The 57,382-nt window shown below is 58.2% G+C and carries 53 protein-coding genes and 1 other RNA gene (1 of these 54 cut by a window edge); 37 read left to right on the forward strand and 17 right to left on the reverse strand.

What is annotated here, in order from left to right; genetic code table 11:
• Positions 1-211: 211 nt before the first annotated feature.
• The 14 genes from ffs (at position 212) to HZA03_08560 (ending at position 12,373) form a co-directional block, all read left to right on the forward strand.
• Positions 212-311, forward strand: an RNA gene (ffs, locus tag HZA03_08495) — signal recognition particle sRNA small type.
• 27 nt (positions 312-338) lie between these two features.
• Positions 339-2,009: a DNA polymerase III subunit gamma/tau gene (gene dnaX / locus HZA03_08500; protein MBI5637993.1), complete on the forward strand. Its 1,671-nt coding sequence runs from the start codon at positions 339-341 to the stop codon at positions 2,007-2,009.
• A complete protein-coding gene (locus tag HZA03_08505; GenBank protein ID MBI5637994.1) occupies positions 2,009-2,323 on the forward strand; it encodes a YbaB/EbfC family nucleoid-associated protein in 315 nt (104 codons plus the stop codon). Before dnaX ends, HZA03_08505 begins: the two co-directional genes overlap by 1 nt.
• 5 nt (positions 2,324-2,328) lie before the next feature.
• Complete coding sequence (gene recR, locus HZA03_08510) at positions 2,329-2,925, forward strand: recombination protein RecR (GenBank protein ID MBI5637995.1); 597 nt, start codon at positions 2,329-2,331, stop codon at positions 2,923-2,925.
• 38 nt (positions 2,926-2,963) lie between these two features.
• The gene (locus HZA03_08515; protein ID MBI5637996.1) at positions 2,964-3,971 is read left to right on the forward strand and encodes a 2-oxoacid:acceptor oxidoreductase family protein; all 1,008 of its coding nucleotides are present in this window, start codon (positions 2,964-2,966) and stop codon (positions 3,969-3,971) included.
• Positions 3,968-6,265 (forward strand): pyruvate synthase, encoded by a 2,298-nt coding sequence (locus tag HZA03_08520; protein ID MBI5637997.1) that lies wholly within the window; start codon positions 3,968-3,970, stop codon positions 6,263-6,265. Before HZA03_08515 ends, HZA03_08520 begins: the two co-directional genes overlap by 4 nt.
• Before the next feature lie 20 nt (positions 6,266-6,285).
• Positions 6,286-7,569, forward strand: coding sequence for a cytochrome c3 family protein (locus HZA03_08525; protein MBI5637998.1), 1,284 nt, complete (start codon positions 6,286-6,288; stop codon positions 7,567-7,569).
• A gap of 7 nt (positions 7,570-7,576) precedes the next feature.
• Positions 7,577-7,885, forward strand: a complete 309-nt coding sequence (locus tag HZA03_08530) for a hypothetical protein (GenBank protein MBI5637999.1) — start codon at positions 7,577-7,579, stop codon at positions 7,883-7,885.
• 44 nt (positions 7,886-7,929) lie between these two features.
• Positions 7,930-8,553: a hypothetical protein gene (locus HZA03_08535; GenBank protein MBI5638000.1), complete on the forward strand. Its 624-nt coding sequence runs from the start codon at positions 7,930-7,932 to the stop codon at positions 8,551-8,553.
• Between the two features lie 12 nt (positions 8,554-8,565).
• Positions 8,566-9,234, forward strand: coding sequence for a hypothetical protein (locus HZA03_08540; protein ID MBI5638001.1), 669 nt, complete (start codon positions 8,566-8,568; stop codon positions 9,232-9,234).
• On the forward strand, positions 9,167-9,802 hold the full coding sequence (locus HZA03_08545; GenBank protein MBI5638002.1) for a UbiX family flavin prenyltransferase: 636 nt from the start codon (positions 9,167-9,169) through the stop codon (positions 9,800-9,802). Before HZA03_08540 ends, HZA03_08545 begins: the two co-directional genes overlap by 68 nt.
• Positions 9,802-10,596, forward strand: a complete 795-nt coding sequence (locus HZA03_08550; protein ID MBI5638003.1) for an MBL fold metallo-hydrolase — start codon at positions 9,802-9,804, stop codon at positions 10,594-10,596. The genes HZA03_08545 and HZA03_08550 overlap by 1 nt, the downstream gene beginning before the upstream one ends.
• A 9-nt stretch (positions 10,597-10,605) precedes the next feature.
• The gene (locus HZA03_08555; GenBank protein ID MBI5638004.1) at positions 10,606-11,748 is read left to right on the forward strand and encodes a hypothetical protein; all 1,143 of its coding nucleotides are present in this window, start codon (positions 10,606-10,608) and stop codon (positions 11,746-11,748) included.
• A gap of 124 nt (positions 11,749-11,872) precedes the next feature.
• Entirely contained in the window at positions 11,873-12,373 is a 501-nt protein-coding gene (locus HZA03_08560) for a hypothetical protein (protein ID MBI5638005.1), read from the forward strand.
• Between the two features lie 41 nt (positions 12,374-12,414).
• Here the strand turns inward: HZA03_08560 and flgM are convergent, their stop codons facing one another.
• From flgM to HZA03_08580, 4 genes are all read right to left on the reverse strand, one after another.
• Entirely contained in the window at positions 12,415-12,753 is a 339-nt protein-coding gene (flgM, locus tag HZA03_08565; protein MBI5638006.1) for a flagellar biosynthesis anti-sigma factor FlgM, read from the reverse strand.
• A gap of 258 nt (positions 12,754-13,011) precedes the next feature.
• Positions 13,012-14,325: a fibronectin type III domain-containing protein gene (locus HZA03_08570; protein MBI5638007.1), complete on the reverse strand. Its 1,314-nt coding sequence runs from the start codon at positions 14,323-14,325 to the stop codon at positions 13,012-13,014.
• Positions 14,322-14,993, reverse strand: a complete 672-nt coding sequence (locus HZA03_08575) for a phosphoribosylanthranilate isomerase (protein ID MBI5638008.1) — start codon at positions 14,991-14,993, stop codon at positions 14,322-14,324. Before HZA03_08575 ends, HZA03_08570 begins: the two co-directional genes overlap by 4 nt.
• A gap of 4 nt (positions 14,994-14,997) precedes the next feature.
• Positions 14,998-15,537 carry a hypothetical protein gene (locus tag HZA03_08580; protein ID MBI5638009.1) on the reverse strand — a complete coding sequence of 180 codons (540 nt, stop codon included), beginning with the start codon at positions 15,535-15,537 and terminating at the stop codon, positions 14,998-15,000.
• A gap of 143 nt (positions 15,538-15,680) precedes the next feature.
• Between HZA03_08580 and HZA03_08585 the strand changes: the two genes are divergently transcribed.
• Positions 15,681-16,139 carry a cyclic nucleotide-binding domain-containing protein gene (locus HZA03_08585; GenBank protein ID MBI5638010.1) on the forward strand — a complete coding sequence of 153 codons (459 nt, stop codon included), beginning with the start codon at positions 15,681-15,683 and terminating at the stop codon, positions 16,137-16,139.
• Here the strand turns inward: HZA03_08585 and tilS are convergent.
• Both tilS and HZA03_08595 read right to left on the reverse strand, forming a co-directional pair.
• The gene (gene tilS, locus HZA03_08590) at positions 16,123-17,517 is read right to left on the reverse strand and encodes a tRNA lysidine(34) synthetase TilS (protein ID MBI5638011.1); all 1,395 of its coding nucleotides are present in this window, start codon (positions 17,515-17,517) and stop codon (positions 16,123-16,125) included. The genes HZA03_08585 and tilS overlap by 17 nt on opposite strands.
• Before the next feature lies 1 nt (position 17,518).
• On the reverse strand, positions 17,519-18,616 hold the full coding sequence (locus HZA03_08595) for a response regulator (GenBank protein ID MBI5638012.1): 1,098 nt from the start codon (positions 18,614-18,616) through the stop codon (positions 17,519-17,521).
• Between the two features lie 66 nt (positions 18,617-18,682).
• Here HZA03_08595 and HZA03_08600 point away from each other — a divergent pair, with 66 nt between their 5' ends.
• Positions 18,683-20,077, forward strand: coding sequence for a sigma-54-dependent Fis family transcriptional regulator (locus HZA03_08600; protein MBI5638013.1), 1,395 nt, complete (start codon positions 18,683-18,685; stop codon positions 20,075-20,077).
• 2 nt (positions 20,078-20,079) lie between these two features.
• Here the strand turns inward: HZA03_08600 and HZA03_08605 are convergent, their stop codons facing one another.
• The 4 genes from HZA03_08605 to HZA03_08620 are packed head-to-tail and all read right to left on the reverse strand — an operon-like array spanning position 20,080 to position 24,018.
• Positions 20,080-21,207 carry a glycosyltransferase family 4 protein gene (locus HZA03_08605; GenBank protein ID MBI5638014.1) on the reverse strand — a complete coding sequence of 376 codons (1,128 nt, stop codon included), beginning with the start codon at positions 21,205-21,207 and terminating at the stop codon, positions 20,080-20,082.
• A gap of 5 nt (positions 21,208-21,212) precedes the next feature.
• Entirely contained in the window at positions 21,213-22,571 is a 1,359-nt protein-coding gene (locus HZA03_08610) for a UDP-glucose/GDP-mannose dehydrogenase family protein (protein MBI5638015.1), read from the reverse strand.
• A gap of 3 nt (positions 22,572-22,574) precedes the next feature.
• Positions 22,575-23,687 carry an NAD-dependent epimerase/dehydratase family protein gene (locus HZA03_08615; GenBank protein MBI5638016.1) on the reverse strand — a complete coding sequence of 371 codons (1,113 nt, stop codon included), beginning with the start codon at positions 23,685-23,687 and terminating at the stop codon, positions 22,575-22,577.
• Between the two features lie 22 nt (positions 23,688-23,709).
• Positions 23,710-24,018, reverse strand: a complete 309-nt coding sequence (locus HZA03_08620) for a hypothetical protein (protein MBI5638017.1) — start codon at positions 24,016-24,018, stop codon at positions 23,710-23,712.
• Between the two features lie 305 nt (positions 24,019-24,323).
• Here HZA03_08620 and HZA03_08625 point away from each other — a divergent pair, with 305 nt between their 5' ends.
• From HZA03_08625 to HZA03_08660, 8 genes are all read left to right on the forward strand, one after another.
• Positions 24,324-26,483 (forward strand): HAMP domain-containing protein, encoded by a 2,160-nt coding sequence (locus HZA03_08625; protein MBI5638018.1) that lies wholly within the window; start codon positions 24,324-24,326, stop codon positions 26,481-26,483.
• Positions 26,484-26,555: 72 nt separating this feature from the next.
• Entirely contained in the window at positions 26,556-28,667 is a 2,112-nt protein-coding gene (locus HZA03_08630) for a PAS domain-containing protein (protein MBI5638019.1), read from the forward strand.
• A 60-nt stretch (positions 28,668-28,727) separates the two neighbouring features.
• On the forward strand, positions 28,728-30,881 hold the full coding sequence (locus HZA03_08635) for a PAS domain S-box protein (GenBank protein MBI5638020.1): 2,154 nt from the start codon (positions 28,728-28,730) through the stop codon (positions 30,879-30,881).
• 5 nt (positions 30,882-30,886) lie between these two features.
• Entirely contained in the window at positions 30,887-31,789 is a 903-nt protein-coding gene (locus HZA03_08640) for a response regulator (GenBank protein MBI5638021.1), read from the forward strand.
• 117 nt (positions 31,790-31,906) lie between these two features.
• Positions 31,907-32,323, forward strand: a complete 417-nt coding sequence (locus tag HZA03_08645; protein MBI5638022.1) for a hypothetical protein — start codon at positions 31,907-31,909, stop codon at positions 32,321-32,323.
• On the forward strand, positions 32,323-32,553 hold the full coding sequence (locus HZA03_08650) for a rubrerythrin (GenBank protein ID MBI5638023.1): 231 nt from the start codon (positions 32,323-32,325) through the stop codon (positions 32,551-32,553). The genes HZA03_08645 and HZA03_08650 overlap by 1 nt, the downstream gene beginning before the upstream one ends.
• 26 nt (positions 32,554-32,579) lie before the next feature.
• Complete coding sequence (locus tag HZA03_08655) at positions 32,580-32,741, forward strand: rubredoxin (protein MBI5638024.1); 162 nt, start codon at positions 32,580-32,582, stop codon at positions 32,739-32,741.
• A 50-nt stretch (positions 32,742-32,791) separates the two neighbouring features.
• Positions 32,792-33,835 (forward strand): response regulator, encoded by a 1,044-nt coding sequence (locus tag HZA03_08660; GenBank protein MBI5638025.1) that lies wholly within the window; start codon positions 32,792-32,794, stop codon positions 33,833-33,835.
• Positions 33,836-33,856: 21 nt separating this feature from the next.
• On the opposite strand, the gene HZA03_08665 is transcribed toward HZA03_08660, so the two are convergent.
• Positions 33,857-34,822: an acetyl-CoA carboxylase carboxyltransferase subunit alpha gene (locus HZA03_08665; GenBank protein ID MBI5638026.1), complete on the reverse strand. Its 966-nt coding sequence runs from the start codon at positions 34,820-34,822 to the stop codon at positions 33,857-33,859.
• 110 nt (positions 34,823-34,932) lie between these two features.
• Between HZA03_08665 and HZA03_08670 the strand changes: the two genes are divergently transcribed.
• The 3 genes from HZA03_08670 (at position 34,933) to HZA03_08680 (ending at position 39,940) form a co-directional block, all read left to right on the forward strand.
• A complete protein-coding gene (locus tag HZA03_08670; GenBank protein ID MBI5638027.1) occupies positions 34,933-35,181 on the forward strand; it encodes a glutaredoxin family protein in 249 nt (82 codons plus the stop codon).
• Positions 35,182-35,598: 417 nt separating this feature from the next.
• On the forward strand, positions 35,599-36,477 hold the full coding sequence (locus HZA03_08675) for a M23 family metallopeptidase (GenBank protein ID MBI5638028.1): 879 nt from the start codon (positions 35,599-35,601) through the stop codon (positions 36,475-36,477).
• Between the two features lie 457 nt (positions 36,478-36,934).
• Complete coding sequence (locus tag HZA03_08680) at positions 36,935-39,940, forward strand: SLBB domain-containing protein (GenBank protein MBI5638029.1); 3,006 nt, start codon at positions 36,935-36,937, stop codon at positions 39,938-39,940.
• A gap of 36 nt (positions 39,941-39,976) precedes the next feature.
• On the opposite strand, the gene HZA03_08685 is transcribed toward HZA03_08680, so the two are convergent.
• The 6 genes from HZA03_08685 to yajC are packed head-to-tail and all read right to left on the reverse strand — an operon-like array spanning position 39,977 to position 45,013.
• Complete coding sequence (locus HZA03_08685) at positions 39,977-40,585, reverse strand: TetR/AcrR family transcriptional regulator (GenBank protein MBI5638030.1); 609 nt, start codon at positions 40,583-40,585, stop codon at positions 39,977-39,979.
• Positions 40,586-40,593: 8 nt separating this feature from the next.
• Positions 40,594-41,016, reverse strand: coding sequence for a hypothetical protein (locus HZA03_08690; protein MBI5638031.1), 423 nt, complete (start codon positions 41,014-41,016; stop codon positions 40,594-40,596).
• Between the two features lie 19 nt (positions 41,017-41,035).
• Positions 41,036-42,163, reverse strand: a complete 1,128-nt coding sequence (locus HZA03_08695) for a DUF362 domain-containing protein (protein ID MBI5638032.1) — start codon at positions 42,161-42,163, stop codon at positions 41,036-41,038.
• Positions 42,164-42,213: 50 nt separating this feature from the next.
• Entirely contained in the window at positions 42,214-43,134 is a 921-nt protein-coding gene (secF, locus tag HZA03_08700) for a protein translocase subunit SecF (GenBank protein MBI5638033.1), read from the reverse strand.
• Entirely contained in the window at positions 43,134-44,681 is a 1,548-nt protein-coding gene (gene secD, locus HZA03_08705) for a protein translocase subunit SecD (GenBank protein MBI5638034.1), read from the reverse strand. Before secD ends, secF begins: the two co-directional genes overlap by 1 nt.
• Positions 44,678-45,013 (reverse strand): preprotein translocase subunit YajC, encoded by a 336-nt coding sequence (gene yajC / locus HZA03_08710; GenBank protein ID MBI5638035.1) that lies wholly within the window; start codon positions 45,011-45,013, stop codon positions 44,678-44,680. Before yajC ends, secD begins: the two co-directional genes overlap by 4 nt.
• 130 nt (positions 45,014-45,143) lie before the next feature.
• On the opposite strand from yajC, the gene HZA03_08715 reads away from it, so the two are divergent.
• The 10 genes from HZA03_08715 to HZA03_08760 form a co-directional block, all read left to right on the forward strand.
• Positions 45,144-46,538, forward strand: coding sequence for a glycosyltransferase family 39 protein (locus HZA03_08715; protein ID MBI5638036.1), 1,395 nt, complete (start codon positions 45,144-45,146; stop codon positions 46,536-46,538).
• 87 nt (positions 46,539-46,625) lie between these two features.
• On the forward strand, positions 46,626-47,498 hold the full coding sequence (locus tag HZA03_08720) for a glycosyltransferase family 2 protein (GenBank protein MBI5638037.1): 873 nt from the start codon (positions 46,626-46,628) through the stop codon (positions 47,496-47,498).
• Between the two features lie 2 nt (positions 47,499-47,500).
• Positions 47,501-48,007 carry a hypothetical protein gene (locus HZA03_08725; protein MBI5638038.1) on the forward strand — a complete coding sequence of 169 codons (507 nt, stop codon included), beginning with the start codon at positions 47,501-47,503 and terminating at the stop codon, positions 48,005-48,007.
• Positions 47,989-48,969, forward strand: coding sequence for an ATP-grasp domain-containing protein (locus HZA03_08730; GenBank protein ID MBI5638039.1), 981 nt, complete (start codon positions 47,989-47,991; stop codon positions 48,967-48,969). The genes HZA03_08725 and HZA03_08730 overlap by 19 nt, the downstream gene beginning before the upstream one ends.
• A gap of 33 nt (positions 48,970-49,002) precedes the next feature.
• On the forward strand, positions 49,003-50,064 hold the full coding sequence (locus HZA03_08735) for a Gfo/Idh/MocA family oxidoreductase (GenBank protein MBI5638040.1): 1,062 nt from the start codon (positions 49,003-49,005) through the stop codon (positions 50,062-50,064).
• Positions 50,061-50,822, forward strand: a complete 762-nt coding sequence (locus HZA03_08740) for an NTP transferase domain-containing protein (GenBank protein ID MBI5638041.1) — start codon at positions 50,061-50,063, stop codon at positions 50,820-50,822. The genes HZA03_08735 and HZA03_08740 overlap by 4 nt, the downstream gene beginning before the upstream one ends.
• A gap of 86 nt (positions 50,823-50,908) precedes the next feature.
• The gene (locus HZA03_08745) at positions 50,909-53,350 is read left to right on the forward strand and encodes an acyl-CoA dehydrogenase (GenBank protein MBI5638042.1); all 2,442 of its coding nucleotides are present in this window, start codon (positions 50,909-50,911) and stop codon (positions 53,348-53,350) included.
• A complete protein-coding gene (locus HZA03_08750) occupies positions 53,340-54,659 on the forward strand; it encodes an acetyl-CoA C-acetyltransferase (GenBank protein MBI5638043.1) in 1,320 nt (439 codons plus the stop codon). The genes HZA03_08745 and HZA03_08750 overlap by 11 nt, the downstream gene beginning before the upstream one ends.
• A gap of 25 nt (positions 54,660-54,684) precedes the next feature.
• Positions 54,685-56,676 carry an enoyl-CoA hydratase/isomerase family protein gene (locus HZA03_08755; protein MBI5638044.1) on the forward strand — a complete coding sequence of 664 codons (1,992 nt, stop codon included), beginning with the start codon at positions 54,685-54,687 and terminating at the stop codon, positions 56,674-56,676.
• Between the two features lie 9 nt (positions 56,677-56,685).
• Positions 56,686-57,382, forward strand: the start of a protein-coding gene (locus HZA03_08760) for a long-chain fatty acid--CoA ligase (GenBank protein ID MBI5638045.1). 1,103 nt of this gene lie beyond the right edge of the window; 697 of the gene's 1,800 nt are visible here — the first part of the coding sequence; it begins with the start codon at positions 56,686-56,688; its stop codon lies off the right edge, out of view.

Raw genomic sequence — 57,382 nt, forward strand, 5'->3', positions numbered from 1 at the left:
ATTAGCGGCAGGCACGGCAATCTTGCGTGCATCAACCCTCATTTTCCGGTGCTCTCTTTTTCCGGTGGGTACATGCTCTCAGCATGTACATCGGCCCGTAGGGCCGACCTGCCCCCTGTCATGCCGGTCTTGAACCGGCACCCCCAGTATTTTTTCGTGCATCGTTTATCTTTTGTGCTATCATCTGCACTCTGTTCAGGGAAATTGTGTTTGCCGGGTCTTACGCGACCCGATCCTGCTAACCCCGCCAGGTCCGGAAGGAAGCAACGGTACGCGGAGTGTCGGGGGCGCTGTAAGGGTGCCCGGCATTTTTTTTGGATTCCCCCTATAATGACGGCATGATGGAAGACGCAAGCGGAAAAAAGTCCGGCTATCAGGTGATGGCCCTCAAATGGCGTCCGTCGACGTTCGCCGAGGTCGTCGGCCAGCAGCACATCGTCCGCTCCCTCTCCAACGCCATCAAGCTCAACCGCATCGCGGGAGCCTACCTGTTCTGCGGCACGCGCGGCGTGGGCAAAACCTCGATGGCCCGCATTTTCAGCCGCAGCATCAACTGCGAAACCGGCGCCACCATTACTCCCTGCGGGACGTGCCAAAACTGCCGCGAGATCGCCGACGGCAATTCGATGGACGTGGTGGAGATAGACGGCGCGTCCAACAACGGCGTGGATAACATCCGCGAGATACGCGATCATTTGCAGTACGCTCCGGTGAAATGCCGGATGAAGATATACATCATCGACGAAGTCCATATGCTTTCGGGGGCGGCGTTCAATGCGTTCCTCAAGACGCTGGAGGAGCCGCCGCCGCACACCGTATTCATCATGGCCACCACCGAGCAAAGCAAGCTCCCCGACACGGTGCTCTCCCGCTGCCAGGTGTTTGAATTCCGCGCGCTATCCGATCAGGAAATCGCCGGCCGCCTCCAAAAAATAATCGATAGCGACGGCATTAAGATCACCCCCGGCGCGCTTCTGATGATCGCCCGCCGCGCCGAAGGCTCGATGCGCGACGCGCAGTCGCTGCTGGATCAGGCGGCTTCGTATGCCGCCGAGTCCATCGACGAAGAGCTGCTCGGCATGGTGCTGGGGCTGGTCTCGCGCGAGAAGATGTGGTCCATCCTGGGGGCGGTGACGCGCAAAGAGGTGGACGAAACCCTGCGGCAACTGCACGACCTCTACTATGCCGGATTCGAGGTGGCGGTGATCGTGCGCGAGCTGTTCGAGGCGGTGCGGGCGCTCACCATCGTGAAGGTGAGCGGCGCGCCCGAAAAGATATTGAAGGAAACCGATGACGCGCTGGCCGCCATGAAGCAACTGGTGGAAGGGGTCACGCCCGGCCGGTTGCAGCAGTATTACGATATTCTCCTGCGCGCCAAATCGCAGGCCGCCACGGCGGGCAATCCGCTCTCGGTGCTGGAAATGGCGCTGATTAAAATGGTGCGGCTGGACGATGTGCTGCCGTTGGCGGAGTTGCTCGAACGGCTCAAGGGGATGCCCGCCGCCGCGCCGCAGCCGCAGGCGTCCGCCGCCCCCCGCTTTGCGCCGCCATCCGCGCCGCCGCGCCCGGTGTCGACAGGAGCGCGCCAGCCTGCGCCGGCCCAAAATTATGATGCGCCGCGTCCCGCCGCCGTTCCCGCCGGGGGCGATCCGTGGGAGGCCATCCGGGCGCTCATTAAAGAGAAGAAGCCGTTGCTGGCCGCGTCGCTCGACAAAATGGTTTTCAGCATGGAAGGGGAGAAGGCGGTGCTGGGCTATCCGGAGGATCAATCGTTCATCCGCGACCAGTGCGAGCAGAACCGCGCCCTCATCGATGAAGTGCTGCAATCGGTGACCGGACGGCGGCTGAGCGTTGTTTTCAGCGCGGCCCCCAAGGCGATGCTGAAGGAAACGCAGGTGAAAAAACCGGCGGTGGATAACGCCATGCGGCGGCAGATGCTCAACGAGCCGATTATCCAAAAGGCGGTCGACCTGTTCGACGGCACCCCCGGCTTTGAGGACGAACGCTGATGCGGATGCTGGGGGATATGCTGCAAAAAGCGCAAAAGATGAAAGCCGGGATGGATGAAGCCCGCGCAAAGATGAAAAACCAAACCGTAGAGGCAGAATCGGCCAACGGCGCGGTGCGCGTTGTCGCCAGTTGCGATAAGCAGATAGTCTCCATCACCGTTAATCAAGAACGCGCCGCGGCATCCGGCCGCTCCGTCGAAGAGCTGATCACCGAAGCGGCCAACGCCGCCCTGCAAAAAGCCGAAGCGGCGCTAAAAGAAGAACTCTCCAAAGCGATGGGGGCCGCCGGCCTCTCCCTCCCCGGTTTGTTTTAAAAAGCATGGAATCGTCCGCATCCGTTAAAAAGCTGATCGAGGAGTTTCAAAAACTTCCCGGCGTCGGCCGCAAGACCGCCGAGCGGCTGGTCTACGCACTCCTCAAAGACAAAGATCAGCGGGCGGCACAGCTTGCCCGAGCCCTGATGGAACTTGTTGAAAAGGTAAAGCTTTGCTCCTCCTGCGGGGGGATAACCGAGGCGGATCCGTGCGAGATATGCACTTCCGACAAGCGGGACAAAACGGTTATCTGCGTGGTGGAGCAGCCGCTCGACATTGCGCTTTTGGAGCGCACCGGCGGCCACAACGGCCTCTATCATGTGCTGGGAGGAACCCTCTCGCCACTGGATGGCATCGGCCCTGAAATCCTGCGTATTGAACAGTTGCTTAAACGGGTTAAAACAGATACGATCAAAGAGGTTATTGTCGCCACCAATCCAACCGTGGACGGTGAGGCCACAGCCCTTTATCTTGCAAAGGTGTTGCGTCCTTTGGGGGTAAAAGCGACGCGGATCGCCCGTGGTGTCCCCGTGGGGAGCGATCTTGAGTATGTGGATGAAATAACGTTGGTTAAGTCCATAGAGGGACGCAGGGAAATTTAAAAACTACTGGTTTTTGATATACGCGTTGGGAGAGCGAAATGCATAAGTTGCCTATCACAAACAAATTGGGGTTCTATGAAATCCGCATGGCGAGCATCGGCGGGTTCGGCGCGAACGTCGCCGGCAAAATGCTGGCCGAAGCGGGGGTATTAAAGCAGGGGTATAACGGCTCAAACTTCTCGAGCTACGGCTCGGAGAAAAAAGGCTCTCCCGTTTCCGCGTTCGTCCGCTTCTGCGCGCCGGATGTAAATGTCCGCGTGAACGCGCCGGTGACGGAACCGCACATGCTGGTGATTTTCCTCGAGGCGATTGCCAAAGCTCCCGGCATGCTTTCCGGCGTGACGGAAGAGACCACCGTGATTTTTAATACCCACAAGGATGTGGATACGGCGCGCGATTACCTGGGCCTTGCCGCCGGAACGCTTGTGGTGGTGGACGCCATGAAAATTGCGGTGGAGGAAAAAACCCGCGTCAACACGGCGCTGCTCGGCACCATGGCGGCGGTTTCCGGCTTTTTGAGCCAAGACGCGCTCAAGGAGATGATACGTGAAACCTTCGGCAAGAAATATCCCCAGACCGTTCCGTCCAACATCAAGACGTTCGAGCGCGGCGCCAGCGAATATGTTTCCAAAAAATTCGCCTACGACGGCAAGTATAGCGCGACGCCGTTTTCCCGCTCCGGCCAGAAATTGGGCTACCTGAACCAGCCAATCGGCGGGGTTATTCCGGCGGCGGGCAATTCGATGTTCAAGGATCTTTCCGCCTCGCGTTCCGGTTATGTGCCGGTGCTCAACCGGGGCAAATGCACCAGCTGCGGCGAATGCGATATCACCTGCCCCGACTACTGCTTTGAGTGGAAAGAAGAGATAGGCAAAAAGGGGAAACCCGAAATGGTTCTCCAGAAGATCCACTACCAGTATTGCAAGGGCTGCCTGCGCTGCGTCGAGATCTGCAAGTTCGAGGCGCTTACCACCCATGTGGAATACGAAGTCAACAAGTCCGTGATCGATAACGGTTACGTCAATGACATAAAGGAGATCGCATGAGCCACGCAACGTCCGAAGCCAAGACGGTCAAGCCGGGTACGGTTGAACAGGCGGTCGACTTCCTTAGCGGCAACGAAATGGCCGCCACGGTGGTCGCCCAGATCAACTACCATCTGATGGGATACTACCCGATTACTCCGTCCACGGAAGTGGCGGAATATCTCGATGAAATGTACGCCAATGGCGAACACGGCGTAAAAATGATTCCCGCCGACGGCGAGCACGGCGCGGCGGGCATTTGTTACGGCGCCTCCACCGCGGGGGGCCGCGTGTTCAACGCCACCTCCGCCAACGGCCTGCTCTATTCGATAGAGCAGCTGCCAGTGCAGTCCGGCACCCGCATGCCGATGGTGCTGAACCTCGTTTGCCGCTCGGTCTCCGGCCCGCTGGATATCCGCGGCGACCACAGCGACCTGTACAGCACGCTCAACCTCGGCTGGATCATCTTCTGCGCCAAGGATCCGCAGGCGACGTATGACCTGATCGCCGTCGCCACCAAGGTGGCGGAGCATATGGACATCCGCCTGCCGGCCATAGTTGCCAACGACGGCTTTTTCACCAGCCACCAGAAGCGCCGTGTTTACCGCTTCGCCGCCGACAAGGATTTGCAGGATTTCGTGGGACCGTACAAGTACGTTCACAGCTCGGTCGATCCGAACAATCCGACCACCTTCGGGCCGTATATGAACGATCCCGACCAGATCAACAACAAGAAGCAGCTTTCGCTGGCGATGGCCGCTTCCGTCAACGTCATTGATGCGGTGTACGACGAATGGGCCAAGCTTTCGGGCCGCCGGTACAGCCGTCTCGAGACGTACAAGATGGAAGACGCCGAAGTGGCTATTCTCATTCTTAACTCCGCCGCCGACACCGCCATGGAAGCGGTCGACGCGATGCGCGCGCAGGGGAAAAAGGTGGGGGTTCTTTATCCCACCGTGCTGCGCCCGTTCCCGGCGGAAGAGTTGCGCAAGGCCTGCAAGAACGTGAAGGCCCTGCTGGTGGCCGACCGCGCCGACGTGTATGGCGCGCAGGGGGGCGCGATGACGCTCGACGCCAAGGCCGCGCTTAAGGACGATCTGGAAAACAAGACCCTCGTGATGAGCCGCATCTACGGCTTGGGGGGCAAGGACTTCTTAGACCTCGATGCCATAGAGATGTTTAACTTGGCGTTTGCCGCCGCCGCAAAAGGAAAAGTGGACGTGGCGTACGACTATATCGGCGCAGAACCGGGTGATCCGTCATACAGCATACCGGGAAAAAATCCGCCGATCAGCAAGCAGGCTTCCACCCCCGGCATCGTCAGCGTGACCAAAGACGCGGCGACCGGTCAACTGGTGGTGAAAGGGGTGAAGCAGCGCGAACTGACCAAGCTGCCGACCCGCATCGCCCCCGGTCACGGCGCATGCCCCGGCTGCGGTATTTTCCCGAATATCAGCACATTCCTCAAGGGAATCGAAGGCCATGTGGTAATGCTCTGGCACACCGGCTGCGGCATGGTGGTCACCACCGGCTATCCCTCCACGGCATTCAATATCACCTACATCCACAACCTGTTCCAGAGCGGCGCGCCCACGCTTTCGGGCGCGCTTGAAATGTTCAAGGAGCGCCAGCGCCGCGGCGAGATACCCGCCGGCGAAGAGATCACCTTCATCATGGTGACCGGCGACGGCGGCCTCGACATCGGTCTGGGACCAGCCCTCGGCACCGCCATCCGTAACCACAAGATGATCATTCTGGAATACGATAACCAGGGATATATGAACACCGGCCACCAGTTGTCGTTCGCCACTCCGCTGGGGCACAAGACTTCCACCTCGAACGTGGGACCGAAGGAGGAGGGGAAAACGTTCCACCACAAGGATAGCGCGCAGCTATTCGCCGCCACGCATATCCCGTATGTTTTTACCGCCACCGAGAGCAATTACAAGGATCTCATCCGCAAGGCGGCCAAGGCCCAGTGGTACGCCCGCAACGAGGGGCTGGTCTTCGGCAAGCTGTTCTCCGTCTGCCCGCTCAATTGGGGGCATCCGGACGATATCGGCAACGATCTGTCGCAGCTGGTGGTTGATACCAACTTCTTCCCGCTCTATGAAGTGGAGCACGGCATCACCACGCTTAACCACGACCCCGAGGAAAAAGGGGTTAAGAAGGATGTGACCGAATGGCTGGGGAAAATGGCCAAGACCAAGCATTTGCTGAAGCCGGACAACAAACCGCTGGTTGACCAGTTCCGCGCCGAGGTGGAGCGCAGGTTCCAGAGGATTAAGGCGATGTCGCAACATCCCTTGTTGTAAAGCCTTTATCATTAGGGCATATGCAAGGGTGGTTGGGGGGTTTTAAACGGTTCGAGAAACGCGGGGGGAGGCTTGCCCTTTTGACGGCGGTGTTTGCCGCCGTTTCCATTCTTCCGGCGTATGCCACCGAGACCGAAACCGAAAGCGTCTGCATCACCTGTCACACGGAACTCGAGGGGGAATTGCAGGCCCCCGCCGTCGAATGGCCGAATAGCGCCCACGCCAAAGCGGGGGTGATGTGCCAGGACTGCCACGGCGGCGATCCGGGCGACATGGAATTGGCGATGAAGACCAAGGGGTATCAGCCGCGCCCCAAGCGGGACGAGATCGCCAAAATGTGCGCGAAATGCCACGCCGATCCGCTCAGGATGCGGCAGCACAACCTCCGCACCGACCAGTTCGATCTTTACTCCGGCTCGGTGCATGGCAAAAAAATGGCCGAGCACGATATTGAATCGGCCACCTGCGTCGACTGTCACGGCAAACATGAAATACGCAAAATTGACGATCCCCTCGCCTCGGTTAACCGCGCCAACGTGGTGCAGACGTGCGGCAAGTGCCACAGCGACCGGAAGATCATGGAAAAGCGTAAAATCCCCCTTAATCAGTACGAGCTTTATAAAGGGAGCGTTCACGGCCAGGCGTATTTTGAGCGGCACGATTTGGGGGTGCCCACCTGCGTGAATTGCCATGGCAACCACGGCATCCAAAAGCCTCAGCAAATGACCACCCGTTTTGTTTGCGCCGAATGCCATGTCGAGCAGGCCGACGCCTACAAAAAGAGCCGCCACTGGGCGGCCGCGCAGGAAACCGGCAAGCCGCTTTGCATTCACTGCCATGGCAACCACGGCATTGCCCGCCCCTCCAGCGAAAAATTCAACACTCCCGGGGATACCAACTGCCTTTCCTGCCACGCAAAAAATTCGATCCAGATGGAGGGAGCGGCGGCGCTGTTCACCGCGACAACAACCGCCAAGGAGGCGCTGAGCCGGGCGCAGGCATCCTTCAAAAGCATGCGGGAGTGGAGCGGCTCCGGATTCGAGACCAGCCAGCTAAAAGCGAATCTCGCCAAGGCTGAAAAAACGTATGCCGGGATGCGGACCGCCGCCCACTCGCTCAATGTGGCGGCGGTGAAGGCCGATGGCGACGCCGTGAAACAGATCAGCGCATCCATTACCACCGAGGTGGACCGGATGATGAGGGAATTGCGGATTCGCAAGATCGGCCTTGCCGTCACATGGCTTGTCGCCATCCTCTTTTCCGCGGCGATCTGGCAACGCGCGCGCTACTGCAAGAGGGATTAACCGCTTCGTGCCGGCCGCGGACGCCCCCCCGTTTTTCACTCCCGGCCTGGAAGACCGGATTGAGTCCCATGCCGTTGCCGCGCGCGGCAACGGCCGCCGGGTGAACGCGTTTACGGCGGCGTGGCACCTGTTCCTCGCGCCGCTTTTTTTGTTCGTTTTTCACCTGTTGCTGCGCGGCCGGTTTTTTTCCGGCTACGCGGGGTTCCGCGAAAGCGTGCATACGGCGGCGTTTCTCTTCGCGGTGAACGCGCGGGTGTACGAGCTTACCCATGCCGATCCCGCCGAACTCGGCCGGATCCGGAAGGAATTCGATTAATTTCTTTTAGCCTGCCGGTGTTGCCATATAATGAATGGAAAGCGATGATGGATATTCTAACGTTTTTTTATCTTCGCGCCGCACGGCCGGCGATTTGCGCATTTTTCGCCCTTCTGTTGACCGTTGCGGGGGTGTTTCACATACTGAAGTTGCACTTCACCGTGGCATTGCTGGCCGATAACTGGCGTGAATACCTGCTGCACTGCGCGGCGGGATTGCTTTTCGGCTGGGTGTTCGCGGAAGCGATGTTCGCCTATGCGCGCGCTTGGCTGGCCGATCTGCGGAGCAATTTTCCCATTGGCCCGTCGCTGGCGCTTATCGCGCCGGTTGTCTTTTTGGTGACGCTTCACCAGACGCGCTATTTCCTCAATGATGGCCCCGCCACGCTGGCGATGGCGGCGGGTGTGCTGGCGGCGGGATTATTTGGGGGGCGGAGCGCCGTGGCGGGCATCGACATTCCGGAATCGTTCCTCACCCTTATTGAAGCGGGGAAGATGGACGGCGATTTTTCGGTCGGCATAGTGAATTCGCTCCATGCCATGGATCAATATAACCCGCGGCTGTTCAGCGTTCTCGCGGCCATCCACCGGCAGCGGGGAAACGTCCGCAAGGCCGGTTTTGCCGCCCGCGTCGCGGCGCTATTGCACGATGAGCGCCGGGAAAAATGATATAATTCCGGCATGCTGAAGAGGGTTGTTCCGGTTATTGCCGCCGTGGCCGTTTTTTCATGCGGCGCGGCCTTTGCCTTTACATCCGGCCCCGTGGCGGCCATGCAAACGCTGGTTGTCCACGCTTCCGGCGCGGCGACCAGCGGCGTACATGCCAGTGGAGCGGTAACGCCTACACCCACGCCCACCCGTCCCCCCACAACGTCCGCTCCGGTAATTTCTCCGCCCACGCTTCCGGCGGCGCCGTTCCCCTCCGTGACGGCCGCGCCGTCCGCTCCTTCCGAGGGAACCGTCAGTCCAGCCCGCGGCGGCTTTGGGTTGGCACGCGGCCGTGGCGGCTCCGGTGAAACAATGGCCACCGGCGAACTTCCCGCGCGTAACGTGGCGGTGGCGCTGCTGAACGGCGGCCAAATTTCCGCCACGCGGATGCGGATGGGGTTGCACAATACCCTAACCGTTAAAAGCGGCAAAACAGTGGTTGCCGTTGCCCTTGCACAGGTCTCCGGCATTGAATTTGGCGAAAAAGATTTGGGGCGTTTGGCGGTTACGGTAAATATGCTCGACGGCTCGGTGCTGGAAGGGAATGTGTATCCCGGCGCCGTATTCGAGTTTGATGGAAAAGGGCGCGTCATTACGACGCGCGCCGAAGAGATCGCCACCATTATTTTCCCGGCGGAGTAGCGCGGCTTTGGGTCCCGTGGTGCTGGCGATTTCCGGGGCTTCCGGCGCCATTTATGGCAGGGAGATATTCGACCGTCTGCTCGCCGCCGGCGTGGAAATTCAGGTGATCGTCACTTCCACCGCGGAGCATATCCTGCGCGAAGAACTGGGGTTGTCGAAAGAGTATTTCCTGAACAAACCGGGCGCGGCGCTGCTGGACAACGGACGTTTCAACGTGCCGGCGGCCAGCGGGTCGTTCCTCACCCGCGGAATGGTGATTGTTCCATGCAGCATGGGTTGTCTGGGGCGTATCGCCGGCGGCATTTCCAGCGATTTGGTGGAGCGGGTTGCCGATGTGCATCTGAAGGAGCGGCGGAAACTTATCATCGTCCCGCGCGAAACGCCGCTTTCCGACATCCATCTGGAGAATATGCTGCGCGCAAGCCGCGCGGGAGCAACCATCATGCCGGCCATGCCCGCCTTCACCCACCGCCCGCGGGGAGTGGATGATCTCGCCGCGTTTATCGCCGGGAGGGTGTTTGACCATTTGGGGATACCCCAAAATTTCACGCCGCGGTATTCGGGCTGATGGCGGTCCGTTCGCTGCAACTTCTTTTCCTGGGATCCGGCACTTCGACTGGCGTTCCGATGATCGGCTGCGGGTGCGCCACCTGCCGCTCCTCCGACCCGCGCGACAGCCGCACCCGCTCATCGGTGCTTTTCCGGTGGCATGATGGCGCGGCGGTGCGGCAAGTGCTTATCGACACGTCCACCGACCTCCGGTTCCAGGCGTTACGAGAAAAACTTAACCGCATCGACGCGGTGCTCTTCACCCACGCGCACGCCGACCATGTTCACGGGCTGGACGAGCTGCGCAGTTTCAACTTTATCCAGAAATCCAACATCCCCTGTTATGGCAGCGCGGAAACGCTGGGGAAAATAAAGACCCGCTTCGATTACATTTTCGATCCGCATGGCTACGAGGGGGGCGGCCTGCCGAAGCTGAGCCTCCATCCCGTTGATGGCGATTTCGAGCTGTTCGGGATGAAGATAACGGTGTTGCCGGTGCGGCACGGCCCCGCGCGCGTTTTCGGGTACCGTATCGGTTCCATCGCCTATATTACCGATTGCAACGAAATACCGGAAGAAACGATGCGCAAGGTGCGCGGCGCGCGCCTTTTTGTGGTGGGGGCGACGCAGCGCAAGGCGCATCCGACGCATTTCAGTCTCGGCCAGGCAATTGAAGCCGTCCGGGCATCCGGCGCGCAAAAGGGATTCATCACGCATATGAATCACGATCTCAAACACAGCGAGATAACCGCCAAACTTCCGCCGGGCGTTGCGTTGGCCCACGACGGGTTGCTGCTGGAAGAGGAATTGTAGGCGCGCGCCATGACCCCAATCAACCTGCTGTGCATTGCCGCCCCGTTCGGCCTTTATTTTCTTCCCTATGGATGGGTATTGGGCGGGGCGGGGGCATTGGCCATTGCCGCCGCGCTGCCGGTGCTTTTGCCGCTGGAAAATCAGGATCGCGCGCAGGAACTGTTTATTTCCACCGTCGCTTTTTTTGCCGCGCTCGCCGCGAACCGGCAGCAGCCGATGCTGGCATATTCCGCGCTGGCGCTTTGGGGCGGCCGGCGGTTGATAGGCGCTGGCGGATTGGCGCGGGGTTTGCCATGGCGGCGGTTTGCGGCCGCCTGGCTCGCCGCTTTCGCTCCGCTGGCGTTGGGCGCGTTTTTTGGGGAGATGAGTTTTTCCGGGGCGGCGCTCGGCGCGCTGGCGCTGGCGGCCGTTTCCCGCCTGGTGACGGAGCGTTTGGCGCCCAATTCGCGGGGGATGACCGGGGAAGCCGCGGCGGCGGCGCTCATGGCGGTTATCGCCACATTGCGGCCCGAAAACCTCGCCTTCCTGGGCAGTCCTTTCTGGGGACTTGTGTACGGCGTTTTCTGCGGCGTCTTCTTTTTCAGGCTTGGCTTGTTGGATCGTTTTGCCGCCTGGCTTTTTGCGCTCTGCGGCGCCGTAATTTACATTACGGCGGGGCGTGAACTGTTTCTATTTTATTTACTTTTTTTCGCGGTGTTCGAAGCGGGAGGGCGGTTACCGCACCGGCATTCAAATGACGCCGCATCGGTTCCCATGGCCCGGAGCGTCTTTGCGGCCGCCTCCATGGGGGCCGCCGCCATTGCCCTTCTTTCGGCTGGTGCATCCGATCCCTTTCCATTTTTCTTCGCCATCGCCGGAGGTTTTTCCGCCGCGGTCTTTGGCGCATGGGCGGGATGGGAGGAGTATTCCCCGTTGCGGCTTCTGTTTGGTTTTTGGGGATCGGCGCTTCTGGCCTCATGCGGTTGGCTTTCCTCCTCTTACCCGGCCGGAGCCGCGCCGCTGGTGATGTTCACCGGCTTTGCGGCGGCGGGAGCCTACTACACGCGCGGTCTGCTTGCTTCTCCCGAAAACGACAGGAAGTGGCTGGAGTACGCGTTCGGCGCGCTAACGGCGGTGTTTCTTTTCAAGGCGTTTACGGCCTATCTGGTGTAATTGCGTTTGTGCCGCTTTGCTAAAAGGTGGTATAAAAGGGAAACGGCGGGAAGGCTTGCAAGGCCGTTTGCCGGCAGGCGGATAACCGTTGCGTGGCATGCGGGGAAGGGTTTTAGGAGGAAGAGTGAAGCAACGCATCATCATTGTTTTCGCCATATTCATGGCGGTTTTCGGTCTTTCTTCGGCCAGCGCTTTTTCCCGGTTGCAGGAAAATCTGGTTGGCTTGCCGAACCGTTTCGCTGTTACGGTCGCCGATTTCGCCGCCGACGGGGGTTTTACCCCTCAAAGCGTCCGTGACATGGTGGAACAGCAGTTGCGGGCCGCCGGTTTTACGCTGGCATCGGAAAACAGCGCGCCGCCGCTAGCCACCGTTCAGGTGATGGTTGTGCGCCATGATGACCCCTCGGAGGGGAAGATTTATATGCTGGACGTGAATGTTTATAATCGCTCGACGCTGAATACCACCTACCGTCTGCGTATGGGAACCATCTGGGTGATGGGCTCGGAGAAGGTGGCCGCGGGAAATGAATTTCCAAGGGATGTCGAGGGGAAATTGAGCCAAATGCTGCGCTATCTGGTGCAAGACTACTTTGCCGCGAATCCCAACGAAGGCGGCAAGCAGTAAGGGGGAGGGCGCTCAGCCGGCGCTGAACCCGGCGAACCCCCTCAACCGTTCTTTACGATGTCTTCGATTATCTTGTTGGCGATCTTGTCGCTGCTCACATAGTAGGTGCCGTTATCGACCTTCTGTTTCAGCTCGGCGACCTTCTCGGCGCGAAGGTTGGGGCTTTTCTTGATCTGATCGTGAATTTTGGCAACTTCCTTGCCCAAATCCGAAACCAGTATCTTTTCGCTTGCCCCCTGCGCTCCCTGCGGCGTGGAAGCCACCTCTTTGGCCTGCGCGGCGTTGCTGGCGTAAGCGGCCTTGCCTTTTTCGGCGGATTTGCCGGTGTTACCCAGCCGGTCTTTCTTTAAGTTGCTATTGTCAGAACCTGTTACTTTCATGGTAAGCCACCTCCATCACATTATTGCGTCCGTTCAATCTTTCCTGGCGGGCTGTTCACCCCCGCCGGGAAGAGCACTCTTTTATAGTTCTCCGGTTGCTTTATCGGCATTGTATCAGAAAACTTTAGGGGGGTGTTTTTTAGGTTGAAGCGCAACGCTTTGATAATAAAGAGGTATTTGGCTGCAAAAAAATTATTGCATGTTCCTTATCTCTCACTACTTTTCGGCGTACCCACCTGAAACTTAACGGGGAAAAATTTACCGGCTATTTTCGGTGATGATAAATTTGCGTGTGGCTGTGTTGGTGCGGGAAAAAACATAGCTTGAATGCCGGTTCATGTCGATCCGCCGGTTTTTGGCAATATCTATCAGGGTCATTTTCGGGTTGCCGGCCATTAATTTCCACGAGAGGGTTACCTGCCGGTTCTCGCCCCCCTGCACCACGGTGATCCAGCTTTTGGCGGCGCTATGCCGGATGTCTGAGCTGCGCCGGATGTCGGTCTCATTGTGGCGCACGAAGTAGACGGAGAGGTGTTGTGGCCAGGAGGGGGGTTCGGCGGTATTGAGGGCATCCAGCGCCATTTCCGTTTCGGGTATGATGCCGAGGTAGTTGTCGGTGTCGCGGTAGGCGCCATCGGTGGCGGAAAGTTTTACCAGCCAGCCGCCTCCGCCGGTTCCATTGGGAACTGCAACGGGACTTTGTTCTTCAAAAATCCTCGGTTCCGCCTGGGTGGGGGGGATCACCAAGTCCAGGCCGCTGTCATGGGCGTTAAAGACCATATAGCCGTGGAATGGGAGCAGTGTGCCGACCTTTTCATAGCCTCCGGCGGAAAAATCCCAGACTGCGGGGCCGAGATAGGGAGCCGCTTCGGGATTTTGGGCCAAGACCTCTCTCCAGTCAACGGGATAAAGAAAGGGGGAGCCGACCAGGTTCCAGCCGCTGTTGAGGCGGATATGGAACGGGGCGGCGCCATCAATCGTTTTGCCGGAAAGGAAGAGATCGGTTTTGTCCGCGGCGATGAACCAGTAGGCCTTGCCCGGTTCGATGCTTGCGATGGCGGTGAATTCCTTGTATCCCTCTTTTTCCAGGGAAAATATCCGCCACCGGGCCGCGTCGTAACGGGGGAGGTAGCGGAAAATGTCTTGCGCCGATTGGCCGCCGGTGGAGTAGGGTATGGTGAACAGGATGTAATCGGCCGCTTTCGCTCCCCCTTTGACGGTGATGGTTTTGTAGCCGTAACCGCTGGGGGCGAGTATCCGGGTGAGCGCCGCCGGAGACTCGTTTCCCGCGGCGTCAAGCGCGGTGACGGCGAAACTGTATGGCTGACCATTGATCAGGCCGGTGAGGCGGACGAAAGTGTCCCGCACCGGCGTTTGGTTGATTTTGGAAAAGCGGCCGTCGGTGGCTTTGAGGTAGAAATTGTATCCCGCGCAGCCGGAAACGGCCCGCCATTCGATCCGGGCGGACGATTCGCCGCTTTCGGCGCTCATGATGGCGGGCGGAGCGACGCTGGCGGGCGCGTGCCGGGGCACAAGCAGGGCGATGGCCGCCGCCACAAGCAACCGCTTCATTGTTTATCCTCCAGGGCCAAAAAGAGCGCATCGATCTTTTCCCTCGATTTTACCCCCGGTTTAATTTCCACGCCACTGGCGAGATCGATTCCCCAGGGAGCGAGCGCCGCCGCCTCGGCGGCATTATGCGGGCCGATGCCTCCGGCCAATAGTATTTTTACGCCGGGATTTTCCCTGATTATCGCTTCCGCGAGGTTCCAGTCGCTTTTTTTTACGCTGCCGCCGAACATCTTCGGCACTTTCGTGTCGAGCACAAAACCGTCGGCTCCGGCGGACAGGTATCCATTAATGAGCGCGAGGAATACATCGGCTGTTTTATCCGGCTCCGCCGTCATCGGCAGGTGGATCGATTTGAAGACCGGTATCCCAAACCGCTTGCGCACCTCAGCCACGGTGGCGGCGTTCTCGTTCGCGGTAAGCTGGAAAAATCCGGGCGTCAGCGTCCGCGCGATTTCACCGTAAAGTTCCATTGGCGCGTCGGCGGTCAGGGCAAAAGTATTTTTAGCGTTCACGGCGAAAAGCGGCTTGGCGTTTTCAATTGTCTGTGTGCGGGGCGAAGAGGCGACCTCCACCACCACGCCGCAGAAATCGGCTCCGCGTTTGAAAGAGTATTCGATGTCGGCGGCCCGTGTTTGGCCGCAGAGTTTGACGGCGGTTTTTCTGGTCAATGCCTTAAAACGATTCCAGCATGCCGCTCACCTGTTTGCTGCGGTAGAAGCTGGTGCTGGCGGCGGACATGATGTTGCCGTTGCGGACGTCGATCATTTTCACCACCAAGTCGACATCGCTCCCTTTCTGCAGGTCGGAGAGGATGCCGACGATGAGGGCGTCCACCGCCAGGGCCTGCCCCAACTTGATGGCGCTTTCGGTGTTGAGCGTGCCGTTGTACTTGATTCCCTGCGCTTTTATCGCGGTGGCCACTTCGCCGTCCGATGGGGCGGTGAAAAGCGCCTTCTGCGATGTTATCTCCATGAATTTCCCGGTAACGTATTTGCCCAGTTGGCTGGTCTTGCCGTTTTGGTTTACGAAGTCGAGCACGGCGGCGCGGCGGGGGCGGCGCAAGGCGTTTTGTGCCAGTTGATCGGCCAGCAGGCCCAGTTTTCCGTTGAAATAGAGGGAATCGGTGACCGGCGGCGGCAGGGGTTCCTTCGAGCAGGATACGGCGAACCCAAGCAGGAACACAACGACCGAAACCAAGAACACCCGCTTCATATTGCGTTTATGTTTACCATAGCAGTCGCCCGAATACAATTATTTATGTCGGGTTGCGCCGTGCCGGGCGGGAAACGGCGTGGGAAATGTTACAATGGCATCCGCCAGCATTGACTGATGTGATGTTAATTTGGGGAGGGATTATGGAAGCAGCGGAACTTGAAAAATATATTCTTCTGCTCAAGTCGGTGGACTTTTTCAAGCCGTTCACCAACGAAGAGCTTGCCGAACTCCTCAAGTACGCGGAAGTGAAGAGGTACGCCATCCAGGAATACATCATGAAGGAAGAGACGGTTGAATACACGTTCTACGTCCTGCTGAAGGGGAAGGTGAACGTGATCAAGGACGACCCGTTGAAGAGGCGCAAGGTGAAGATCGCGCAACTGGGAACGGGCGCCTGCATGGGTGAGATGGCGATGCTGTTGGACGGCCGCCGGAACGCGAGCATTGTGGCGGCGACGGAGAGCTATGTGTTCAAGGTGCATGCCAAAGAAGTGGAGTATATGGCGCTTGAAACGCAGCTCAAGTTTATCAAGCGCGTCGCGGTGAACATGGCGCTGAAACTCAAGGATCAGAGTGCCACGCTTATCGAGGCGCTGTAGCGGCCCCCGGCCGCAACTGGAGTTTCAGTATCCGCTTCGTTCCCGGGGTGATCTTCACCCGTTCCGAAAGCCGGACTCCGGCGATCCACAATACTTCATTCCCCGCGGCCAGCAGCGGGATACCATCCCGTTCCCAGCGGGGGATTTTCGCGTCGATAAAAAATTTTTTGAGTTTCCGCGTTCCCGGCGCGCCCAGCGGGGCGAAGACGTCGCCCGCGCGGCGGTTGCGGATTTCCGCGCCCGGGGGGAGCATCGCCGCGTCGATGTAGACGGTGGCGCAGGCGGGGTCGTACGAGTGCGGCGGCCGATCCGTTGTCTCCACGCCGACCGCCGCGCCGGTTTCGGCGATGGGAATATATCCGGACGGGGGGAGGGGATAGGCGAAGGGGGGGATGGCCAGCGGCGCGCGGATGCAGTAAAAAACGCCGTGTGCGGCGTATGCGCGTATCCCCTTGAGGGAAATTTCACCGTGCGGCATATTCCCCGCGGCGAGATGGCGCAGTCCCTCCAGATGGTCGAAGGTGACCCCCATCAGGTGCTTGCGCGCCGAGCCGAGCGCGCGGCGTATCACTTCGCGTTGCAGGGCCACTGGCAGCGGGGCAAAGCGGGCGCACGGGAACGAAAGCCCCCCCTCCGGCAGCCGTGTGCCGATGGCGGCCGCCGTTTCCTTGGCGGTGGCGGCCAGAAATTCCTGTGCATCGTGGAAGATGGTTGCCGTCTTGAGGAGCGCGGCGCGCACGGCGGGGTTATAGTCCCGTTCCAGATAGGGGATGAGCTGGTTGCGCACCCGGTTGCGGGCGTATTTGTTGGCGAAGTTCGAGCTGTCAGTCCGGTAGGGTTGGCCGATTCCGTCGAGCCACGCCAGAAGATCGGCTTTGTGTACGCCGGTGAGCGGGCGTACCACATGGGCGCCGCGCGTTTTCGGCAGGCCGGAAAGCCCGCGCGGTCCCGCGCCCCGGAGCAGGTTTAGCAGAAACGTCTCCGCCACGTCGTCGGCGGTGTGGGCGGTGGCGATCACGTTGGCGCGCCCCCGCTCCACGGTGCGGCGGAAGATGAGATAGCGCAGGTCGCGCGCGGCGGATTGCACCGATCCCCCCGCCGCATCCATATAACGTTCGAGATGAATCCGCTGTTCGTAATAGGGGACGCCAAGCCGCGCGCAGAGTTCGCGGCAGAAGCGGGCATCCTCATCCGATTCGGCGCCGCGGAGGCCGTGGTTGATATGCAGCGCGGCGATTGATATGCCGAGCCGGGTTCGCAGTTCGTGCAGCAGCAGGAGCAGGGCGGTCGAGTCCGGCCCGCCGGAAACGGCGGCGCAGACGGTTTCACCGGGTTTTATCAACTGTTTGGCGGCGGTCAGCACCGCTGATTGAATCACATCAGTCCTTAAAACGGCTCAGTATGTTGATAAAATCCTGTTCGATGGCCTGGTAGGCTTCCACCACGGCGGGGTCGAAGTGCGTACCGATCCCTTGCATGATGATCCGGTGTGTCTCCGCGTGCGGTATGGGGGGTTTGTAGATGCGTTTGGAGATGAGGGCGTCGTACACGTCGGCCAACGCCATGATACGCGCCGCGAGAGGTATCTCTTCCCCTTTGAGATTGGCGGGGTAGCCGTTCCCATCCCATTTTTCGTGGTGGCAATAGGCGATTTCCTTCGCCATATGGAGAAACGAGCTGTTGACCGTAAGGCGTTTCTCCGATTCTTCAAGCGTCCAGCCGCCGATGACGGAGTGCTGTTTCATAACCTCAAACTCCTCGGCGGTGAGCCGTCCCGGCTTGAGCAAAATGGCATCGGGGATTCCCACCTTGCCGATATCGTGCAGCGGCGAGGCCCGCTGAATTGTCATGATGAACGCGTTATCCACCATGTCCCGGTATGAGCCGTTCTTCCGCAATTGCACCGCGAGGGCCCGCGTGTATTCACGTATCCGCTCCAAGTGTCCGCCGGTCTCGGGGTCACGGTGTTCGGCCAGCTTGGCGAATCCGAACATCGCCAGGTCGCGGGTTTGTTCGATTTCGACGGTTCGTTCCACCACCTTGATCTCCAGAGATTTCTGAAGGGCGATATTTTCGTCGAAGGCATGTTTGAGCCGGAGCATCGAGCTTGAGCGGGCCTTCAGTTCCAGCTCGTTCACCGGTTTGTTCAGGTAATCGTTGGCTCCGGCGGCAAGCCCGGCGATGAGCTGTTCGTCGGTTTTCCGGTCGGCGGTGAGCAAAATGACCGGCACCCGCTGATTCACTATTTCGCGCACTTTGCGGGTGAGGGTGATGCCGTCCATTTCCGGCATCCGTATGTCGGTGACGATGAGATCGATGTCCTCTTTGTGTTTCTCGACGAGCCGGAGCGCTTCCAGGCCGCTGGCGGCCCGCAGGGTTTTCGCCCCTTCCATGCCGTAAATCATCTCCAGCAGTTCAAGATTGGACTCGGTGTCATCCACCAGCAAAACCAGGGCATTATTAAGTTGGCTGCTCATGATAAATAATCCTGCGGGATTCCTCTTATGTCTTATCCGCAAAGTATATTATCATTTGGGGATAGCATGGAAAACATATTAGTAGTGGACGATAACCAGGACAATCTGGACCTCATCAGCCTGATGCTGGAGCGCAACGGCTTCGGCCATGTCACCGCGCTCTCGGGCATGGAGGCGTTGGTGAAGATGGAAAAAGAGCCCTTCCGGCTGGTTATCAGCGATCTGATGATGCCGCAGATGAACGGCATCCAACTCCTGGAAAAGGTGAAAGAATCCTGGCCTGAAACCGAGGTGATCATCGTCACCAGCGTCGGCATCGTGAAGCCCGCGGTGGAGGCGATGAAGAAGGGGGCCTATAGCTATATCCAGAGGCCGTTTGACGATGATGACCTGGTGTTAGAGGTGAAAAAAGTCCTCGACTACGTGAATATGCGTAAAGAGAACACCAGTCTGCGCGAAGAGCTGGATCAGGTGCGCCATGGCAACCTGATGATCGGCAATACGCCGCTGATCCGGGCCATTCAGGAGCTTATCGGCAGCGTGGCCAACACCAACGCCACGGTGCTGATCATGGGGGAAAGCGGCACCGGCAAGGAACTGGTGGCCAACGCCCTCCACAACGCCAGCGGCCGGAAAAGAGGCCCGTTCGTCAAGGTTAACTGCGCCGCGCTGGCCGAATCGTTGCTGGAAAGCGAGTTGTTCGGCCACGAAAAGGGGGCCTTCACGGGGGCGATTGCCCAAAAGAAGGGGCGTTTTGAGATGGCGGACGGCGGCACCCTGTTTCTTGACGAAATAGGGGATATTTCTCCCGCCATCCAGGTGAAACTGCTGCGGGTCTTGCAGGAGCGCGAGTTTGACCGCGTGGGAGGTGCCAAGCCGGTGAAGACCGACGTGCGCATCGTCAGCGCCACGAATAAAAATCTGGCCGAAGAGGTTAAGCGGGGAAGATTCCGGGAAGACCTTTTCTACCGCCTCAACGTGATTTCCGTCAATATGCCCGCGTTGCGCGAGCGCAAGGACGACATCGCTGAGTTGGCCCGGTATTTCTTGGAAAAGTACAAGGCTGATGTGAACAAGAACATCGCGGGCATCACGGATAAGGCGATGCGGGCGCTTGTCAACTACGACTGGCCCGGCAACATCCGCGAACTGCAAAATGTGATCGAGCGGGCGGTGGTGCTGGCGAACAGGCCGATGCTGGACCTGGCCGACCTGCCCGACAACATCAGCAAAGGCCCGCAGCGCATTTCCATCGCCGCGGGCGAGGCGTTGCCGACGCTGAAAGAAGCCAAGCACCTCTTCGAGAAGCAGTATCTGGAGAAGGCGTTGCTGATGCACAAAGGGAACATATCGCGCACCGCCGAGAAGATAGAACTCGCCCGTAAAAACCTGCAAGACAAGATCAAGACCTACGAAATCGACATTGACCGGCTGCTTGAGGGAAAGGCGGAGGAGGGGTAGCGCTACGGGCGGACGGGGGTTTCGGCGTAGAGCGCCAGCACCTTTTTCATGACCGCGTCTTTGGCGTACCGTTCCAGCGCGCCGGGGAGGTTTTCCCGCGCTTTGTTTTTCGCCCCTTCCATGTCGTTCAGCACACGGATGATTCCTTCCGCCAGCGAGGCGTGGTCTTTCGGTTCAACCAGCGTGCCGTATTTGCCATAGCCGAGCTGTGCGGGGGTGCCGCCGGCGTTGGTGCCGATGATCGGAATGGCGCAGAGTTCGGCCATCATCATGCTGGTGGAACAGGTCTCAAAGTGGGAAGGGGAGAGGAACACATCGAAGCAGTTGAGCACGCGTGCCTGCTCCGCTCCGCGCTGGTCGCCCAAAAACTTCACCTTGCCGGCAATGTCAAGCCGCGTGATCTCATCTTCCAGCCGCTTTTTTTCGCCGCTATCGCCGGCGTGGACGGTTTCATCCCCCACCAGCAGCAAGCGCGCCTCCGGATGCTTTGCCAAAACGGCGGGCATCGCCCGCACCGCCTCCATCTGTCCTTTGAGCGCGTCAAGCCGCCCTAAAATGCCGAGCACGCGGTCGTTCGCGCTGAAGCCGAGGTTGTTTTGGCGGAACGCCTCGTCACGGGCCGGGCGGTAGATGCCGGTATCGAGGCCGTAGGCCACTATGCTTAATTGATCCTCCGTTATCGGCAGGTTTTTGAGGGCCGCCTCGCCCAGCACCGGCGAGCAGACGAATATTTTGCTGATGTGGCGGTATTCAAACCGATGATAGAGGTCTTTCTTCGGGCCGGGGACGAACATCTGGAGCCAGAGGAATACTTTTATGTCCCGCAACAATGTGGCGACGGGGATGACCAGCCCCAGGTCCTCGGTGTGTGTTACCTGAACAACCTTGAAGCCGTGAGACCGGATGATCCGCCGGAGTTCAATCATCACCCGGAGGTCGGCGTACGCGATGATCTTTTGGAACGCAATATGCGGAATGCCGTTAGCCGCGAGTTCGCGCTCAATCGGGAATCCCTTGCGGCAGACGAACAGCATCTCGTGCCCGGCGCGGTGCAGGTTGACGGCGAGGTCGTAAGAGTTCTTTTCCAGCCCCCCCCACGAGCGGGAGAAATTAATGTGGAGCGATTTCATCGGTGTCAGGCGTCCGCCGGGCGGTAGCCAATGCCGGCGTATTCGATGGAGGCAAAGTTTTCTTTTTTCAGCATTCGGCGGGTGTCGACCAAAAATGCGCGTTTCATGAGTGATGTCAGTTCGGGGGCGCTTATTTCCTTGAACTGCTCCCAGCGGGTTATGATGACGGCGGCTTCCGCGCCATGGACGGCATCGCGCCACGAGGGGGCATGGGCCAGCGTTTCGCAACCGGGATATTTATTGAATTCGCTTTTCACTATCGGGTCGAAGGCCGTTACCGCCGCGCCTTGCCGCAGCAGTTCGCGCACCAGCGGGATGGCGGGGCTTTCGCGCGTGTCGTCGGTTTCCGGCTTGAAGGCGAGCCCCAGCACCGCGATTTTTCTTCCGCTGAGGTTCCCAAGCCGGTTTGTTACCAGCGATACAATTTTGAAGGGCTGCGCTTCGTTGACACTTGTGATCTGATCCAAAATGCCCTGCCCCATCCCCTTGTGGTGGGCGAAGGCGGCCAGCGCTTTGACATCCTTGGGGAAGCAGCTCCCCCCGAAACCGCAACCGGCTTCGAGATAACTCAATATACCGGGGTTCACCCTCTTGCCGGCCACCACCGGGTTGAGGCGGTAATCAAGGTGTACCCCTTTCATCACATCGCGTATATCGATGCCGCCGATGGCGCTGGCGAGGTTGGCGATTTCATTCGAGAAGGAGATCATCAACGGCAGCAGGGCGTTGGCGGTGTACTTTATCATTTCAGCGGTGCGGGGATTGGTTTCCACTACCGTGGCGGAAGTCCACGCGTGTACCTGCCTCATCTTCTCCAGCGTTTTTGGGTCGGTGGCGCCGATAATGATGCGGTCGGGGTTCATGAAATCTTCGATGGCGCTCCCTTCGCGCAAGAACTCGGGACTGGAGCAGAGGCCGAATCCGGTTCCCGCTTTAAGGCCCGATTCTTTTTCAAGGATGGGCAGCACCACCGTTTCGGTGGTGGTGGGCACCACCGTGCTTTTTACCGTGATCACCGGGTAAGGCCCGGCGGTATGCAGCAGGCGGCCCAATTCCGCGGCGGCGGCCTTTACATAGGTAAGGTCTATCTCTTTGCCGTCAAAGGGGGTGCCAACCGCGAGGAAAATGACCTCGGCGCCGGTGATGGCCGCCGCCAAATCGGTGGTGGCGGAGAGTCGTCCGGCGGCGCGGGTTCGTTTGAGAAGTTCTTCAAGGCCTTTTTCGTGGATCGTGGGTGTTCCCGCGTTTATTTTGTCGACGATCTGTTGGGCCTTGTCCATGCAGATGACGGTGAAGCCCTTGTCAGCCAGACATGCGCCGGTGACCAGTCCCACATAGCCGCTGCCGACAACTGTTATTTTCATTGATTATTTTCCCATTTTAATCTGCGCACTATACCACAGCAGCGCGCGGCGCAGCCCTTCGCCAAGGCTCACTTTGGGATTGTACCCCAACAGGCGGCGGGCCTTTTCGATGGAAGGGCGGCGCCGGTCGGGATTATCCACCAGATAGTTTTTGTCCTCGCTCGTCCCGGTGATGAGTTTAAGCCCGCCGATGCCGAGTTCGCGTTCGGCTACATTCAGAAGCGTGAGCGCCATGTTACGTATGGAGATTTCCGGCGTTTCGATGCCAATGTTAAATGACTCGCCGTTATGGTTGGACAGCAACATCAGAAGGTAGCCGCTGATGGCATCGGCTATGTAGCAAAAGGTGCGGGTGGGGGAGCCGTCGGAAAGCATCACGATGTTTTGGCCGTTTAAGATGTTCTTGCAAAAGTCGGGGATGACCCGGCGGTCATCGATTGAAAGGCCCGGCCCGTAGTTGTTGAACGGGCGGGCGATTTTCACCGGCACGCCGCGGGACTGGTGGAAATTCACGCAGAGCGTTTCGCCGTAGCGTTTCGATTCGTCGTAGCAGGCGCGCGGGCCGGTGCAGGAGACAAGGCCGCGGAAATCCTCTTTGGTCGGGATGAATTCAGGGGGCGGGTCGCCGTAGATTTCGCTGCTGGAGAAAAAGAGGAAACTCTTGAGCGGCCGGGCCGATTTCATTTTTACCGCCGCGTGGTCAAGCAGGATGCGCAGGCCGATAACGTTGGCATCCATCGTTTCGATGGGGTATTGGCGGTAATACATGGGGGAGGCGATGGATGCGGCGTGGATGATGTAGTCGATTTCCCCCAGCGCGGCGGGATCGAATTGCGTGATGTCCGCTTTCACCGTGCGGATGGCGCCGCTTCGCTCAAACGGCGCAAGCCACGGAGGGACGCCCCGGATGAAGTTGTCCAGGCAGATAACGCGGCATTTATTTTTCAGCAGCGTGGCGTTTGCGTGGGCGAAGAAATTGATGAGGTAATAACCCAAAACACCGGCGCCGCCGGTGAGGAGGATGGTGGCGTCTTCCAGTTGTTGAATGCGTTCCCCCAGCGCGTCCGCGATTTCTTGCATATCGTTCGAGACAATGGTTGTATCCGATGTAGGCATATTCCCGTTTTCCGTGGAAGGTTTAGCGCGACGTTAAAACTGGTTGATTATAGCCCGAATAAAAGGATCTCTTCAATCGGCGAACACCGCGCTTCAGACGGGAAAGGCCGCAATGGCGGCACAGACCCGGTTCACGTCGTCGTCGTTTAGGCCGGTGTGCAATGGAAGCGACAGCCACTTCCCCACCCGGCGGAACCATCGCCTGCACCGCAAGGTGTACCGGCGCCGTGCCGCTGTTCATGGTGGCGACATTGGCGGGAGGCACGCCCAAAAAGGCGGCGGCCTCTTCGGCGCCGACGATTGAGCGGGAAAGACGGATTTTGCTCTTCATTCGCGACAGTCTATACCGGCGCATGCCCACGCCGAAACATTCAGGATGATGGGTGAGTACTGAAGTGCATCAGGCCGGTGCAATGTTTTATCTCACCAATGACACGGTATTGCACGGATTGCGTTACATGAAATAGCTAAGTCTTTGTTAAGAAGCGGCGTCAGCTTGGCTCATAAATTGCATAAATTTTATGGATGGGGTATGTTCGGGTTGATATTTTTAAGGGCCGGTATATAATTATTATAAATGAGACTTTAAAGGTAGAATAAGTAATTTTTGGTCGTTGTGTGGGCGGAGGTGAATTCATGAAATTTGCCACAAAGCTGACATTGCTGTTTTCAGGACTTTTCCTGATTCTCTGTCTTTTTATAACGGCCATCGTCACCTCTTCAAGCACCGGTATTCTCGAACGCACCATCCAAACCCAGATGGAACGCCGGACGGCGGAAAAAATGGACAGGATCGACAAATATCTTTTTGAGCGGAACCTGGATACCAAGATGATGTCGACCGATTCCGTCTTAAAATCGAAAAATCCTTCTCCGGATCTCATTGCGGCCCGGTTAAAGGAACTTTCAAAAAACAGCGGCAGTTACATTTCGCTCTCTCTTTACGATATGTCCAGAAAAAGGATTGTCGACACGTTGGGTCTGAATGTGGGAAAAATCCATTCGCTGTCTGAATACTGGCCCGACATCGAATCAGGCAAAGATGCCGCTTTCGACATGTATTATTCCGATTCTCTCCAACTTCCCTTATTCCACTTTGCGAAGGTCGTAAAAAATGAAGCTGGCGCGCGCGAGGGAGTTCTGGTGGCAACGGTATCCACCGAATGGCTGGATGAAATCGTGAAGATCACGGCGATGCCGGAGATAAAAGTGGAGATAGTGAACAGAAACGGGCTGGTGATCTATTCCAGCTACGATCCGAACAGCATCCTGAAGGAACGCTCAATTTACTGGGAATATATAAAGGCCCGGATTGAGCGGGGAACCATGAGTAAAGGTTCCCGCATACGGATTTCCGGCATGGAAGAGGAAATCGTGATCTACGGCCAGGGAAAAGGGTACAAAGATGACACGGGGCACGGATGGACCCTTATAGCCCATGTGCCCAAAGAAGTGGTTTTCGCGCCAGCCATCGAATTGCGGAACCGCCTGATAATCATCATGTCCATAATCGGCGGCTTCAGCCTGCTGGCGGTGCTGCTCTTTGCCCGCACCGTAGCAAGTCCCCTTATCAAGCTGAGCGCCGCCGCCGAGGAAATTGGCAGGGGTAACTTGGACGTGAAAGTGGCGGTTGATTCCAACGATGAGGTGGCAGTGCTGGCAAAGAATCTTAACGCGATGGCGAAAAATCTTTCCGCCTCCCGCACGGCGCTGGAAAAAGCCAAGGAAGAGGCGGAAGAGGCGACAAGGCTGAAGGATAAATTTGTCACGCTCGTGTCGCATGACCTGCAAACGCCGCTTGTCGGCATGCTGGGAATGATGCATCTTCTTCAGGAACAGCCGGAAATACGGCCTGAAAGCCGGCATTTTATTGTTCAGGCTGTTCAAGGCAATAAGCGGATGTTGCACATGATAGACCAACTGCTTGACATCAATCGCATCCGGTCGGGAAAGTTGCAGTTGAAATTGCGCTATTGCAGCGGTACCAATATTGTCCGGGATGCTGTGGCAACCGTTGAAGGCATGGCGGCGGAGAAGGGGATCGCCATACAGAATATGGTGCCGGACAAGACGATGGTGATCGCCGATCCCGTTTTTTTGCAGCAGGTTTTTTGCAACCTGCTGACCAATGCGGTCAAATTCAGCGGGCCGGGGAAAGCCGTGACCATCAAATATTCCCCCGGTAAAAGCATGGTTTTTAAAGTTGAAGACAGCGGCGTTGGCATCCCTCCCGATTCCATAAAGAAGATATTCAGCTATCACGAAAAGACATCGACACATGGAACGCGGGGAGAGGCCGGCAATGGCTTTGGCCTTCCCCTTTCCGCCGACATCATGGAGGCGCTCAATGGCAAGTTGAAAGCGGAATCCCGGCCGGAAGGCGGCGCCTCTTTTTCCGTCATTTTGCCAAATCCCGTGCCAAAGATACTTATTATGGAAAGCAGCGCCGGTTCATGCGATGCGTTGAAGGGTTTGCTGGAGGAACGGGGATTCACGGTGACGGCCAGCCCCCACGCCCTTAAAATCCTGGAAATGCTGAAAGGGGAACGGTTTGACTTTCTGCTGGTGCAACTCTCCGGCACAAAGGAGACCGGGGCCGAGCTTTTTCGGTTGGTCGCCCGTGATAAGACGTTGGAAGGGATGCCGGTGTTGGCGATAGATGATGGCAAATGCAATGATGATTCAAAATTAATCAAGGGCTGTGAAACTATGGCTCGTGGCGCCACGGAGACCGCGGCGGTTATCGAGAGAATATGCTCCGTGCTTATGGGCGAGGGTTCGACACGGAAGGGGTAAACACCATGGAATATGCATCCCTTGCGGTTCTTGCCGCGGACGATTTTGCCGCACACTCGGAGTGAAGGGCGAATGAAGATACAACCGGCATCGGCAAAAATCAAAACAAGGATAACATTCCTCGTTATAACCCTGCTGGTGCTTTCTTTGGCGGCCATCGGCGTCAGCAACTATGTTCTCTACCGCATCGCGCTGAACCAGGCGGGCGAGATGCTTGGGTATACGACAAAAAGCAACGCGCTTTTTTTTGAGTATTCCTTCCGTCATCTGGAAGAAGAAGCCAAGCATTCCGGCGTCCCTTATAGTGTTGATCACGCCCTCGCGCTTTACCGCGAACGCTTGAAAGCCGGCGTCGTGTTCGGCGAGACGGGGGAGAGCGTCATTGCGCGGCGGGAGGGAGATTCAATCCGCTTCTTTGTGCATAACCGGCTCAAGAATTCCGGCGCTCCCGTTGTTATTCCGTTCGATTCGAGCGGCACGGCAAAGCCGATGAAACTGGCGTTGGCCGGAAAATCGGGGACGGCAATAACCACCGATTACCGCAACATCACGGTGCTGGCGGCATACGAGCCGCTTCCCGCGATGAACCTCGCGATCGTAACCAAGATGGACCTTGCCGAGATACGGGAACCCTTTTTAAAAGGGGCCGCGCAATTATTCTTTGTAATTTTTGTCATTATCATTGGCGGCGCATTCGTCTACCTCAAAGTCATCACGCCGTTGATACCGCTCCTTATGGAGAGTGAAGAACGGCTGATGACGCTTGTTAACGGCATCGATGAATCGCTGCTTTTTATCGACCCCGCCGGAAAGGCTCTCATAGTCAATGAAACCGCCGCCAATCGAATGGGCCAATCCCCCTCCGAACTGATCGGGCATGATGTTTTCAGTTTTTTTCCACCGGAGATCGCGGCCTCAAGGCGGAGGAAATTAGGGGAGGCGCTGGAAACCGGCAAGGCGGTGCATTTCGATGATGAGCGGAATGGGCGTCATTATCATAACTCGTTTTTTCCGGTGATGGACGATACGGGACGAAACATCGTTTCGATCGTTATCCATGCCCGCGACGTCACCGAGCAGATTAATGCGAAAAATGAAATCCTGGCGGCGAAGGAACAGGCGGAAAAGGCGACCCGGCTGAAGGATAAATTTGTCATGCTCGTGTCGCATGACCTGAAAACACCGCTTGTCGGCATGCTGGGAATGATGCAGCTTCTTCAAAAACGAACGGGAAACCCGGAGGACAACAGGCATTGCATCGATCTGGCGGTTCAATCCAACCAGCGGATGATACGGATGATAGACCAACTGCTTGACATCAACCGCATCCGGTCGGGGAAGCTGCATCTGAAATGCCGCTATTGCGATGGCTCCGGCATTGTCCGTGAGGCCGTGGCGATTGTTGGGGACATGGCGGCCCAGAAAGGAATTACCATGCAAAACATGGTGCCGGACAGGACTATGGTGATTGCCGATCCCATTTTTCTACAGCAGGTTTTTTGCAATCTGCTGACCAACGCGGTCAAATTCAGCGGGCCGGGGAAAGCCGTGACCATTAAGTTTTCCCCGGGTGAAAAGATGGTTTTTGCCGTTGAAGACGACGGCGTTGGCATCGCTCCCGATCTCATGAAGAGCATATTCAGCTATCACGATAAGACATCGACCCGCGGAACGCATGGAGAAGCCGGAACGGGTTTTGGCCTTCCCCTTTCCGCCGACATCATGGAGGCGCTCAACGGCAAGTTGAAAGCCGAATCCCGGCCGGAAGGCGGCACCTCTTTTTTGGTTATTTTGCCAAACCCCGCGCCAAAGCTCCTTATCATGGAAAGCAGCGCCGGTTCATGCGATGCGTTGAAGGGTTTGCTGGAGGAGCGGGGATTTACGGTGACGGCCAGCCCCCACGCCCTTAAAATTCTGGAAATGTTGGAAGAGGAGAGGTTCGATTTCCTGTTGGTGCAGCTCTCCGGCATAAAGGAGACCGGTACCGAGCTTCTTCGTTTGGTCGCCCGCGATCAATCGCTGAGGGGGATGTCGCTGCTGGCGATAGGGGATAGCGTATGTTACGGAAAAAATGGGGCTGATAGCGATATTAACGATATAATGAATTGCGGCCCGGAAACCGCGGCGGTTATCGAGCGAATATACTCCGTGCTAATGGGCGAGGATTCGACATGGAAGGGATGAACAACATGGAACACGTCCCGTGGCCAAATTTCCGCATACTCAAAGGAGTTCGATAATTTAATGGCATCCACTGGCAAGCGAAAAGCCGCCGGTAAAAACAGCGTGCGCGCCGCTCCCCGTGTATCCCAAAAAGCCGCTCCATCCAAACCGGCCAAAAAACCGGCGGCGTCCCAAAAACGGTTGAAAGACAAAGACGGGAATATTCCTCCCGCATTGGACACAACTGGCGCGATATACGCCATCGGCGGCGTGGGCGCCGAAATTACCGGCATTAAAAAGACGGAAGAACTCCTGCGGACGCACCAGGCCGAACTGGAAATGCAGAGCGAGGATCTGCGCCAAACGCGGGAGGATCTGGAAGTTTCCCGCGCCAAGTATTACGATCTCTATAACCTTGCGCCGGTCGGCTATTTCACCATCAGCGGGCGGGGTTTGATCGCTGAAGCGAACTTCACGGCCGCCTCTTTGCTTGGCATGGAAAAAAACCTCCTGATCAGGCAACCGTTCACGCGATTTATCGCCGCCGAGCATCAGGATAGATACTACTTGTCCCACAAAGAACTCCATGAAACAGGCAAATCCCAGTCGTGCGAGTTGAGGATTGCGCGCCAGAACGGCGTTCCATTCTGGGCGCGTTTGGAAGCGGCGGCCGCCGTGGATGCTGAAAGCGGAGCGCCCGTGTGCCATGTCGCGATGATCGACATAACCGAACGGGTGTACGCCGAAGTGCGGATGCGGCTGCTGCAAAGCGCCATGGATCAGGCGGATGAAACGGTTATTATCACCGACCCCGATGGCGCCATCGAATACGCCAATGCCGCAGCCGAAAAAAAGTCCGGTTACCCCCTAAACGCCCTGCTGGGAAAACCCCCCCGGATATTCAAAAGCGGTATTCACGATGCGGCCTTCTATGAACGTCTGTGGCGCACCATCAAATCCGGCCACATCTGGAGGGGGAACATCATCAACCGGCGGGCCGACGGCTCCCATTACGAGGAAGAAGTCACCATCAGCCCGGTGCTGGGGGACGGTGGCGTGATTACCCATTTCATCGCCATCCGCCATGACATCACCGAGCAAAAGATGCTGCGTCAGCAGCTCATCCACGCCGAAAAACTCTCCTCCATCGGCACCTTCGTGGCCGGTGTGGCGCACGAGTTGAACAACCCGCTTACCGCCGTTATCGGTTTTTCCAACGACCTCCGGCAGCGCACCGACCTGCCCGAAGATTTGCGGCACACCCTTGGCGTTATCGCCGATCAGTCGAAGCGGGCGGTGGGGGTGGTGAAAAACCTGCTCTCCTATTCGCGCCCCCACAAGGTGGAGCGGCGCACGCTGGATATCAACAAACTGCTGGAAAACACCGTCGGCATCCACCGCTACCGGCTGTCGGCCGACAACATCCCCGTGGAAACGGCGTTCGCTTCCGATCCTTTGCCGGTTTACGCGGACGCCGGACAGGTTCAGCAAGTGGTGGTGAACATCTTGCTCAACGCCCAGGCCGCCATCAAATCGGCCGGCGCTGACGGCGTTATCCGCATCGCCACCCGGCGGGAGAGCAAGTGGATGGAAGATATGGCGGTCATCACCATCAGCAACAGCGGCCCTCCGATCCCCATTAAAGATATTGACCGGATATTCGTCCCCTATTTCACCACCAAGGGGGCGGGGGAGGGAACCGGATTGGGGCTTTACGTCGCTTATAATATCGTGAAAGATCATCAAGGGGAACTGCGGGCCGAAAACCTGCCGGGGGGCGGAGTGGCGTTCCACATCACCTTTCCCGCCAGCGCGGAAAAACGTGCCGCCACCGCGCCCGTTTCCCAAAACGGCAAAATCACCCCCGGCATTAAAGTGCTGGTGGTGGACGACGAAGCGCCGGTGCGGGATTGGCTCACCGGCATGTTGCTGCGGCATAGAGTATTCGCCGTGGGGGCTGGGAGCGTCAGGGAAGCCATTGAGTATTTGCAAAATGGCAGTTTCGACGCCATTGTTTCGGACTACAAAATGCCGGAGAAAGATGGTATTGATTTATACGGCTGGTTGGCGGAACAGCGGCCGGAGACGGCAAAGCATTTTATGTTCCTGACCGGGGCGGTGGAACCCCGGCTGATAGAATTTTGTGAAGGCCAAAACCTGGCCGCATTGATAAAACCGGTGGGCGAAGAGGCGATCATCGCCGCCATCGCGCAAATGCTCGCGAAAGAAGGATAAGCACCATGGAACATGCAGCCCTTACGGTTCTTGTCGTGGACGACGATGAAGCGGCACGCCTTTACCTCGCCATCGTCCTTCGCAAAAACGGCTTCGCCGTGCTGGAAGCGCCGGACGGGGCCGCGGCTATAAAGATCATGCGGGAGCGGGACAAGGAGATAGCCGCGGTGATCAGCGATATCCGCATGCCCAACATCGACGGGTTGAAGCTGGCCGAGCTGAACTACCAGAACGGCTTCCTGCCGTTTATTGCCTGTACGATGATCTCGGACGCGGCTGCGGCGCTTACGTTGCTCAAATTCGGCGTGCGCGACTATGTGGTGAAGCCGGTGGAGGAAACCGTGCTGGTGAACACGGTGCGCGACGCCATCGGGCGGCGCAATCTCCCCCGCCTGTTCGCCGACGACGAGACCCCCCTCCCCGGCAATATGGGGGTCATCACCATCTCGGCCCGCTTTGCCGCGGTACACCGTGCGCGCGGATGGCTGGAGTTGAAGGCAAGCGGCATCATGTCGCCGGTCGAGCAGCGTCAATTTCTCGCCTTTGCTTCGGAATTCCTGATGAATGCCTACGAGCACGGCAGCCTGATGCTCACGGAAGAGGAAAAATCGGCGTTGCTGGAAAGCGGGGGATACCACGATGAATTGCGCCGCCGGGAACTGGAGTGCAAAGCGAAGATAGAAGTGGCGGTCTCCATCGTGGGGAACGAGATCGCCATCAGCGTGACCGATCCCGGGTATGGATTCGATTATAAACGGTATCAGGAGATGTCCGAGGCCGAAATGCTCGACCGCCTTATCATGCCGAACGGGCGCGGCATCCAGATGGCGATGCAGTACTTCGACAGCATCACCTTCAGCAAAGGCGGGGCGGGGGTGCTGCTCACAAAAAAGATGCCGAAAGGTTGATGGCGGCCGGAAACCACGTTTGTCATATCATTGAACGCGGGAAGGGAAGATGTATAATTTCGAAAGCGGCGGCACGGGCGTTTCCTCACTTCTTGAGCGTAAAGGATTCTGGCGGACATGGTTAAAAACAAACTCGTCGTTCATACTCACCACATCGGCAGCCATTTCACCAATGGGCTAATGCCGGTTGCCGTGTTGTTGCTTACGCTCTATTTCATTACAGGCATCCAGAGTTTTGAAACCGCTTCATTCTACTGCATCGTATTTGCCATGATCGCCAGTCCCCCGGTTTTCTTTAGCGGCCTTATCGACTGGCTCACGCGGTTTCAGGGGCGTTCGGCCAGCATTTTCAATCATAAGCGGCTGTTTGGCGTCCTTTTTATGCTAGTATCAATTCTGTTGGTGGTCTGGCGCCTCATGAGGCCGGAAGTGGCCGCGCCGGCAAGCGAATTGCGTTATGTTTACTTTGCGATGGTATGCGCCGATACGGGGTTTGTGGTGTATCTGGGCTATCTGGGAGGCAAGTTCATCTGATGTCGAGCGGGGAGCGCAAAGACCTGGAGCGAAAAATCGAGGCGCTGATTATCGCCATTCCGCGCGAGGCGGAATCGTATGACTTTTATCAGCAACTGGCCGGGGAATATCCCGACCAGGCTTCGAAGGAAATGTTCACCTTCCTGGCCGGGCAGGAAAAAAAACATCAGGAGATGCTGGAGCGTATCTTGGCTGATCTTGAAAAAAAACTGGCAAAGTTGCCACGTTGACCGCGATGTGAAGAGGAGAGCACGGTATGGCTAAATGGGTATGCACTATTTGCGGTTATGTTTATGATCCCGCCGCCGGCGATCCAGACAGCGGTATCGCTCCCGGCACCTCTTTTGAAGACATTCCCGGAGATTGGGTCTGTCCCGCCTGTGGCGTCGGCAAAAAAGACTTCAGCAAGGTCGGCTGATTCCCGATACGTTCAAGACGATCATACAAACAGGCGAAAGAGGGAAAATCATGGCCGGCCCGGAGCAGGTGGATAAAAAGAAATTATCGATTCTCGTAGTTGACGATTTTCCCAACATGCGCAGGACGATAAAGAATATGCTCCACTCGCTGGGGTACATGAAGCTCACCGAAGCGGGGGATGGCGACGAGGCAACCGAAACCATTGATCGGCTGCATACCACCCCCAGCCGGATACAGTTAGTCATCCTGGACTGGAACATGCCCCGCGTACACGGCATCGACGTGCTCCGTTTCATACGAAACAGCCCGCGCCATATGCTCCATGTGTCGGTGTTGATGGTCACGGCCGAAAACTGGGCCGAGGAAATCATCGAGGCGGCGGAGGACAACGTGGACGGCTACATCATCAAGCCGTTCGTGGCAAAAACGCTGGAATTGAAGATCAACCAGATTCTGGAGAAGCAATTCAAGCCGACCAAGCTGGAGCGGATATTCCGCGACGGGATCGTGCTGATGAACAAAAAGGAATTTGGCCAGGCCAAGGCGAAGTTCGAAGAACTTCTGGCCCAGAACGCCAACAGCCCCCGCTCGCTGCGGGAACTGGCCAAAATCGCCGCGCAGGATGGAGATAACAAAGCGGCCGAGGAGTACCTGAAAAAGGCGCTGGAGATCAACAAGGATTATACCAAGGCGATGCAGGACCTCGGCGCGATCTACGCCAAAGAGGGGCGTGACGACGAGGGGATCAAGATGCTGGAAGGGGCGCTGAAACTGAGCCCGCGCAACGCCGACCGGCTGGCCCTTTTGGGGAACGTTTATTTCAAGAAGCAGCGCTATCAGGAGATTATCGATATGCTGGAAAAGGCCCGCCGCTACGGCCTTTCCATGATCCGCTACGACATCGATGTGCTGCTGGCCGCGGCCAACCTCGAAATGAAGAACGTGGCGCGCGCCAAGGAGATACTGTTGGGGGCCGTCGGCAACGCCGCGGATAAGGACAAAGTAAAAGAAGAGATAAAAAAGGCCATCGCCGCCGCCTCCATATCGGAGCCGGACAAGGAAGAACTCACCAAAGATATCGAATCGGCCTGACCGCCGGGCTCGGCGGGCCTATTAGGCCGGTTGCTCCATGAACGTTCCCATCCTGCGGAATTTCTCCCGCCGCTGTTTCACCACTTCGCCGGCCGAAAGGGTATCCAACTCCGCCAGGTTGCGCCGCAGCGCGCGCCGCAGAATGTGCGCCGCCAGAATGGGGTCGCGGTGCGCGCCGCCGACCGGCTCGCGCACCACTTCGTCGACAAGGCCGTTGCCGTGCATATCCCACGAGGTGAGCGCCAGCGCTTCGGCCGCTTCTTCCACTTTGGTCTGGTCCTTCCAGAGGATCGCGGCGCACCCTTCGGGGGAGATCACCGAGTAGACCGAATTCTCCAGCATCAGCACGCGGTTGCCCACGCCCAGCGCCAATGCGCCGCCGGAGCCCCCTTCGCCGGTCACCACACTGATGATCGGCACGGTGATCGAGGCCATTTCTTTCAGGTTGCGGGCTATCGCTTCCGCCTGTCCCCGCTCCTCCGCGCCGATGCCGGGGTAGGCTCCCGGCGTATCGAGCAGCGTCACGACCGGATGCTTGTATTTCTCCGCCAGATGCATGCAGCGCAGCGCCTTGCGGTACCCTTCGGGGTGCGGCATGCCGAAGTTGCGGTACATTTTTTCCTTCACATCCCGCCCCTTTTGGATGCCGATGAACATCACCGACCGTTCCTCCATCGTGCCGAAACCGGCCACGATCGAAGGTCCATCGCCGAATGCGCGGTCGCCGTGCAGTTCCAAAAAGTCCGGCGCGATCTCCTTTATGTAGTCAAGGGCATATGGCCGGGCGGGGTGGCGGGCCAGTTGGGTTCGCTGCCAGCGATTGAGTTTTGAAAAGGTATCGCGTTTGAGGGTGTTGAGCTTTTTGTGCATTTTCCTGATTTCGCTTGAGAAATCGGCGTCTTGCAGCTTGCTCAATGAACGCAGCTCGTCCAGTTTTGTTTCCAGTTCAAGGATTTTCCGTTCAAAGTCGAGAATCCCGACGTTCATGGATGGCTTCTTCATCCGCGAATCATACCATAACCCGTATCGGTTTTTGAGGCAATTGAACCGCTGAAAATGCCCTTTACCCCGTATTTTTAATCTGCTCTAATTGGTCCATGGAAAAGATCACGATGTATACCGCCGCATGGTGTGGGGATTGCCGGGCGGCAAAACGTTATCTCGGCGACAAGGGAATTCCCTTTGACGAAGTTGATATCGAACGGCACCCGGAAGCGGTGCGGACGGTTGTCGCGGCGCGCGGTAAGCGGGTGCTGCCGACACTTGAATACAAGGGGAAATTCATCGACGGGAACCATTTTAATGTGGATAAGTTTGCCAAAGACCTTGCGGAACTTCTTGGCTGACGCCGATTCACCGATAAACACCCGTCAATAAAATAATACGGCCGTATCATTTTTTAACTAACGGCGCCTATCTATGGCCACAGCCAATTGTCATAAACAGTTTTTGTAGTTTTTGTTATAGTGTTGTAAAATAAAGACGGTAAGTATTGATATGTGCCGCAACTACCCTTGTGATTTGGCATTTGGAGTCGATGGTATGTTGCTTGCTCATTAACCTCTTGCATGTGGCTTGGTACAGCGGGAAGCCGCTGATATATCAGTTGATTTTCGATTAGGATATATGCTAGATTTCCGTGATACCTGTACAATAGGGACATGGTGCCGGGAACTCGACGCTAATGCTGTAGGGAGAGGGTTGTGAAGGATTTTTCCGCGTTTTGGAAAAGGTTCTTAGCCGAGAAGTACACGGTCATTCTGATGGCCGATCTTGCCGGCAAAATGAAGCGGTTTTCGATCCCGAAAAATATGGTGAAAATCGGCGCTGGCATCTTGGGCGTGGCGTTTCTCGGCTTTCTTTATGTGTCGTACAGCATGCTTTCCATGAATCTCCATTTGGACGAAATCAACCAGCTTCGGGAAACGGCTGTGAGCCAAAAACAGGAGATCCAGCGGTTCGCCATGAGAGTGGAAGAATTTGAGAGCCAGATGTCCCGTCTGGAAAAATTCGATAAAAAACTTCGCATAATCACCGCGCTTGAAAACAACGAAAACCGCAACGGGAACTTCGGCGTGGGCGGCCCCGGCAATGCGGAAGACTTCGGCAAGGCGGGTGAAAAGTATTCGCAGGGCCTGCTGAACCAGCTTGATGAAGACCTGCATCACCTCACGGGGCGCGCCAAGGGCCAGGAGGTGAGTTTCCACGAGCTTGACGCCTTTTTCAAAGACCAGTCTTCACTGCTGACCTCGACTCCCTCCATTTGGCCGACCAAGGGCTGGGTGACCAGCGGTTTTGGTTACCGCGTTTCGCCCTTTACCGGTATGCGCGAAATGCACGAAGGGCTTGATATTGCCACCAACATGGATGCCCCGGTGGTTGCTCCCGCCAACGGCGTTGTGATCAACGTCACACAGGACAACGGCTATGGCAACCTGCTTGAGGTCGATCACGGATACGGCATCGTTACCCGCTATGGGCACAACGCCAAAGTGCTGGTGCGCCGCGGTGATCGCGTAAAGCGCGGCCAGGTGATTGCCCGCGTCGGCAGCACCGGCCGCAGCACGGGCCCCCACAGCCACTACGAGGTGCAACTCCATGGCGTGCCGGTGAACCCGTACCGCTATATCCTGGTCGACTGACCGCCGCTAACCACGCGTTATACGTCACTGTCGCCTGTCAGCGGTTCCGCTTGGATCGATGAGGTTATGTGTGTCCCAAAAGCCGCCCAAGAGGTTGTTTTTCCCCCACTATGTCGTTCGGAGGGGAATTTCCATATTTACTTTAATCGGCTAATGTAATATAAAATACTGTCCTTAACGCTGGGAAAGTTGTGTGCATTGCGAAGAAAGAGGATATAAGCCTGTAATGAAGAATGTCTCCAATGTATTCAGAAAATATCCCCTATTTATTTTTTTGTTGCTGATTGCCGGATTGTTATTGCTTCCGCTTTCGGTTATTGCCCGCGCCGCCGCCTTGGATAGGGACAATGTATCAACGTTAATGGAAAGCCTCAAGGGCGGCACTGCCGGCGGGAGTTCCACGCACCCGGAGTCCTCCCGGCGCACTTCGACTTTGGAGGAAACACGCGGCAGGGAATTGGTTCAAGCGTTAAAGAAGCGGCGCGCCATGCCGAGCAATATCGAGCTTGAATACCAAAAGCGCCTCCGCCGTGAAAAGAAGAGTTCATTCGCCGCGTTGCCGCAGAATGAGCTGGTTCTCGTTTTACCCTCGCAGGACGGCCAGGTTTTTGATACCCCATCTCCTTACGATCCCTCTGTTGCCCAATCTGAATCCGCCGAGCAGCAGCAAAGCCCCGTAGACAAGAAACAGGCCGAGAAGATGATTATGAACTTGCAACAGGGAGAGGGGGCGGCGCCGGGGCAAAAGCCCGCGGTGTCCGCTCCCCGCGAAGAAAGCGTGACGGTAAAGGGAAAATACGTCCCTTTGGCTGAAATGAAACGCGGCATTCAGAAACAATTGTCCGACCTCCGTGGTGTCGATACGCCAGAGGCAAAAGCCTTGAAAGCGAAATTGCAAAAGCAACTGGTCGAGATTGCCGAACTGGAATCGCGGTATAACGATCAAGATTATAAGACCCTCCAGGAGAATGTGGAAAAAAACGTCAAGGATATCCAAACCCAGAATGCACTTTCCGATAAAGTGCGGCAAGAATCAAAGCCGATAACGGTTTCCGAAAAAATAATGCAGTTCGGGTACTCCTTTTTTTATGGAGATTTTTTGCCGCCTGACTTGCTCGACAAGGCCACCGCCAGCGACTATATTGTCGGCCCCGGAGATGAAGTGGATGTCGGCTTGTACGGCAGTATCAGTCACGCTGGAAAATTTATTGTCGACCGTGATGGAACTATTCCCTTGGTCAATGGCGCTCCACTCAAGGTCGCCGGTCTCACTTTTGCCCAGATGGACGCAAAAATTCAAAATACCATCAAGGAAAAAATGGTCGGTGTTTCCGCAAAGGTGACGATTTCCCGGTATCGCGCCATGCAGGTATACATATTAGGAGACGTATCCTTGCCGGGGCCGTGCATGGTAAACGGCATGACCACCGTGTCGGGCGCGTTGCTTGTCTGCGGCGGCGTGGAACGAAACGGTTCTTTGCGCAAAATAGCCGTCATCCGCAATGGAAAGCAGATGGGCACATTCGACTTGTACAACTTTCTCCTGAAGGGGGACACTTCCAAGGATCCGCTGCTGAAGCCGGGGGATGCCGTATTCGTCCCGCCCATCCAGAATACCGCCGCTGTCGCGGGCGAAGTAAACCGGCCCGCCATCTATGAGTTTAGCGATGCCGTGCCGTTGGACGAGCTGATCAGAAACGCGGGGGGGGTGCGTCCCACATCATTCGCCCAAATGGCGCAAATCGAGCGCATAGACGGACAGGGCAATTTTGTCACGATTGACGTTGATCTGGCGGGTGCGTCGCGCGCCATGACCATCCGGAACGGCGATATCGTCAAGGTGTTTTCCGTTGTGGAGGACAACCTGGACGCCAACGCGGTTTACCTGATTGGCAATATACGCAACGCCGGCAAGCGGGCCTATCAAGGCGGGATGAAGCTGGCGGATGTGCTGAACCGGCAATCACTCCTGCCGGATACGTATCTTGAGTATGGCATTATCGAGCGCGAAAGCGGACTGGGCAGGGAAACGGAAATGCTTCGCTTTAACCTGGGCAAAATGCTTGAAGGGCAAGCGGGCGATAACCTGAACCTTATGGCCAGAGACAGGATTTACATTTTCAACTCCAACGCCTTTATGGAAGCCGAGGCCGTGGGTGTGGAAGGGCTGGTGCTAAAGCCGGGGAAATACGAAGTAAAGAAGAATATGACCGTGCTGGATCTGTTGCTCACCGCCGGCGGCCTCGACAAGGACGCCGATCTTTCGTTCGCCGAGCTTTATCGGGAAGACCCTGTCAGCAAGGTGACCACGCTGCTCCGGCTGAATCTGGAGGATACTGTTTCCTTGCGGGGGGACGCGAATCCCGTTTTGCATGCCAATGACCGCTTGGTGGTGCATTCGGTGTGGGAGCGGAACCAAAAGAGCGAAGTAACCATCATAGGGGAAATCATGAAGCCCGCCTCCTATCCCTTGCCAACGGGAGCGCGCCTGCTTGATCTTATCTATGCCGCGGGCGGCCTTACGGAGAAAGCGTACAAGAAAAGGGTGGAAATAACCCGCTATGAAGTGCGTGACGGCAAGGAGATGGAATCGAACCACTTTGAAGTGGATCTCGAGGCCGCGCTGCGGGGGGCTTCCAGGGACAACATACTTCTGGAAAAACGCGATCAGGTCATAATCCGCCCCATCAGCAACTGGGGGGAGGCGGCATATGTGACGCTTCAAGGGGAGGTAATGTTCCCCGGAAAATACATAATCCAAAAAGGGGAAACCCTTTCGAACGTCATCAAGCGGGCCGGGGGGTTCACCAATGCGGCTTTCGCTTACGGTCTCCGCTTCACCCGCACCTCCATCGCCGCAATGCAGAAAAAACAATACGAGGATATGGCGGGCAGGCTGGATATGGAAACCACCCACTTGGCGCTCGCCCCCGCGCAGCTCGGTTCGGAAAAATCGGCGGATCAAAAGCAGTTGATGATCGGCGGACTTAGGGCCATGGCCGATAAATTGCGCAAAACCGAGGGGAGCGGGCGGCTCGTTGTAAATGTTCCGTCCGACGTGACGAAAATGTCGAAGGAAGAAGATTTGGCGCTTGAAGGCGGCGATGCGCTCTATGTCCCGAAAAAACCGGCTGCGGTTCTGGTCATGGGTGCCGTGTATAACCAGAATGCTTTCCAATACCGCAAGGATTTTAGCGTGGAGGCGTATATCAACAGGGCGGGAGGTTATACCGAACAAGCCAACCAGTCGGGGACAAATATCATCAAAGCCAATGGTGAAGTGATGCCCTTGCGTGGCGGGTATTTCCAAAAGAGGGCCACGCTCGGTCCTGGCGACGTTATCCTGGTTCCTGAGACCGTTGTGCAATATTCGGGTCTGCAAATGACCCAGGACATCACGCAGATACTGTATCAGCTCTCGCTTACCGCCGCGGGCCTCAAGTCGATCGGCGTCTTCCAGTAGCCGCCGTTCCGTTTAGCGCGGCGGCGGAGCGAAGAACTATAAAGTTTCTTTTTTCACGCCGGCGATTGAGCCAAGCGCTTCAAGCGCCATATACTGGTAGAGGTCGATGTTGAAGGCGGCGGGATCGGAGATCAATTGCAGCGAGGCTCCCTCCAGCAGGCTCAGCATGAGCGGCGGCACCATGTGCGATTTCTCGGCGGTGAAGTCGCCGTTTGACACGCCGTCACGAACCAGTTGCGCGATGTAGCCGCGGAAGCCGTCGAACCGCTGTACGATTTTACCGCGTATTGCCGGGTGTTTTACCCCCCGCACCCAGAAATCGAAAAATACTATCAACAATTCCGGTTCTTCGGCGATGGTTTTGCGGTACCGGTTGAAAATTCCCTTGATCTCGTCGAAGGGGGCGGACTTTTTGTTGAAGTTCTCGAGCGGGATTTCAAGCAGGCGGTCAAGCACCCGGTCCAGTACGCGGTCAAGCACCACTTCTTTGGTTTTGAAATGGTAGTGCAGCAGCGGTTTTGAAATTCCCGCGCGTTCCGCGATGAGCGCCGTGGTGACGCCGGAAATCGAGTGTTCGGCGATGACGTTGAAGGCGGCCCCCAGCACCGCCTCAACTGTTTTTTCCGTCCGTTCTTTTTGTTTCATCCGCCCCGTTAGTCGGCTTTTTTATCCGCCGGCGCGCCGGGCTTCATGGGACAGGGATTATCCTTGCCGCCGCAGCAACCATCCTTCTTATGCATCATCCCGCCTTGCGGTTCCATTCCCCCCATGCCGCCGGCGCCGCCCATCATCATGGTATGCATTTTGTTGTGTTTTTCGATATTGGCCTGAATCCGCTGTTCCAGCGCTTCGGCTTTGGTCTTTGCTCCCTTGTCCTTGGCGACATCTTTCAGCAGTTGCACCGTTTCCAGCAGCAAGGCGTCGCGCTCTTGCATCAGCGCCATCCGTTGCGCATAAACGTCTTGTTGGCCGGCGGCCTCCGCGGGTGTGGCGGCGGCTTTCATTTGGCACGCGTTGGCCTGGGCGCCGAAACCGATGAAGAATCCGATGATGAGCGTTATGGTGATTTTGTGCATTGTTCCTCCTTGCATTTGGTTAACTGACTATTTTAAGCAGGAGCGGCGTGGCCGGTTTCATGGCCCCTTCGGGGCAGACCTCCACGCAGCAGAAACAGCGTATGCATTTATCGTAGTTGAAAGCGAGCTTGCCGTTTTTCACCGTTATGATTTCCGTCGGGCATATCTCAATGCACTTGTTGCAAAGTGTGCATTTGGAGCGGTCTTCCATAGGTTTCGCGGTGAGGTGATTGAGGACGAAACGCTGGAATGCTTTAGGGCCAAAAATGACCGTGCCGGTTTTGGGGAAACGGAAGTCCCGTTGCGCGAAGCGCGCCGCGTCATCGCCCAGCACGCGGATGCGGCGGGGATCGGTTTCGCCGATGCCCATTTCAGCGGCGGCGCGCATGACGAAAAAGTTGTCCAATTCCCCCCCGGCAATGTCGAGCATGGTGCGGTCGAGCGCTACCGCGTCCGTGGCGGCGGCCAGCAGGCCGATATGGCGCGGGGTGCCGCCGGTGCCCGGCCCATCCCCTTCCATCGCCTCGATGGTGTCGAGAATCGTCAGGTCCGGGTCGACGGCGTGGTGAACCTCCACCAGCATCCGCGCGAAGAAGATGCGGTCTATCCCCGCCTTGAAGTGCCATTGCGCCTTGCGGCTTCCCACCACGCAGCCGAAGGTGTTTTTCACCCCGCCGGTCAGGTACATCTGGGCGTGGGTCTTGAATTTCGGCAGGTTGATGATGCGGTTTGCTTCCAGCGCATGGCGTGAAAGTTCCAGCATGCGGAAAATGCGATTGTCCCCCGCCTTGAATTCGGTCGACTCTTTCAGGTCGAAAATCGGTATGCCAAGTCCTTTCGCCACTTCCCCCAATCCCGTCCGTTTGGCGGTGACGGCGAAGCCGGGTACGGCGGGGGAGTCGGCGATAAACGGCTTGCCGCCGGCGTCGAGCACCAGTTCCGCCACGGCGCGGACAACGGCGGGATGTGTGGTGACCGCCTTTTCGGGCGTGGCGGGGGCGAGCATATTCGGTTTTAAAAGAACCGAATCCCCCGGGGTCACGAATTTGCCAAGCCCCCCCATGAGGTCGATGAGGGAGGCGATGGATTCCTTTACCCGCGCCGGATCGTAATCGGTACAGGCTTTTAAGGCAACATCGGTTTGCATATTGCCATTATACCCCATACGTCCGCTGGAAAAGGGCGCGCGGCCGCCCCTTACTTGCTACGGATGGAGAGCGAGAGCTTTTGCGTGGTGTTGCCCGGCCAGTCAATCAACAGGGCGCTTGCCACAAAAACCGACGAGTAGGTGCCGAAGCCGATGCCCACCAGCAGGGTGAAGGAAAAGTCGTGCAGCACCGGGCCGCCGAACAGGAAGAGGGCGATCACGGTGAGCAACGTCAGGCCGGAGGTGATGATGGTGCGGCTCAGCGTCTCGTTCACGGCGTCGTTCACCAGCGCCGGAAGTTCAAGGGAACGCTTGAGGCGGAGGTTCTCGCGGATGCGGTCGAAAACGACGATGGTGTCGTTCAGCGAATACCCGATGACGGTGAGGATGGCGGCCAGCACCGGCAGCGAGAATTCCTTGCCGAAGAGGCAGAGCGCGCCGATGGTGATCACGGTGTCATGCATTAGCGCCAGCACGGCGGTGGTGGCGAAGCGCGACTCGAAGCGGAAGGCGAGGTAGATCAGGATGCCGACGAGCGCCCAGAGGACGGAGAGGAGCGCTTTCCAGGTGAGGTCTTTCCCCACCTTCGGGCCAACCGTTTCCGTCCGCTGCACGGTAAGGGAGCCGGCGCCGTATTTGGCCTCCAGCGCGGTGACCACTTTTTTAGAAGCCTCTTCGGTCTGCTCGTTCTTGGGGTGGATGTTTATCAGCACATCTTCGGGGGTGCCAAACTGCTGCATGTCGCCGGAGTAGCCGGCCGCCTCCACCACGGAACGGACTTCATTGATGGAGTGGGCTTCCTTGAACTTCACCTGTATGAGCGTGCCGCCGGCGAAATCGATGCCGTATCTGAGGCCGCCCATCGCCGCCAGCAACGCCACGGTGAGCAGGAGCAGGGCGCTGGAGAAGGCGTAGGCCAGTTTTTTATGTTTGAGCCAATTGACGTTGGGCTTTTTGCCGAAGAACTGCATTATACTTTTATCTCCGTTACTTTCCGGTTGGAGAGAATCAAGTCAAACATCCAGCGCGATACAAAGACCGCGGTGAACATCGAGGCCATCAGCCCGATGGAGAGCGTGACCGCGAATCCTTTCAGCGGGCCGGTGCCGAACTGGAAGAGAACCACCGCCGCGATGAGGGTGGTCACGTTGGAATCGACGATGGTGACGAAGGCGCGGCTGAAGCCGGCCTCCACCGCGGCGCGGACGGTCTTGCCGTTGAAAAGCTCCTCGCGGATGCGCTCATAGATCAGAACGTTGGCGTCCACCGCCATGCCGATGGTGAGCGCGATGCCCGCGATGCCGGGCAGGGTGAGCGTTGCTTCCATGTAACCCATCATGCCGGCGAGGATTACGACGTTGAGCGTCAGCGCGATATTGGCGATAATGCCGCCGACGCGGTAGTAGACCAGCATGAAAAGCACCACGGCCAGCGCGCCATAGAGGCAGGCGGTGAGGCCGTCGCGTATCGAGTCCGCCCCCAGCGAGGGACCGACGGAGCGCTCTTCCTGCAACGCCAGCGGTGCGGGCAGGGCGCCGGCGCGCAGGATGATGGCCAAGTCATGCGCCTGCTCGGCGGTGAAGCCCCCCGTGATCTGCGCTTTGCCGCCGGTTATTTTTTCGCGGATGACCGGGGCCGAGTGCACCTTGCCGTCAAGGATGATCGCCATCCGGCGCTTGACGAATTTTTCCGTGAGATCGCCGAAACGGCGCGCCCCTTCGCTGTCGAAGTTTATCGAAACGTACGGCTCATTGAACTGCTGGTCGATCCGCACGTCGGCGTCCACTATCGATTCGCCGCCGAGCATCGCGTGTTTTTCCACCAGCAACGGGGTGTGCGGTTCCGTTTTGTTGGTCACCGGGTCTTTGGAGTATTCGTACAGAAGTTCCGCGTTGGGCGGGATGTTTCCTTTGAGGGCGTCCTGCAACGAGGCGTTTTCATCGACCATGCGGAATTCAAGCCGCGCGGTGGTTTTGATCAGTTCCTTGGCCCGTTCGGGGTCTTTCACGCCGGGGAGCTGGATGAGTATGTGGTTTTCCCCCTGCTTTTGCAGCATCGGTTCGGCCACGCCGAACTGGTCGATGCGGTTGCGCAGGGTTTCCAGGGCCTGGTCCACGGCATGCTGGCGGATCGCCTGCGCACGCTCCGCGGTGACGCCGTAATAAATGTGGTTGGCGTCGGCGGCGGATTCGGAAAGTTCGCCGAATTCCTTGGCCTCGGTGCGTACCTTCTCGATGTCGGCGGTGCGGGCCATTTCAACGCTGATCCGCTTCTGGTCGTCCACGGCGAAGGCGGCCGGGACGATGCCGGCCGCTTCAAGCCGCGCGCGGAAATCTTCGGCGGTGCGGGCCAAAGCCATGTCGACCGCTTTTTCGGTCTGCACCTCATACAGGAGGTGCATCCCCCCTTGCAGGTCGAGTCCCAGCTTTATCTTCTTATTGAGGGGAAGCGCGGCATATAAGGATGCGGCAATCACAACGGCTATGACGATAAAGCGCCAAAGAAGGGGGCGGTTCATGCTTTTTCCACTTCCACTTTGTCTTTATGGCCGGCTACATAGTGGCGGTTGACTTTTATTTTCACGTTGTCCGCCACCTCTATGGTGATCACATCGTCCTTTATTTTGACGATGGTGCCGTAGATGCCGCCGGTGGTCATCACGCTGTCCCCTTCCTTGAGGCCCGCGATCATTTCACGGGTTTCCCGCTGCTTTTTCTGCTGCGGGCGGAAGATGAGAAAGTAGAAAATGATAACGACGAGAATGAGCGGGGCGTATCCCATCATAACGTCAAATCCCGACGCGTTGGCGTTCGGCGGGGGGGACATGGCCCATGCGTTGTCGACAAACATTGCTAAAAACCTCCCAATACCTAAAAATTGAACGGCCATTAAAACCCAAAGCGCCGGAAAGTGCAAGGGGGAGATGCGCTTTTTGTAATATGCGCGGCAGCGGCCGCTCCCGCTATAATCGACGGTAACCATGTGGTTGAAGGGGAAGGAAGAAATGCGTTACGGTCTTGCCGCCGCCGTGTTGCTGGCGTTTTCGTTCGGATTGCAGGCGGCGTTCATTTTCGAACAGCGTGGTTCGCCGCCGGAAACATTTTTCCGCGATAACGCGGCGTTCGACAGTTCCCGTTTTTTGGCCGACGCGCGGGTGATCGAGGCCGATGGGGTGTACGTCGGCGCGCCGCGGCGGCAGCTCCATGCGATCTATCCCCTTGTCATCGCCGGTTTTGAAACGGTGTTCGGACGCGCGCCGGTGGCGCTGCTTCTTTTTCAGGCATTGCTCAATTGCGCGATGTTTTTCATGGTCTGGCGGCTCACGCGCCGCTGGTTTGGCGAAGGGGCCGCGCTGGCCGCGCTTTTCCTCTGCGCCTTTTACCTTTCTTTTGTTTTCTATGCGGGCGTCTGGTTGCGTGAGGTGATAGCGGTTTTTTTGGCCGTGGTGGTACTTGCGCTCTTGGACGAAATGGAGAAGGGGGGGCGGTGGACGTTCGCCGCGGCGGCGGGCGCCGCCGCCGGCTTGTTGATGGAGACGCGCCCCTACCCGCTGCTTTTGGGCGCGGTGCTGGCGGTATTGCTGTTTTCGGCGGTGCGGCGGCGTACGCGTGAATCGGCCGTTTGCGCCGCCGCGTTCGCGCTCGGTTCTTTTACCGTAATGGCGGCGTTGCCGGGGCCGGGGGAGGGCGGCGATGCGGGGCCGCTGGCGCACTTTTTAAGCGGCAACGTGCTTGATGGGGCGTACGGTTACCTTTGGCTCACGACTCCCGCCAAAGAGCGGCTATTGGCCGAAAGCGGCGGCGGCACGTTCAAAGGGCTTTGGCTGTTTCTCGGCGAAGTGGCGCATCAACCCGTGGCGTACGCCGCGTTTTATTTCAAAAAGCTCCGGATGCTTTTCGGGGATTTCGCCATTCCCTCCAATTACAACATTTATCTTTTCAAGGAAGAGCTTTCAAACGTGCTGCACCTGCCGTTTGTCACCTTCGGGCTGGTTTTTCCGTTCGCGGTCATCGGCCTGTGGGAGGGGTGGCGCGATCCACGCGCGCCGCGTTGGCTTTATCTTATTACTTTCGCGCTGGCGCTGGGAGTGTTCATCTTCCCCATTCAGGAGCGTTACCGCCTAATCATTGTTCCGTTCTTCATCATTTTCGCGGCGCTGGGTGTGGCGGCTCTTTTCGGCGCGATGCGCGCGGGGAACGCCCGCAAAGGAGCGTATCTCGCGGCGCTGTTTCTGACCGCCCTGTTTATCTGCCGGTTCGATTACTGGCCACTGACGGGGATCACCGGCCCCGGCGATTACCGCAACCTCGCCGCCGCATACCGGGAGGCGGGGGATGGCGTAAAGGCCCGTTACTATGATGGGAGGGCGCAATAGTCCCTTCGTGGCGGGGGCGGGGGCGGTAAAGAATGGGGGGCAAAACCCGATATAATCGTGGCAATAAAAAAATAGCTCTGGGGGTACATGAAAAAGTCCGGAACCGTGTCGGTGGTCATCCTCACCTGGAACAGGAGGGATGACCTCCGTTTCACGCTGGAGCGCCTCAAGCTGGAAAACCACGCCCCGCTGGAGGTGATCGTCGTGGATAACAATTCCACCGATGGTACCGCCGCGATGATGGCCGCCGGCTTTCCCCAATTCCGCTATCTGCCGCAAAGCGAAAACCTCGGTATCGCCGGTTATAACATCGGCTTCAAGGCGGCCGCGGGGGAGTACATCGTGGTTCTCGACTCCGACAGCTATCCCGCGCGCGATGCCATCACCCGCATGGCGGCCATTTTCGAGCGGCATCCTGAAGCGGGGATCGTGGCGTTTGACGTGCATGCCGCCACCGGCGTTGAGGAAGAGCCGGTTTCCGGCGCGGCTGTTGCCGAAGTGTATGGCTATCACGGCGCGGGCGCCGGCATCCGCCGCGCGGTGTTTGAAAAAGCGGGTTACTGGTGGGAACCGTTCTTTCTCTACTTCAACGAAATGGATCATGCCCTGCGGGCGCTGCGGGAAGGATTCGCCATATTGCACTCCCCGGCGGTGCGGGCCTACCACAAGTCGAGCCCCGTGGGGCGGCCCAGCGGGCGGGGAGCCTTCTATTACACCCGCAACGCGTTCTGGATCGTCTGGCGGCACTATCCGCTGTGGGCGATGTGCATGGCGACCGCCTACCTTATATACAACGCCATCGGCGAAACATTTTGGCAGGGGACAACCGTTTATCTTCGCGCGATGGCCGCCGCGTTCGGCGGGGCGGGCGCGGCGTTGCGGGAACGGCGGCCCTTGCATCCGGCGCTTTTCGCCCGGACGCGCATTCCCCTAAAGCTGGTTTTTACGAGGTTCGGCTGAACATGAAGACGCTTATCATCCGCTCCGCCTCGATGGAGCGGCTGGACGCCTGCGCCGCCGCGCTGGGCGGTTTTGGCGGCGATACCGATATTCTCACCCACGCGCACTTCGCGCAAAGCATCAGGGGCAGCTATCCGGCGGCGGCGGTGGTGGAGTATCCGCACGCCGGAAATTTTTCCCCCGCCGCGATGGCGCGTTTGGCGGAAGAAGAGGGGAAGCTGGCGCGGCATTACGACAGGGTGATCGTGCTGGCGGGGAATCTCTCCGGCGCGGGACACCTGAACGTATTGCGGGGGGCGCTCCGTTTCGGCCCGGTGGAAATATACAACGTGAATAACGAATTCCGCCCCAAAAGCCCGGTTGCCGTGGCGGGTGAATTGTGGGGAAGAATCCTCTTAAGCCCGGCCCTCTTTTTTGCTACAATTCTCGCATTCGCAATCGGCGGGATGGTCTTGTTGGGGTGCGCCGTCCGTAACGCGCAAAGGGGAACATGGGCAGGAAGAAAATAAATGTTTTGATAACCGCGGCCTCGCGGCGTGTGGCGCTTATCCGCGGATTCCAGAACGCGCTCAAGGCCAGCGGCACCCCGGGCGAAGTGATCGCCACCGATACCGATCCGCTTTCCCCCGCCCTGTTTTTCTGTCCCCGGTATCACAACACGCCGCTTTCCAACGCGCCGGGCTATATACCGGCCATAATGGATATCTGTAAAAAAGAGGAAATTGGACTCCTCATCCCCACCATCGACGAGGAACTGCCGTTGTTTGGCCGCCACAAGAAGGAATTCGCCGCCGCCGGTGTCACCATCCCGGTGGTGGATGAAGAAATCGGCGAAATATGCAATGATAAGTACAAGACCTACCATTTTTTCAAATCCCACGGCCTGCCGATGGCCGAGACCTATCTTCCCGATGAGGTGCGCCAAAAAAAGCCGGTATTGCCGCTGTTTATCAAGCCCCGCGCCGGGCGGGGGGCGGTGAGCGCCTATCCTATCAATAGCGCGCGCGAGCTGGATTTCTTCCTTGAATATGTGCATGATCCGGTGGTGCAGCGTTTTCTTCCCGGCAAGGAGTACACCATCGACGTGTTGTGCGATTTCGCCGGACGGGTCATCTCCATCGTGCCGCGCCAGCGGATGGTTATCCGCTCCGGCGTGTGTGACAAGGGGCGCACCGAAAAGCACCCCGCGCTGATGCGGCTGGCCGAAGAGGCCGCGTGCGCCCTCAAGCTGATCGGGCCGGCGAACCTTCAGTGCAAGATGGATGGCGATACCGTCACGTTTTTCGAGGTAAATCCCCGTTTCTCCGGGGCGATACAGCTCACCATCAATGCCGGCGCCGATTTCCCGCGCCTTATCCTGGAAATGATGCACGGCGATATTCCGGCGCGCATCGGCGATTTTGAGGACAACCTCACCATGGTCAGCTACGAAGAAAGCGTTTACCGTGCCGGCGGCGGCTGGAGGCGCTGAACCGGTGTCCGCCGCCGTCCGATACGTTTGAATATGCCCAAAAAGTACAAGGTCGGCGTGGTGGGATGCGGCCGTATCGCGTCGCTGCTGGAGGAAGACCCGCTACGGGAGAAGCCGGCCACGCACGCCGGCGCCTACGCCATTTTTCCGCGCACGGAAATAACCGCCGCGTGCGACATCGACCGCTGGCGGCTGGCGAAATTCCGCGACAAGTGGCGCGTTCCCGCCGGCCGCTGCTACCGTGATTACCGCGAGATGCTGGCGCGGGAGGATATCGACATCGTCAGCATCGCCACATGGACGGAATCGCATTGCGCCGTGGCGCTTGCGGCGGCGAAAAATCCGCATGTGAAAGGGATTTACCTTGAAAAGCCGATTACCGCCGACCTCAAGGAGGCCGGCCGGATTATAACCGCGTGCAAAAAACGCGGCATTAAGCTGCTGGTGGGGCACGAGCGGCGGTTCGACAGCGATTTCTCGCGCGTGAAGGAGATCGTGGAGAAAAAGGAGATGGGCGCGCTCAAAACCATTTTCGCGCAGGCGCTTTCATTGCCGCCGCCGAAGCTTCCGCGGAATAAATACATCGGCGGCACGCTGCTGCACGACGGCACCCACCTGATGGACCTGGTACTCCACTTTGGCGGCCCCGCCGCGTGGGTGATGGGGTTCGACAAGCGTCCCCACGGCAAGCGGAACGTCGAGACCGCCGCCGGCGGCATTATCATGCTCCACAGCGGCGTCACGGTGTTTGTGGAAGGGGGAGGGGAACGGAATTATTTCAAGTTCGATCTCGACATGCAATTTGAAAACGGCCGCATCGTTATCGGTAACGGCGGCATTCACGCCTTTCAAAATTTCACCAGCCGCCACTACACCGGTTTTCACGAGCTGGCCTCCGCCCCGTTCAAAAATCCGCGCAAACGGGAAAACAGTTTCATCGGCTGCGTGCGGGAGCTGGTGCGCGCCATTGACGGCGGGCGCGAGCCGGTATCGAGCGGCACGGAGGCGCGCGATGCGCTGGAACTGATTCTTGCCATCTACCATTCCGCTGATAACGGCGGGAAAAAAGTGCATTTTCGCCGGCGGAAGAGATGAGCGTTCCCAACAATCCGGTTGTTATCATCCAGGCTCGTATGGGGAGCACCCGTTTTCCCGGCAAAACCATGCATCTTATCGATGGTACGCCGCTGATCGGTTGGCTTATCGAGGGGGCGCGTTCTTTCGCGAACGCCGCCGCCATCGCCGTCGCCGTGCCGGATTTGCCGGAAGAGGATATACTCTGCGCCTACATGGAAAGCCTGGGGGTTCCCTGTGTCCGCGGCCCGGTGGATGACGTGCTCGCCCGTTACCACCTTGCGGCAACCGCGCTTAAAGCCGACCCGGTGATACGCCTCTGCGCCGACAGCCCGCTGGTGGCTGCGGAGTTCATGGATCGCATGATCGAATCGCACATCGAAACGGGGGCCGACCTTACCAACGGCGTCCAGTATCCCCTCGGCTCCGTGGGCGAGGTCATCAGCCGCCGTTCATTGGATCTGATGCACCGGGAAGCCACGGCGCCCTATTGCCGCGAGCATGTTACGCCGTATATCCACGAACACCCCGATAGTTTCAGGATAAATTCCCTCATGCCGCCGGTATGGATGCAGCGGGATTTCCGTCTGACCGTTGATACCGCCGCCGACATGGAAATGATGGCGCGGCTTTTTGATGAGATGTCCAACGCGGGGCTTGCCATGAATTTCACAAACGCGATGGCGATACTGGATGTGAAGCCGGAGATCGCCCGGATTAATGCCGCCGTGAAGCAACGCGACTGGCGCGCCGAAAGCCCGGCCTTCGGCAAGCGATAACATATCCCGCCGCCTGATAATACCCGCCGAAAAGCGGTTCCGTTTTGTAGTAGTATTAAGCCAAGCCTACAGAAAGGGAACACTGAATGTACTGCATTCTATGGACGTTGGTTGCCTTATTCGCTCTTCTTATCATCCTTTATTTCCAAATGGGCATTGCCGCCGCGACGCTGCTCGGCTATGCGCTGCTGACCGCCGAAAGCATTGGTGGCGGGCCGGCATCTCCGGGTCTCATCGCCGTATGGGCGTTTTATACCGTCGTGGCGCTGGTGCTGAATCTGCCGCCGCTGCGCCGCGCGCTGCTAACCCCCGCCATTCTCGGCATTTTCAAAAAAATCATGCCCCCCATTTCAAAGACCGAGCGCGAGGCGCTGGATGCCGGCACGGTCTACTGGGAAAAACATCTTTTCGCCGGCAAGCCGGACTGGAAGGCGCTGCATGCCATCCCGAAGCCAACACTGACGGCGGAGGAGCAGGCGTTTCTCGACGGTCCGGTGGAACAGTTGTGCGATATGCTCGACGATTGGGAGATAACCGACCGCCTGCACGACCTGCCGCCGAAGGTGTGGGACTTCCTCAAGAAGGAAAAATTCTTCGGGATGATCATCACGAAGGAATACGGCGGCCTTGATTTCTCGGCGCTGGGGCACAGCGAAGTGGTGATGAAGGTCGCCAGCAAAAGCGGCACCGCCGGAATAACGGTCATGGTGCCCAATTCACTCGGACCAGCCGAGCTGCTGCTCCACTACGGCACACCGGAACAGAAAAACCGCTATCTGCCGGGCCTCGCCATCGGCACCGAGATTCCCTGTTTCGCGCTCACCGAGCCGGAAGCGGGGAGTGATGCCACCAGCATCAAGGCGAACGGCATCGTGGAAAAAGGAATTTTTGAAGGCAAAGAGATAATCGGCATCCGGATGAACTGGGAGAAACGCTACATCACGCTCTCGTCGAACGCCACCGTGATGGGGTTGGCTTTCCATCTTTATGATCCCAACAAGCTGATGGGGGACAATGAATATCCCGGCATCACCGTCGCGCTGATACCGACCAATACCAAGGGAATCACCATCGGGCCGCGGCACGACCCGCTGAGCATCCCGTTCCTCAACGGCCCCATCTGGGGCAAAGACGTTTTCGTTCCGCTGGACTACATCGTCGGCGGCAAGGATTACGCCGGACAGGGATGGCGGATGTTGATGGAGCGGCTCGGCATCGGACGCGGCATATCGCTCCCCGCGGTCAGCGCCGCTTCGTCGAAGGTCGCCTGCCGGGGCGTGGGGGCGTATGCCCGGATACGGCGGCAGTTCCGCATGCCGGTGGCAAAGTTCGAAGGGGTGGAAGAGGCGTTGGCGCAAATGGCCGGCCTTACCTACGGGCTGGATTCGGCGCGGCTTTTCACCGTTAACGCGATCAACCAGGGGGAGGCCCCATCGCTCGCCTCCGCCATATCGAAATACAGCCTCACCGAGCGGTGCCGTGAGGTGGTCAACCACGCCATGGACGTGCAGGGCGGGGCCGCCATCGTGCTCGGCCCGCGTAACTTCATGGGGCGCTTGTACCAGGGCCTGCCGGTCAGCATCACGGTGGAAGGGGCGAACATCCTTACCCGCACGCTGATCGTCTTCGGGCAGGGGATTATCCGCGCCCATCCCTGGGTGCTGAAAGAAATGGAAGCCACCGCTGATAAAGACACGGCGCGGGGAATCGCGGCGTTCGACAAGGCGTTTTTCGGCCACGTTGGGTTCACCTTCTCCGTCGGCGTACGGGCGTTTGTTTCCGCGATAACCGGCGGCGTGTTTCTGCCGTCGCCGGTGGAGGGGCCGCTGGCGGTCTACTACCGCCGCATTGGACGGTTAAGCGCGGCGTTCGCCATCGCCGGTGACATGGCGATGCTGACGCTCGGCGGGAATCTCAAGAGGAAGGAAAAACTGGCCGGGCGGCTGGCCGATATTGTGAGCAATCTTTATATCGCCAGCGCCACGCTGAAACGTTATGCCGACGACCACATGCCGAAAGAGGACCTGCCGCTTGTCGGCTGGGCGATCGAAGACGCACTCTACCGTGCGCAGGAGGCGCTTGCCGGATTTCTGCAAAACCTGCCCAGCCGCGCGGCGGCGTGTCTGCTCAAGCTGCTTATATTCCCGTTCGGCAAGCCGTTTAATCCGCCGTCGGACAGGCTGGGGGCCAAAGCCGCCGAGACACTGCAAAGCCTCTCCGACACGCGCGACCGCCTCACCAACGGCATCCACAGATGCGAAAACATGAACGAGCAACTGGGAAGAATCGAGGATGCGCTGCTGAAATCGGTCAAGGCCGAAGATGTGGAGCGGAAGGTAAGCCACGCCGTGAAAGACAAGCGGATCACCGCGCGCGGCGAGGCCGAGCGCATCGAAGAGGCCCTGAAAGCCGGCATTATCACCGCGGATGAAAAAGCCGCCATTGAGGCCGCCAACGTGGCGCGCCGCGAGGTGATCATGGTTGACGATTTCCCCGTGGATTATTGGAGCAAACGCAATGGGAAGTAGTTTCGCCAACCTCCGCCCCGTCTACGTGGTGGCCGGACGCCGCACGCCGTTTTTAAAAGCGAAGGGGAACCGCGGCGTGTTCTCCGCGTCCGACCTCGCGGTTGAGGCGGGGCGGCAACTTCTGTTGACGATGCCGTTTTCGCCCGAGGCCCTGGACGAAGTGGTGATCGGCTCCGTGTTTCCCGATGCGACCGAGGCGAACATCGCGCGGGTCATCTCGCTTCGTTTGGGGTGTGGAAAAAAAGTTCCCGCTTTCACCGTGAACCGCAACTGCGCTTCCGGCATGCAGGCGCTTGATTGCGCCTCGAAAGATATCGCCATGGGGCGCGCCGAACTGGTGTTGGCCGGCGGGACGGAGGCGATGAGCCGCTACCCGCTGCTCCACACGCCGGAAATGGTTGAATGGCTGGTGGCGTGGGGCAAGGCGCGCGGCTTTGGCGCGCGCCTCTCTGTATTGATGAAAATGCGGCCCGCCTATCTGAAACCGGTGCTCGGCGTATTGCAAGGGCTGACGGATCATGTCGTCGGCCTCAACATGGGACAGACCGCCGAAATTCTTGCCCACCGCTTTGGCATCAGCCGCGAAGAGATGGACGCGTTCTCGGTGGAAAGCCACCGCCGGCTGGCGGCCGCCACCGACGAAAAACGTTTTGACGGTGAACTGTCGCCGCTGATCGATGCGGCGGGGAACGTGTACGATTTCGACGACGGGGTGCGGCGCGACAGCGATATGGAGAAGCTTGCAAAACTCAAGCCGGTGTTCGATCCGAAGCTGGGCAAAGTGACCGCCGGCAACAGCGCGCAACTCACTGATGGCGCGGCGGCGCTTCTGCTTGCCAGCGGCGCGGCTGTGAAAAAGCACAGTCTGCCAGTGTTGGGCAAGCTGCTCGATTTCGAGTGGGCGGGGGTGGATCCGGCGCAGATGGGGCTGGGGCCGGTGCATGCGATGGCCGGGATTTTGGGGCGCAACGGCCTTACCACCGCCGACCTTGGCAACATCGAAATTAACGAGGCGTTCGCCACGCAGGTGCTGGCCTGTCTGCGGGCGTGGAACGATGGGAGCTATATGAAGAACGAAATAGGCGGTTTCGCCGCAGGCCTCGGCCCTCTCGATATGAAGAACATCAACGTCGACGGCGGCGGCGTGAGCATCGGCCATCCGGTCGGCGCCAGCGGCGCGCGCCTTACGTTGCACCTGCTCAACACGCTGCGCCGCAACGGCGCGCGGAAAGGCATTGCGTCGCTTTGCATCGGCGGCGGGCAGGGGGGCGCGGTGTTGGTGGAAAACGTGGAGCGGGCCGATGGATAAAACGTTTAAGCACTTCAAGCTGGAAATGGACGCACAGAGCGTTGCGTGGCTGGCGCTGGACAAGGCCGATGCCAGCGCCAATGTCCTCTCATCCGATGTGTTGCTGGAACTGGACGGGGCGCTCACGCATATCGAATCGCAAAAGTCTTCCGCGCTCGTCATATATTCCGCCAAAAAAAGCGGCTTCATCGCCGGGGCCGATGTAAACGAGTTCACCAAGGTGACCGATGAAGCCTCCGCGCTGGCGCTCATCCGCCGGAGGCAGGAGGTTTTTACCCGTATTGAAAAGATGCCGTTCCCCACAGTGGCGCTTATCCACGGCTTCTGCCTCGGCGGCGGCATGGAACTGGCGCTTGCCTGCCGCTACCGCGTTGCCTCCACCGACGAAAAAACGCAACTTGGCCTGCCGGAGGTAAAGCTTGGCATCCATCCCGGTTTTGGCGGCACGGTGCGCGCCACGCGGGTGATGGGGGGAATCTCCGGCTTGGAAATGATGCTTACCGGCCGCAGCTTCAGCGCGAAGGCCGCGAAGAAGGCCGGGCTGGTCGATATGACCGCGCCGGATCGGCACCTGAAGGCCGCCGCGCTTTCCTTGATAAAAAAGAATGCCCCGCCGCACAAAGCGGGCGGGATGCAGGCGATTGCCGGATTGCCGATTCTGCGCGGGATTACCGCCGGGATGATGCGCAAGAAAACGGCGGAGAAGGCGGATCCGGGCCAGTATCCCGCGCCGTTCGCCATGATTGACCTTTGGGCGCGGTATGGCGGCGACGAGCGGCGGATGATGGAGGAAGAGGCCCGTTCAGTCTCGCGCCTCATCGTGGGCGATACGGCCCAGAACCTCGTGCGGCTTTTTCAATTGCAGGATCGTCTCAAGGGCTTCGCGAAAAAGAGCGCGCAGCCGGTGAAGCGGCTCCACGTCGTCGGGGCTGGCGCAATGGGAGGAGACATCGCGGCGTGGAGCGCGTTGCGCGGCCTCACCGTCACGTTGCAGGACCGCGAAACGAAGTTCATCGCCCCCGCCATCAAGCGGGCGGCGGCCCTGTTCAAAAAGAAGCTGAAAGAACCCCGGCTGGTGCAGTTGGCGCTCGACCGGCTGATACCCGATCCGTCCGGCGCGGGCGCGGCTTCCGCCGACATCGTCATCGAAGCGGTGTTTGAAGACCTGAAGGTGAAGCGCGAGATGTTCGCGCGGCTGGAGCCGGTGATGAAGTCCGGAGCGGTGCTTGCCACCAACACCTCCAGCATCCCGCTGGAAGAGATGGCTGCCACGCTGGCCCGCCCGGAGCGGCTGGTCGGCATTCATTTTTTCAATCCGGTGCCGCAGATGCCGTTGGTGGAAGTGGTGCAAGGTGCGGGAACCGGCGCGGCGGCGCTGGAAGCGGCCTTCGCCTATGTGGGGGCCATCGGCAAGCTGCCGGTGCCGGTGAAAAGCAGTCCCGGTTTCCTTGTGAATCGTGTGTTGATGCCGTACCTTATGGAAGCGATGATGATGGAATCAGAAGGAATACCAGCGGCCGTCATCGACGCGGCGGCGGTGCGGTTTGGCATGCCGATGGGACCGCTGTTGCTGGGTGACACGGTGGGACTTGATATCTGTTATCACGTTGGGCATATCTTCAAGGAGAAGTTTGGCGCGGAGATGCCCCCGAAGCTTGAAAGCATGGTGAAGGACGGCAAGCTTGGCGTCAAGAGCGGTCAGGGGTATTACGACCACCGCTCCGGGAAAGTGCGGACGGCGGCGGGGCCGGCTACACCGGAAATGAAGGAAATTACCGATCGGCTGATGCTGCGTTATGTCAACGAGTGTGTCGCCTGCCTGCGCGAAGGGATCGTGGCCGACGCCGACCTTATTGATGCCGGGATGGTCTTTGGCAGCGGCTTCGCGCCGTTTCGCGGCGGGCCGTTGCGCCACGCGCGCGCGGCGGGGAAGGCGGCGCTGACCGCGCGCCTTGAGGAGTTGCGGACTAAATACGGCCCCCGTTTCGCGCCGGATGCGGGCTGGAACGCCCTGTAAGGAGATGCCATGAAACAGACGACGGATTATATCGACTATAAAGAAGCGGGTACGATAGCCGGCCTTTTCGAACTGCGTATTAAAAAAAACCCCGGCAAGATGGCTTACCGCCAGTATGACGAACCGCGCGGCGTGTGGGTGGAAAAGACCTGGGGCGGCATGAACCGCGACGCAAGTTGCTGGCAGGGCGCCCTGGAAAACGAAGGGTTGATGCCGGGCGACCGCATTGGGCTTATGGTGCGCAACTCGATGGAGTGGGTACTCTGCGACATGGCGGCGCTTGCCTCGGGCCTTGTGGTGGTGCCCATTTTCATCAAGGACTCGCACGATAACATCGTCCACATAATAAACGACTCGCGGATGAGGCTGCTGGTGGTGGAGGATTCCGATACCTGGGATTCGCTGCGCCCAATTCATGACCGCATCCCCACTGTTGGACGGGTGCTCATCATCCGCCGGTTCAAGGATACGTCGCGCGACCCGCGGGTGAAGTATTACGAAGACTGGCTTTGCACCGACGATTCTGGAATATATGTCCACGACGTTACGCCGGAATCCCCCGCCACTATCGTCTACACTTCCGGCACCACCGGCCTGCCAAAAGGTGTGGTGTTGACGCACCGCAACATTCTTTGGAATGCGCATGCCGGTCTTCGCGCCGCCACCGTTACGCCCGATGACCTTTTCCTTTCGTTCCTCCCGCTTA

This window comes from Nitrospinota bacterium (assembly GCA_016217735.1).
Lineage (GTDB): Bacteria > Nitrospinota_A > UBA7883 > JACRGQ01 > JACRGQ01 > JACRGQ01.

What these genes read in the sequence shown, in the direction of transcription:
- HZA03_08730 (MBI5638039.1), top strand. Translation starts at nt 47,989, where the DNA reads ATGGGCAGGAAGAAAATAAATGTTTTGATAACCGCGGCCTCGCGGCGT.
- HZA03_08570 (MBI5638007.1), bottom strand. Translation starts at nt 14,325, where the DNA reads ATGAAGCGGTTGCTTGTGGCGGCGGCCATCGCCCTGCTTGTGCCCCGG.
- HZA03_08665 (MBI5638026.1), bottom strand. Translation starts at nt 34,822, where the DNA reads ATGAACGTCGGGATTCTCGACTTTGAACGGAAAATCCTTGAACTGGAA.
- HZA03_08505 (MBI5637994.1), top strand. Translation starts at nt 2,009, where the DNA reads ATGCGGATGCTGGGGGATATGCTGCAAAAAGCGCAAAAGATGAAAGCC.
- HZA03_08595 (MBI5638012.1), bottom strand. Translation starts at nt 18,616, where the DNA reads ATGAGCAGCCAACTTAATAATGCCCTGGTTTTGCTGGTGGATGACACC.
- yajC (MBI5638035.1), bottom strand. Translation starts at nt 45,013, where the DNA reads ATGTTTGTCGACAACGCATGGGCCATGTCCCCCCCGCCGAACGCCAAC.
- HZA03_08605 (MBI5638014.1), bottom strand. Translation starts at nt 21,207, where the DNA reads ATGAAATCGCTCCACATTAATTTCTCCCGCTCGTGGGGGGGGCTGGAA.
- HZA03_08600 (MBI5638013.1), top strand. Translation starts at nt 18,683, where the DNA reads ATGGAAAACATATTAGTAGTGGACGATAACCAGGACAATCTGGACCTC.
- HZA03_08520 (MBI5637997.1), top strand. Translation starts at nt 3,968, where the DNA reads ATGAGCCACGCAACGTCCGAAGCCAAGACGGTCAAGCCGGGTACGGTT.
- HZA03_08650 (MBI5638023.1), top strand. Translation starts at nt 32,323, where the DNA reads ATGTCGAGCGGGGAGCGCAAAGACCTGGAGCGAAAAATCGAGGCGCTG.
- HZA03_08550 (MBI5638003.1), top strand. Translation starts at nt 9,802, where the DNA reads ATGGCGGTCCGTTCGCTGCAACTTCTTTTCCTGGGATCCGGCACTTCG.
- HZA03_08580 (MBI5638009.1), bottom strand. Translation starts at nt 15,537, where the DNA reads ATGAAGCGGGTGTTCTTGGTTTCGGTCGTTGTGTTCCTGCTTGGGTTC.
- HZA03_08675 (MBI5638028.1), top strand. Translation starts at nt 35,599, where the DNA reads ATGGCCGATCTTGCCGGCAAAATGAAGCGGTTTTCGATCCCGAAAAAT.
- HZA03_08620 (MBI5638017.1), bottom strand. Translation starts at nt 24,018, where the DNA reads ATGAAGAGCAAAATCCGTCTTTCCCGCTCAATCGTCGGCGCCGAAGAG.
- dnaX (MBI5637993.1), top strand. Translation starts at nt 339, where the DNA reads ATGATGGAAGACGCAAGCGGAAAAAAGTCCGGCTATCAGGTGATGGCC.
- secD (MBI5638034.1), bottom strand. Translation starts at nt 44,681, where the DNA reads ATGAACCGCCCCCTTCTTTGGCGCTTTATCGTCATAGCCGTTGTGATT.
- HZA03_08585 (MBI5638010.1), top strand. Translation starts at nt 15,681, where the DNA reads ATGGAAGCAGCGGAACTTGAAAAATATATTCTTCTGCTCAAGTCGGTG.
- HZA03_08670 (MBI5638027.1), top strand. Translation starts at nt 34,933, where the DNA reads ATGGAAAAGATCACGATGTATACCGCCGCATGGTGTGGGGATTGCCGG.
- HZA03_08690 (MBI5638031.1), bottom strand. Translation starts at nt 41,016, where the DNA reads ATGCACAAAATCACCATAACGCTCATCATCGGATTCTTCATCGGTTTC.
- HZA03_08755 (MBI5638044.1), top strand. Translation starts at nt 54,685, where the DNA reads ATGGACGCACAGAGCGTTGCGTGGCTGGCGCTGGACAAGGCCGATGCC.
- HZA03_08625 (MBI5638018.1), top strand. Translation starts at nt 24,324, where the DNA reads ATGAAATTTGCCACAAAGCTGACATTGCTGTTTTCAGGACTTTTCCTG.
- HZA03_08555 (MBI5638004.1), top strand. Translation starts at nt 10,606, where the DNA reads ATGACCCCAATCAACCTGCTGTGCATTGCCGCCCCGTTCGGCCTTTAT.
- HZA03_08630 (MBI5638019.1), top strand. Translation starts at nt 26,556, where the DNA reads ATGAAGATACAACCGGCATCGGCAAAAATCAAAACAAGGATAACATTC.
- HZA03_08735 (MBI5638040.1), top strand. Translation starts at nt 49,003, where the DNA reads ATGCCCAAAAAGTACAAGGTCGGCGTGGTGGGATGCGGCCGTATCGCG.
- HZA03_08515 (MBI5637996.1), top strand. Translation starts at nt 2,964, where the DNA reads ATGCATAAGTTGCCTATCACAAACAAATTGGGGTTCTATGAAATCCGC.
- HZA03_08740 (MBI5638041.1), top strand. Translation starts at nt 50,061, where the DNA reads ATGAGCGTTCCCAACAATCCGGTTGTTATCATCCAGGCTCGTATGGGG.
- HZA03_08645 (MBI5638022.1), top strand. Translation starts at nt 31,907, where the DNA reads ATGGTTAAAAACAAACTCGTCGTTCATACTCACCACATCGGCAGCCAT.
- HZA03_08685 (MBI5638030.1), bottom strand. Translation starts at nt 40,585, where the DNA reads ATGAAACAAAAAGAACGGACGGAAAAAACAGTTGAGGCGGTGCTGGGG.
- HZA03_08615 (MBI5638016.1), bottom strand. Translation starts at nt 23,687, where the DNA reads ATGCCTACATCGGATACAACCATTGTCTCGAACGATATGCAAGAAATC.
- HZA03_08745 (MBI5638042.1), top strand. Translation starts at nt 50,909, where the DNA reads ATGTACTGCATTCTATGGACGTTGGTTGCCTTATTCGCTCTTCTTATC.
- HZA03_08635 (MBI5638020.1), top strand. Translation starts at nt 28,728, where the DNA reads ATGGCATCCACTGGCAAGCGAAAAGCCGCCGGTAAAAACAGCGTGCGC.
- HZA03_08525 (MBI5637998.1), top strand. Translation starts at nt 6,286, where the DNA reads ATGCAAGGGTGGTTGGGGGGTTTTAAACGGTTCGAGAAACGCGGGGGG.
- HZA03_08750 (MBI5638043.1), top strand. Translation starts at nt 53,340, where the DNA reads ATGGGAAGTAGTTTCGCCAACCTCCGCCCCGTCTACGTGGTGGCCGGA.
- flgM (MBI5638006.1), bottom strand. Translation starts at nt 12,753, where the DNA reads ATGAAAGTAACAGGTTCTGACAATAGCAACTTAAAGAAAGACCGGCTG.
- secF (MBI5638033.1), bottom strand. Translation starts at nt 43,134, where the DNA reads ATGCAGTTCTTCGGCAAAAAGCCCAACGTCAATTGGCTCAAACATAAA.
- HZA03_08660 (MBI5638025.1), top strand. Translation starts at nt 32,792, where the DNA reads ATGGCCGGCCCGGAGCAGGTGGATAAAAAGAAATTATCGATTCTCGTA.
- HZA03_08540 (MBI5638001.1), top strand. Translation starts at nt 8,566, where the DNA reads ATGCTGAAGAGGGTTGTTCCGGTTATTGCCGCCGTGGCCGTTTTTTCA.
- HZA03_08610 (MBI5638015.1), bottom strand. Translation starts at nt 22,571, where the DNA reads ATGAAAATAACAGTTGTCGGCAGCGGCTATGTGGGACTGGTCACCGGC.
- HZA03_08655 (MBI5638024.1), top strand. Translation starts at nt 32,580, where the DNA reads ATGGCTAAATGGGTATGCACTATTTGCGGTTATGTTTATGATCCCGCC.
- HZA03_08545 (MBI5638002.1), top strand. Translation starts at nt 9,167, where the DNA reads ATGGAAAAGGGCGCGTCATTACGACGCGCGCCGAAGAGATCGCCACCA.
- HZA03_08535 (MBI5638000.1), top strand. Translation starts at nt 7,930, where the DNA reads ATGATGGATATTCTAACGTTTTTTTATCTTCGCGCCGCACGGCCGGCG.
- HZA03_08695 (MBI5638032.1), bottom strand. Translation starts at nt 42,163, where the DNA reads ATGCAAACCGATGTTGCCTTAAAAGCCTGTACCGATTACGATCCGGCG.
- HZA03_08640 (MBI5638021.1), top strand. Translation starts at nt 30,887, where the DNA reads ATGGAACATGCAGCCCTTACGGTTCTTGTCGTGGACGACGATGAAGCG.
- HZA03_08720 (MBI5638037.1), top strand. Translation starts at nt 46,626, where the DNA reads ATGAAAAAGTCCGGAACCGTGTCGGTGGTCATCCTCACCTGGAACAGG.
- HZA03_08725 (MBI5638038.1), top strand. Translation starts at nt 47,501, where the DNA reads ATGAAGACGCTTATCATCCGCTCCGCCTCGATGGAGCGGCTGGACGCC.
- HZA03_08715 (MBI5638036.1), top strand. Translation starts at nt 45,144, where the DNA reads ATGTGGTTGAAGGGGAAGGAAGAAATGCGTTACGGTCTTGCCGCCGCC.
- recR (MBI5637995.1), top strand. Translation starts at nt 2,329, where the DNA reads ATGGAATCGTCCGCATCCGTTAAAAAGCTGATCGAGGAGTTTCAAAAA.